At 54.5% G+C, this 57,671-nt stretch carries 48 protein-coding genes and 5 pseudogenes (1 of these 53 cut by a window edge); 32 read left to right on the top strand and 21 right to left on the bottom strand.

Features of this window, described 5'->3' with window-relative positions:
• A pseudogene (locus OSC10802_RS42975) lies at positions 1-405 on the bottom strand (TIGR03032 family protein); its annotated part reaches 978 nt to the left of the window's first position; the annotation flags it as partial.
• Between the two features lie 805 nt (positions 406-1,210).
• Between OSC10802_RS42975 and OSC10802_RS0132855 the strand changes: the two are divergent.
• Positions 1,211-3,052 carry a ShlB/FhaC/HecB family hemolysin secretion/activation protein gene (locus OSC10802_RS0132855; protein WP_155969011.1) on the top strand — a complete coding sequence of 614 codons (1,842 nt, stop codon included), beginning with the start codon at positions 1,211-1,213 and terminating at the stop codon, positions 3,050-3,052.
• Positions 3,053-3,186: 134 nt separating this feature from the next.
• Here OSC10802_RS0132855 and OSC10802_RS45125 read toward each other — a convergent pair whose 3' ends face one another.
• Both OSC10802_RS45125 and OSC10802_RS51845 read right to left on the bottom strand, forming a co-directional pair.
• On the bottom strand, positions 3,187-5,739 hold the full coding sequence (locus OSC10802_RS45125) for a CHAT domain-containing protein (protein ID WP_017721008.1): 2,553 nt from the start codon (positions 5,737-5,739) through the stop codon (positions 3,187-3,189).
• 242 nt (positions 5,740-5,981) lie between these two features.
• The gene (locus tag OSC10802_RS51845; RefSeq protein ID WP_232731868.1) at positions 5,982-10,865 is read right to left on the bottom strand and encodes a CHAT domain-containing protein; all 4,884 of its coding nucleotides are present in this window, start codon (positions 10,863-10,865) and stop codon (positions 5,982-5,984) included.
• A gap of 1,152 nt (positions 10,866-12,017) precedes the next feature.
• Between OSC10802_RS51845 and tnpA the strand changes: the two genes are divergently transcribed.
• The 3 genes from tnpA (at position 12,018) to recF (ending at position 17,055) form a co-directional block, all read left to right on the top strand.
• Positions 12,018-12,473 (top strand): IS200/IS605 family transposase, encoded by a 456-nt coding sequence (gene tnpA / locus OSC10802_RS0132830; RefSeq protein ID WP_017721005.1) that lies wholly within the window; start codon positions 12,018-12,020, stop codon positions 12,471-12,473.
• 184 nt (positions 12,474-12,657) lie between these two features.
• Complete coding sequence (locus OSC10802_RS0132820; RefSeq protein WP_026099022.1) at positions 12,658-15,528, top strand: cation-translocating P-type ATPase; 2,871 nt, start codon at positions 12,658-12,660, stop codon at positions 15,526-15,528.
• A 399-nt stretch (positions 15,529-15,927) separates the two neighbouring features.
• On the top strand, positions 15,928-17,055 hold the full coding sequence (recF, locus tag OSC10802_RS0132815; protein ID WP_017721002.1) for a DNA replication/repair protein RecF: 1,128 nt from the start codon (positions 15,928-15,930) through the stop codon (positions 17,053-17,055).
• 247 nt (positions 17,056-17,302) lie between these two features.
• Here recF and OSC10802_RS0132810 read toward each other — a convergent pair whose 3' ends face one another.
• Complete coding sequence (locus OSC10802_RS0132810; protein ID WP_017721001.1) at positions 17,303-17,800, bottom strand: DUF3172 domain-containing protein; 498 nt, start codon at positions 17,798-17,800, stop codon at positions 17,303-17,305.
• A gap of 412 nt (positions 17,801-18,212) precedes the next feature.
• On the opposite strand from OSC10802_RS0132810, the gene OSC10802_RS0132805 reads away from it, so the two are divergent.
• The 3 genes from OSC10802_RS0132805 (at position 18,213) to OSC10802_RS0132800 (ending at position 20,389) form a co-directional block, all read left to right on the top strand.
• Positions 18,213-19,241 carry a CHAD domain-containing protein gene (locus OSC10802_RS0132805; protein ID WP_017721000.1) on the top strand — a complete coding sequence of 343 codons (1,029 nt, stop codon included), beginning with the start codon at positions 18,213-18,215 and terminating at the stop codon, positions 19,239-19,241.
• A 262-nt stretch (positions 19,242-19,503) separates the two neighbouring features.
• Positions 19,504-19,647 carry a hypothetical protein gene (locus OSC10802_RS53585; RefSeq protein ID WP_198525339.1) on the top strand — a complete coding sequence of 48 codons (144 nt, stop codon included), beginning with the start codon at positions 19,504-19,506 and terminating at the stop codon, positions 19,645-19,647.
• 97 nt (positions 19,648-19,744) lie between these two features.
• Positions 19,745-20,389, top strand: coding sequence for a Crp/Fnr family transcriptional regulator (locus tag OSC10802_RS0132800; protein WP_026099021.1), 645 nt, complete (start codon positions 19,745-19,747; stop codon positions 20,387-20,389).
• A gap of 162 nt (positions 20,390-20,551) precedes the next feature.
• On the opposite strand, the gene OSC10802_RS0132795 is transcribed toward OSC10802_RS0132800, so the two are convergent.
• Complete coding sequence (locus OSC10802_RS0132795) at positions 20,552-21,433, bottom strand: GUN4 domain-containing protein (RefSeq protein ID WP_017720998.1); 882 nt, start codon at positions 21,431-21,433, stop codon at positions 20,552-20,554.
• Positions 21,434-21,743: 310 nt separating this feature from the next.
• Here OSC10802_RS0132795 and OSC10802_RS48215 point away from each other — a divergent pair.
• The 14 genes and pseudogenes from OSC10802_RS48215 (at position 21,744) to OSC10802_RS48200 (ending at position 32,866) form a co-directional block, all read left to right on the top strand.
• Positions 21,744-23,051: pseudogene (locus tag OSC10802_RS48215) on the top strand (IS701 family transposase).
• 184 nt (positions 23,052-23,235) lie between these two features.
• On the top strand, positions 23,236-23,409 hold the full coding sequence (locus OSC10802_RS51840; protein WP_017720993.1) for a hypothetical protein: 174 nt from the start codon (positions 23,236-23,238) through the stop codon (positions 23,407-23,409).
• Positions 23,410-23,755: 346 nt separating this feature from the next.
• Positions 23,756-24,382, top strand: coding sequence for a FeoB small GTPase domain-containing protein (locus OSC10802_RS0132760; protein WP_017720992.1), 627 nt, complete (start codon positions 23,756-23,758; stop codon positions 24,380-24,382).
• Complete coding sequence (locus OSC10802_RS0132755) at positions 24,348-25,811, top strand: nucleoside recognition domain-containing protein (protein WP_017720991.1); 1,464 nt, start codon at positions 24,348-24,350, stop codon at positions 25,809-25,811. The genes OSC10802_RS0132760 and OSC10802_RS0132755 overlap by 35 nt, the downstream gene beginning before the upstream one ends.
• Positions 25,812-26,033 (top strand): FeoA family protein, encoded by a 222-nt coding sequence (locus OSC10802_RS0132750; protein ID WP_017720990.1) that lies wholly within the window; start codon positions 25,812-25,814, stop codon positions 26,031-26,033. It abuts the gene before it with no gap.
• A gap of 306 nt (positions 26,034-26,339) precedes the next feature.
• Positions 26,340-26,663: pseudogene (locus tag OSC10802_RS55145) on the top strand (P-type ATPase actuator domain-containing protein); the annotation flags it as partial.
• Between the two features lie 265 nt (positions 26,664-26,928).
• Complete coding sequence (locus tag OSC10802_RS55140; RefSeq protein ID WP_232731867.1) at positions 26,929-27,498, top strand: HAD-IC family P-type ATPase; 570 nt, start codon at positions 26,929-26,931, stop codon at positions 27,496-27,498.
• A gap of 258 nt (positions 27,499-27,756) precedes the next feature.
• A complete protein-coding gene (locus OSC10802_RS0132735) occupies positions 27,757-28,902 on the top strand; it encodes an MprF family protein (protein ID WP_017720989.1) in 1,146 nt (381 codons plus the stop codon).
• A gap of 47 nt (positions 28,903-28,949) precedes the next feature.
• On the top strand, positions 28,950-29,900 hold the full coding sequence (locus OSC10802_RS0132730) for an alpha/beta hydrolase (RefSeq protein WP_017720988.1): 951 nt from the start codon (positions 28,950-28,952) through the stop codon (positions 29,898-29,900).
• Between the two features lie 365 nt (positions 29,901-30,265).
• Positions 30,266-30,982 (top strand): ShlB/FhaC/HecB family hemolysin secretion/activation protein, encoded by a 717-nt coding sequence (locus OSC10802_RS42955; RefSeq protein ID WP_017720987.1) that lies wholly within the window; start codon positions 30,266-30,268, stop codon positions 30,980-30,982.
• A 191-nt stretch (positions 30,983-31,173) separates the two neighbouring features.
• Positions 31,174-31,422 (top strand): annotated as a pseudogene (locus tag OSC10802_RS56860) (two-partner secretion domain-containing protein); the annotation flags it as partial.
• A gap of 147 nt (positions 31,423-31,569) precedes the next feature.
• Positions 31,570-31,899: a hypothetical protein gene (locus tag OSC10802_RS55125; RefSeq protein WP_017720986.1), complete on the top strand. Its 330-nt coding sequence runs from the start codon at positions 31,570-31,572 to the stop codon at positions 31,897-31,899.
• A gap of 92 nt (positions 31,900-31,991) precedes the next feature.
• Complete coding sequence (locus OSC10802_RS51830) at positions 31,992-32,333, top strand: S-layer family protein (RefSeq protein WP_017720985.1); 342 nt, start codon at positions 31,992-31,994, stop codon at positions 32,331-32,333.
• A 119-nt stretch (positions 32,334-32,452) separates the two neighbouring features.
• Entirely contained in the window at positions 32,453-32,866 is a 414-nt protein-coding gene (locus OSC10802_RS48200; RefSeq protein WP_198525338.1) for a tetratricopeptide repeat protein, read from the top strand.
• Positions 32,867-33,016: 150 nt separating this feature from the next.
• On the opposite strand, the gene OSC10802_RS0132705 is transcribed toward OSC10802_RS48200, so the two are convergent.
• On the bottom strand, positions 33,017-33,535 hold the full coding sequence (locus OSC10802_RS0132705; protein ID WP_017720983.1) for a hypothetical protein: 519 nt from the start codon (positions 33,533-33,535) through the stop codon (positions 33,017-33,019).
• Between the two features lie 133 nt (positions 33,536-33,668).
• A complete protein-coding gene (locus OSC10802_RS0132700) occupies positions 33,669-34,226 on the bottom strand; it encodes a peroxiredoxin (RefSeq protein WP_017720982.1) in 558 nt (185 codons plus the stop codon).
• A gap of 142 nt (positions 34,227-34,368) precedes the next feature.
• Here OSC10802_RS0132700 and OSC10802_RS42950 point away from each other — a divergent pair, with 142 nt between their 5' ends.
• Complete coding sequence (locus OSC10802_RS42950; protein ID WP_017720980.1) at positions 34,369-36,354, top strand: nSTAND1 domain-containing NTPase; 1,986 nt, start codon at positions 34,369-34,371, stop codon at positions 36,352-36,354.
• Positions 36,355-36,863: 509 nt separating this feature from the next.
• Here the strand turns inward: OSC10802_RS42950 and OSC10802_RS0132685 are convergent.
• From OSC10802_RS0132685 to OSC10802_RS0132670, 5 genes and pseudogenes are all read right to left on the bottom strand, one after another.
• The gene (locus OSC10802_RS0132685) at positions 36,864-38,087 is read right to left on the bottom strand and encodes a hypothetical protein (protein ID WP_017720979.1); all 1,224 of its coding nucleotides are present in this window, start codon (positions 38,085-38,087) and stop codon (positions 36,864-36,866) included.
• A gap of 121 nt (positions 38,088-38,208) precedes the next feature.
• A pseudogene (locus tag OSC10802_RS42945) lies at positions 38,209-38,760 on the bottom strand (calcium-binding protein); the annotation flags it as partial.
• 49 nt (positions 38,761-38,809) lie between these two features.
• Positions 38,810-39,004: a calcium-binding protein gene (locus OSC10802_RS56855; protein ID WP_255349219.1), complete on the bottom strand. Its 195-nt coding sequence runs from the start codon at positions 39,002-39,004 to the stop codon at positions 38,810-38,812.
• A gap of 66 nt (positions 39,005-39,070) precedes the next feature.
• Entirely contained in the window at positions 39,071-39,256 is a 186-nt protein-coding gene (locus OSC10802_RS0132675; RefSeq protein ID WP_017720977.1) for a hypothetical protein, read from the bottom strand.
• A gap of 79 nt (positions 39,257-39,335) precedes the next feature.
• Entirely contained in the window at positions 39,336-39,926 is a 591-nt protein-coding gene (locus OSC10802_RS0132670; RefSeq protein WP_082218453.1) for an SBBP repeat-containing protein, read from the bottom strand.
• Between the two features lie 109 nt (positions 39,927-40,035).
• Between OSC10802_RS0132670 and OSC10802_RS0132665 the strand changes: the two genes are divergently transcribed.
• The 5 genes from OSC10802_RS0132665 to OSC10802_RS0132645 all read left to right on the top strand — a co-directional run bounded on the left by OSC10802_RS0132665 (position 40,036) and on the right by OSC10802_RS0132645 (position 46,297).
• Positions 40,036-40,743 (top strand): response regulator, encoded by a 708-nt coding sequence (locus OSC10802_RS0132665; protein ID WP_017720975.1) that lies wholly within the window; start codon positions 40,036-40,038, stop codon positions 40,741-40,743.
• A gap of 221 nt (positions 40,744-40,964) precedes the next feature.
• Entirely contained in the window at positions 40,965-41,330 is a 366-nt protein-coding gene (locus tag OSC10802_RS0132660; protein WP_017720974.1) for a four helix bundle protein, read from the top strand.
• A 157-nt stretch (positions 41,331-41,487) separates the two neighbouring features.
• A complete protein-coding gene (locus OSC10802_RS0132655; protein WP_017720973.1) occupies positions 41,488-42,582 on the top strand; it encodes a sensor histidine kinase in 1,095 nt (364 codons plus the stop codon).
• 522 nt (positions 42,583-43,104) lie between these two features.
• Complete coding sequence (locus OSC10802_RS0132650) at positions 43,105-44,445, top strand: ABC transporter ATP-binding protein (protein WP_017720972.1); 1,341 nt, start codon at positions 43,105-43,107, stop codon at positions 44,443-44,445.
• Between the two features lie 112 nt (positions 44,446-44,557).
• Positions 44,558-46,297, top strand: a complete 1,740-nt coding sequence (locus OSC10802_RS0132645; RefSeq protein ID WP_017720971.1) for an ABC transporter permease — start codon at positions 44,558-44,560, stop codon at positions 46,295-46,297.
• Positions 46,298-46,378: 81 nt separating this feature from the next.
• Here the strand turns inward: OSC10802_RS0132645 and OSC10802_RS0132640 are convergent, their stop codons facing one another.
• Both OSC10802_RS0132640 and OSC10802_RS0132635 read right to left on the bottom strand, forming a co-directional pair.
• Positions 46,379-47,221: a GGDEF domain-containing protein gene (locus OSC10802_RS0132640; protein WP_017720970.1), complete on the bottom strand. Its 843-nt coding sequence runs from the start codon at positions 47,219-47,221 to the stop codon at positions 46,379-46,381.
• 402 nt (positions 47,222-47,623) lie between these two features.
• Positions 47,624-48,877, bottom strand: coding sequence for an HhoA/HhoB/HtrA family serine endopeptidase (locus OSC10802_RS0132635; RefSeq protein WP_017720969.1), 1,254 nt, complete (start codon positions 48,875-48,877; stop codon positions 47,624-47,626).
• Between the two features lie 76 nt (positions 48,878-48,953).
• Between OSC10802_RS0132635 and OSC10802_RS56020 the strand changes: the two genes are divergently transcribed.
• Positions 48,954-49,088, top strand: a complete 135-nt coding sequence (locus tag OSC10802_RS56020) for a hypothetical protein (protein ID WP_255349216.1) — start codon at positions 48,954-48,956, stop codon at positions 49,086-49,088.
• Between the two features lie 42 nt (positions 49,089-49,130).
• Here OSC10802_RS56020 and OSC10802_RS56015 read toward each other — a convergent pair whose 3' ends face one another.
• A complete protein-coding gene (locus OSC10802_RS56015; protein WP_017720968.1) occupies positions 49,131-49,256 on the bottom strand; it encodes a hypothetical protein in 126 nt (41 codons plus the stop codon).
• Positions 49,257-49,321: 65 nt separating this feature from the next.
• On the opposite strand from OSC10802_RS56015, the gene OSC10802_RS0132625 reads away from it, so the two are divergent.
• A complete protein-coding gene (locus tag OSC10802_RS0132625; RefSeq protein WP_232731865.1) occupies positions 49,322-49,795 on the top strand; it encodes a DUF2127 domain-containing protein in 474 nt (157 codons plus the stop codon).
• Between the two features lie 104 nt (positions 49,796-49,899).
• Here the strand turns inward: OSC10802_RS0132625 and OSC10802_RS0132620 are convergent, their stop codons facing one another.
• The 6 genes from OSC10802_RS0132620 to OSC10802_RS0132595 form a co-directional block, all read right to left on the bottom strand.
• The gene (locus tag OSC10802_RS0132620; protein ID WP_026099017.1) at positions 49,900-50,628 is read right to left on the bottom strand and encodes a Uma2 family endonuclease; all 729 of its coding nucleotides are present in this window, start codon (positions 50,626-50,628) and stop codon (positions 49,900-49,902) included.
• A 425-nt stretch (positions 50,629-51,053) separates the two neighbouring features.
• Positions 51,054-53,084, bottom strand: a complete 2,031-nt coding sequence (locus OSC10802_RS55115) for an nSTAND1 domain-containing NTPase (protein ID WP_017720965.1) — start codon at positions 53,082-53,084, stop codon at positions 51,054-51,056.
• Complete coding sequence (locus OSC10802_RS45115) at positions 53,045-53,608, bottom strand: nSTAND1 domain-containing NTPase (protein ID WP_155969007.1); 564 nt, start codon at positions 53,606-53,608, stop codon at positions 53,045-53,047. Before OSC10802_RS45115 ends, OSC10802_RS55115 begins: the two co-directional genes overlap by 40 nt.
• Before the next feature lie 212 nt (positions 53,609-53,820).
• Positions 53,821-54,933 (bottom strand): glucose-6-phosphate dehydrogenase, encoded by a 1,113-nt coding sequence (locus OSC10802_RS45110; protein WP_017720963.1) that lies wholly within the window; start codon positions 54,931-54,933, stop codon positions 53,821-53,823.
• Complete coding sequence (locus tag OSC10802_RS56010) at positions 54,911-55,204, bottom strand: hypothetical protein (RefSeq protein WP_017720962.1); 294 nt, start codon at positions 55,202-55,204, stop codon at positions 54,911-54,913. The genes OSC10802_RS45110 and OSC10802_RS56010 overlap by 23 nt, the downstream gene beginning before the upstream one ends.
• A 152-nt stretch (positions 55,205-55,356) precedes the next feature.
• Positions 55,357-55,593, bottom strand: coding sequence for a hypothetical protein (locus OSC10802_RS0132595; RefSeq protein ID WP_017720961.1), 237 nt, complete (start codon positions 55,591-55,593; stop codon positions 55,357-55,359).
• A 232-nt stretch (positions 55,594-55,825) separates the two neighbouring features.
• On the opposite strand from OSC10802_RS0132595, the gene OSC10802_RS45105 reads away from it, so the two are divergent.
• From OSC10802_RS45105 to OSC10802_RS42925, 3 genes are all read left to right on the top strand, one after another.
• On the top strand, positions 55,826-56,695 hold the full coding sequence (locus OSC10802_RS45105) for a DUF4384 domain-containing protein (RefSeq protein ID WP_017720960.1): 870 nt from the start codon (positions 55,826-55,828) through the stop codon (positions 56,693-56,695).
• Positions 56,696-56,727: 32 nt separating this feature from the next.
• Positions 56,728-56,907, top strand: a complete 180-nt coding sequence (locus OSC10802_RS0132585) for a hypothetical protein (protein ID WP_017720959.1) — start codon at positions 56,728-56,730, stop codon at positions 56,905-56,907.
• 121 nt (positions 56,908-57,028) lie between these two features.
• Positions 57,029-57,671: tetratricopeptide repeat protein (locus tag OSC10802_RS42925; RefSeq protein ID WP_369797142.1), on the top strand; the 643-nt coding region annotated here is incomplete at its 3' end.

Here is a 57,671-nt window from a genome sequence, read left to right as displayed (position 1 = left end):
TTGAGAGATAAACTTGGGTTTCCACAAGGGGGCGCAACTGTGGCGATCGCTCAAAGTTGCCAGACAGTTTAACAGGGTGCTGATAAAGATTACCTCACCGGCACTGTTGAGGGCAACCTCGTGAATGTCCAAGTCGCCGGTGGTGTGGCCAATTCGGGGGACATAGAGTTTGTCGTATCCATTATACAGCTGCCCTGGTTCCAGGATATTATCCAATTGCCACAGCTGGTATTTGGCGCTCATGTAAAGGCGTTCCGGGGTGGCATATAGTCCCATCGCCCTGTCGAAAAGGCGCTCAAATCCGGAGAACCTGCCTTGCGGGTTTGCGCCGAGAAGGATGAGGCGGGAGGTTTGATAGGTAGTGCGGGCGAGACTGATTTTCTCTGCGGTTAGCCAGTCGAGAAATTGGCGGGAGCCGTAGAATTACTGCTCCGGTTAGGCGGGAGATGTTGGGTTAGGTTGGTTCATTTAGTGAGAAAGAGGATTCCAGTCAAATCCCCGGCTTGTCTGGCCATCAGCTTTCAGAGAGCCGGTGGGTTTATCTGTTTTATATTCTCAGGTTTTTCGTCACCAAAGTCAAGCGGGATTAAAAAAAATTAACAGCAGTCCAATTCTCAAAACTCGCTGCGTGCGGGCGATCCCTATTCTCTCCCATCCGGGCGGGGGCGGGGGCGGGTTTATTATAGCAGCAGTCATATTGGTTAAGACATTAATGACATGTGGGTTTCTGTTTTGAGTGGCAGAAACCGGGTTTCTTTGCCAAGGGGGGAAGACACCGGATTTCTTTGCAAAAGTTATCTAAGTTTTACCGCTCCCTAAAATCTGAAACCCGGGATCTGGTGGTTGCCGGTTGCGAGAAACCGGGTTTCTTCCCCAAAGTTAGCTCACTTTTCCCTTTCCCCAGAACCAGAAAAACGGTTTCTGTTCCTGGGGCGATAAACTGGGTTTCTTTCCCAAAGTTAGCTCTAAACAATAAACCAGGTTGGTTAACTTCTCTCCCCCCAACCTGCGGGTTTCCCCCATCAATTCGTAAGCGAAGCGGCAGGCGTTAGCGAAGTGGCGCGTCAGCGCTAGCGCGTCTTTTGCAAAACTTAACACGCCAAAACTTGACAGGAGATTGAGATTGTGTTATATTTCCAAAATTGCAGGGCGCGTCACCGGCAGTTGTAGGCTAACCTAAAAACAGCAAACGTTTGGGAGAGAACAATTCATGCACTCGTTAGGGCGGGCAGTGTTGTGGTGTGGGGTGGCCGTTCCCGGTACAATTCTGATGACCGGCATTTCTGCAAATTACGGCGCACCGGCGGTGTCAGCGCAAATAGCAGACACCAGCACCCCAAACCCATGCGCGGTGCCCGATGCCCCCTGCCCAGCGCCCAGTCACAAATGGTATGATATTATAGCGCAAACCCCACCGGCACCGCCGGTGAACCCGCAACCCGATCCCAACCGGGAGCGTTTCCCGCAACCGGCACCCGAACCGCAACCGGCACCGGCGCAGGAACAACCCCCCCTAGAAACCCCACCGGCACCAACACCAACCCCGACAGAAACGCCGGCACTGAGAATACCGATTACAAAAATCGAAGTCATCGGCACCACAGTTTTCACCCCCGAAGACCTCAACCCAATTATAGCACAGGTAGAGGGAACTTCTGCAACTCTCGAAGACTTGAGAAAAGTTGCCGATGCCATCACCCAACTGTACCTGGAAAAAGGTTACATCACCTCGCGAGCCGTTCTCCCGGACCAGCAATTCACCGACGGCGTGGTAAAAATTGTCGCCATAGAAGGCAGCTTGCAAGACATTGAAGTGCAGGGAACGCGCCGGCTCAACCCCGAATACATCCGGAGCCGGTTGCGATTGGCATCAGGGAGCCCCCTTTCCAGCATCGCCCTGGAAAATCAGCTGCGGCTGCTGCGCGTGGACCCCTTATTTAAAACAGTAGAAGCCAGCTTGCGAGCCGGTGATAAAATTGGCTTCAGCGTCCTCACCGTGCGCGTAAAAGAAGCGGAATCCCTTGTGGCAGGCATCGGTGCGGACAACTACTCCCCGCCCAGTGTCGGTTCAGAACGAGTCGGCGGTTATGCCCTCTATCGAAACCTCACCGGCATCGGCGACGAAGTGTCTGTCTCCTATTACCGCGCGATTGGCGAGTCAAACGTTTATGACTTGAGCTACCGCGTGCCGGTGAATGCCATGAACGGCACCGTGCAGCTGAGATACGCCCCCAACAACAACCAAATTATCCAAGAACCCTTCAAACAATTTGACATTACCGGAGAATCCCAACTCTATGAAATCAGCTACCGGCAGCCCCTGGTGCGATCGCCCGAGCAAGAATTTGCCCTGTCCGTGGGCTTCGCTTACCAGCGCAGCCAGACGTTTCTCGCCGGAGAGCCTTTTGGCTTTGGGGAAGGACCTGACGGCGAGGGCGTAACCCGCACCAGCGTGATTAAATTTGGGCAGGACTATGTGCGCCGGGATGTGAGCGGCGCTTGGGTGCTGCGATCGCAATTCAACCTTGGCACCGGCTTGTTTGACGCCACTCTTAACGACGATCCAGTCCCCGACAGCCGATTTATCAGCTGGACCGGTCAAGCGCAGCGCGTGCAGCGCCTGAATACAGACAATCTCCTAATCGTACAAGCCGATATGCAGCTCACCCCCAACAGCCTGCTATCCTCCCAGCAGTTTGTAATTGGCGGCGGTTTGTCCTTGCGCGGCTACCGGCAAAATGCCCGCTCCGGTGACATAGGCTTCCGCGTCTCCGTGGAAAATCGCTACACAGTTCAGCGAGATGCCGGCGGCGTTCCGATTGTGCAATTTGCGCCTTTTCTGGATTTAGGTGCGGTGAAGAATGTCGGTGACAATCCCAACACCCTACCCGACCAGAAATTTTTAGCCGGTGTCGGTTTAGGGGTGCTCTGGCAAGCTTTCCCGGGGCTGAACGTGCGCGTTGATTACGCTTTTCCGCTTGTTGATTTAGACGATAAAGGCGGCAACGCTCAAGATCGCGGCTTCTATTTTAGCGTAAATTATTCGCCGTAGGGGCGGGTTCACCCGAGATATTTGCTGGTAGCGAAGGATGTCTGTAAACCCGCCCCTACTGACAAGCAACCCAAAGAAACCGGGTTTCTCAAACAAACCCGGTTTCTCCCTAGCTATAGGGAACAAGAAACAGTTTACCAGGGGCTGCCAATCAGAGTAAAACCGGCCCAGTAGTAAGGGTGCGAAAAAGTCCGCTCGCCGAGTGCTGCGAGTTCGGGAGGGAGGGGCAAAGAGGGAAACTCCCCGGAACCCTTTAAAAAAGCGCCAGAAATGCGGACTTGACCGCGCAGCAGGGCGAGCTGGGCTTGTCTGAGGGCTTCGGCTTTCACCGGCGCTTCCGCCAGCTGCCGGTAAAACTCAGCCATCAGCCCCAAAGTCCCCTCATCGCTAACATACCAGAGACTGGCGAGGGCAGATTTGACGCCCGCCCCCACAGCTAAGCCGGCAAAGCCCAATTCCGCCTGAGTGTCCCCAATGGCAGTGCGGCAAGCGCTGAGCACCAGCAATTCCACAGGAGGCTCCCTCAACCGAAGCTCTCGGAGTTGGTCGAGATGCAACTTATTATTCCAAAAGTAAATGTACGAATTGCTGGCTTCTCCTGACTTGAATTCTGCGTGGGTGGCGAGGTGAATAATTCGATAGGGTGCGTTTTGGCGCTGCGCTTTCAGGTTGTTGGGGGTGAATTCTTGGTTCAAAAAAACTCTGCCGCGCCACAGGTGCTGGGTGATGGCATCCAGCTCCAACGGCACTGCCGGCAAAGGCTTTTGGTCGGCAAAGGTGCTCGCCCCCATTGCCAGAACTTGAGCGTTTTTCAGGGAAGCGTAGCGAGTGTCGGTCAAGCTAATGCTGGGAATGATCGAGAGGCTGTATTTCTCAATGAGAAACTGTTTGCCATCGTGCAGGGCGGCGAGTGGGAGGCTGCGCAAACCGGCATCCATCGAAAACAGCAAGGTGTTGATTCCTGCAGCTTGCAAGTCGGCTTCCAGTGGGGCAATCAGCCACTGGTAGAGTTTCTGTGCCGGTGCGAGATAGCTGGAGCTATTCCGCAGCCGGTTGTCTGTGATTTCCGCTCTCAACTCAGCGACTTCTTTGAGCAAGGTTTCTCTGTTAGCTGCTGGGATGGTGTGGCGAATCGGTTTGCCTTCCGGGGTGTACAGCAGCAGTTCCAATTGGTCTGGCAGGGCTACGCAATAGATAATCGCCGACTTGCTGCCGGTCTGACTAACGATCGTGCCCAGCATGTCTCGTATGCTCTGAGTAGTGACTGCTGTCGCCGAGAGATTTTCCCGCAAGAATTGGCCAAATTCTCCTCCCCGCTGCTGCTCGATTTGCCGCGTCGCTTGCTGCAAGTCGCCTGCTGCCAGTGTCTTGCCGAGAGTCGCGGCGAACACCGGCACCGCCGGCATGTGTGGGCCAGGGCCACGCACGGGGGCGGGGGCGCGACCGCCGGGGGGGACAGGCCCAGAATGGGCGGCAAACGCTTGTGGGCCAGAAGGGGGCGGTGCCGGTGAGTTGGGCGAACCTGGGGCTGAAAAGCTGGGATTGCCGCTGCTGACACCTGCCGGCGCTGCGCCGGGAGCTGGAGGGGGGGGAATCTGCATTGGGCCAGCCCCACTTTCCGCCGAGATCGCCAAAGGTTCGGCGTAGGACAGGCGTCCCGCCTGTCCCAAAGGTTCGGCGTAGGACAGGCGTCCCGCCTGTTCCAAACTGCCGGCTCTCGGGTTTTGCGCCACCAGCTCGCCGTTTTCCAAACGGACGCCAGAACCGATCAGCCGCACTGTGCCGTCGCGGTGCCCCTTCATGTCGGTGGCGCTGCCAACATTGCCGCCGGTGAGCAGTGCCGGCAAAAATAGGGAATTGTTACTATCTCGGTCTCTGCGCCGTTCGGGGGGGTCCGGGGGCAAAGGTGGGATATCGACACTCAGCACATGCCCTTCTTGAGAGAGGCGCACCAGACTCCCACCCGGCACAAGTGCGGCGGTAATTTGGCCCCCAGGGGCGGAGAGAGTGCCGGTGCTGGTGACGCTTCCCCCCAGCAAGGTTAAATTCTGGCCCTCTGGAACCGCCAGCTGCCCGAAGTTGACAATCGCTCCAGGCTGTGCCATCCCGAAGTAAAACGCGCTGGGCGATCCGACTAGGGCGGCGCAGTCATTGGTGCCGGCAGCACTGAACCAATGTGACCCAAACCCGATTCCGCTCGCCGCTGTCGCTGTAAAGGATGCCGGCACGTCTAACCGGGCGCTGCCACCCAAAACGATACCAGAAGGATTTATCAGGAAAAGATTGGAATTGCCGCCCGTGACTTTAATCAAGCCGTCGATCTGGGAGATGCCGCCGCCAGTCACTCTGCCGAAAATATTGCGGATAGCTGGGGAGGACTGAAAGTTGGCAATCTGTTCCGCACTCAGGCCAAACTGAGTGAACGAGTGGAAGAGATTCGCGCCATCTTTCGAGCGCGCGCCGCCGGTGATGTTGAATTGGCTGCCGGTGGGGGTGACGGCGGTGCCGGTGCCGTCACTGGCGGGGACAATGGTTTGCGCTCGCACCTTTCCCACCCCAGCCGTCGCAACCAGAGGCAACAGGCAAAAGACAAAAGGCAAAACGTAAAATTTTGCTCTCGCCCTATTGACTGTTTGCTGTTTTTGTGATAAGAAACATCGGGCCTTTCTGCTGACAGCGGATAGCATTGTTAGTTGCTGGTTTGGGTGTTGGCAAAATAGCTGCAACGAGGCTCAACAAGTGCACCCTTTCTATGATTATATATTAGCTATCACTTCTGTGTAAATGTCACGGAGTTCCCCAGCGCTCAGCCGCCACTGTTACCGAATTCGCACAAATCAGTAATTTCACACAGAGAAAGCGGGTTTCTCGGTTTGTAAGCTTGACAATCTGCCAGCTTCCCAAGAAACCCGGTTTATTGCCGGTAATTTCACCAAGGACTGCCAATCATGGTGAATGCCGCCCAGTAATAGGGATGAGATAAATCTGGGCTGCCCATCTGCACTAAATCAGCCGGCAAAGTGAGATTTCCTGCAGAACTCACCAAATGACCGTCCTGCAAGCGGACGCGCTTGTTCAGCATAGCAATCTGCGCCTGTCTGAGCGCCTCTGATTTGATCGGCACCGCCCTCAGGTTCTTGTAAAATTCCCTCATGAGCCCCAAAGTGCCCTGATCGCTAACTGACCACAAACTGGCAATTGCGGACTTGACGCCGGTCTGCACGGCTAAACCGGCAAAGCCCAACTCCGCCCCCTCATCCCCCAAAGCGGTGCGGCAAGCGCTGAGCACCAGCAGCTCAACCTTCGGACTGTACCAGCCCAACTGCCGAACTTGCTCCAATCGCAGCTTGCTATCCCACAGCTGAATGTAGGCTTTCGCCGCCCCTCCCGCTTGGAATTCAGCGTGGGTGGCCAAGTGAATAATTCCAAACGGCGTGCGGGCGCGCTGCGACTTGAGATTGTCTAAGGTAAATGCTTCATTGAGGAACAACTCACCCCGCCACAATTCTTTCGCCACGGCTGTCAGTTCCACCGGCACGGCGGGCAAAGGCTTTTGGTCGTAAAATTCCGACGCTCCCATTGCCAGAACTTGCATATCCTTAATATCTTCATAGCGCGTATCGGTCAAATTGATGCTGGGCATGAGTCCGAGACTGTACTTTTCCACCAGAAACTGCTGTCCGTCATGCAGCGCAGCAAAAGGAAGCGATCGCAGCCCCACATCCACAATCATCACCACATTCTGGATGCCCCGCGCTTTCAGATCCGCTTCTAGCGGCGCAACCAGCCACTGGTACAGCTGTTGCGCCGGCACCAAATAGCTGGTACTGCGACGTTTGATCGGATTGGTCACGTCTTCCCTCAGCTGCTGCGCCATTGCCTGCACCCGGGCGCGAGTCGCCTCAGAGATCCGCTTCTGAACCGGCACGCCATCCGCCGTCACCAGCACCAGTGACAAACTATCGCTGCTTGTTTGGCGGTTCCCCTGCAGTTGCGATTCAATATCGCTGGGGGGATTGAGCGCCTGCCCCTCTGGCAAAAAAGTAACATAGTTCAGTGCCGGTCTGACACCAGTTTCCCGCTCAATCCGGCGCAGCACTTCGCGGATTTGCTGCAAGCTAGGAGAGGGAAGCTCAACGGAGATTCCCAAATAAGCCTCAAACTTTCGCGTGAAATACTCGTCCAGAGCAAAAACGCCCGGATCGATTTCTACCTCTGGGGGGTTGACAGGAACTGACAAATTTGGTATAATAGCCCGAGGGTGAGCGGTCGGTAAAAACCCCTCACCGCCTACCCGCTCTCTCACAAGAGGAGAGGGGGAAGGAGACTGGGGGATGGGCGGTGGTAAAGGTGTCGCACCCACCGGATCTGGCGTTGGAACAGGTGCGGGAACAGGTGCCGGTGCGGGAATCGGTGCCGGCGCTGGCGCGGGAATCGGTGCCGGTGCGGGAATCGGTGCCGGTGCGGGAACGGGTGCCGGTGCGGGAACGGGTGCCGGTGCGGGAATCGGTGCCGGTGCGGGAACGGGTGCCGGTGCGGGAACGGGTGCCGGTGCGGGAATCGGTGCGGGTACGGGAATCGGTGCGGGTACGGGAATCGGTGCGGGTACGGGAACAGGTGCCGGTGCGACAATGGGAACCGGCGTTGGTGCCGGAACCGGTGGGGGAACCGGCGTTGGTGCCGGAACCGGCGCAGGCGTGGGTGGCGGTGCCGGTGCAGGGGTTGGTGCCGGCGCAGGGGTTGGTGCCGGCGCAGGGGTTGGTGCCGGCGCAGGGGTTGGTGCCGGTGCAGGGGTTGGTGCCGGCGCAGGGGTTGGTGCCGGTGCGGGAACAGGTGCCGGTGCGGGAACAGGTGCCGGCGCAGGGGTTGGTGCCGGCGCAGGGGTTGGTGCCGGCGCAGGGGTTGGTGCCGGTGCGGGAACAGGTGCCGGTGCAGGGGTTGGTGCCGGTGCGGGAACAGGTGCCGGTGCGGGGGTTGGTGCCGGCGCGGGAACAGGTGCCGGCGCGGGAGTTGGTTCAGGAGTGGGTTCAGGAGTTGGTGCCGGTGCGGGAACCGGTGCCGGTGCGGGAGTTGGTTCAGGAGTGGGTTCAGGAGTTGGTGCCGGTGCGGGAACCGGTGCCGGCGCGGGAACAGGTGCCGGTGCGGGAACAGGTGCCGGTGCGGGAACAGGTGCCGGTGCAGGGGTTGGTGCCGGCGCAGGGGTTGGTGCCGGCGCGGGAGTTGGTTCAGGAGTGGGTTCAGGAGTTGGTGCCGGTGCGGGAGTTGGTTCAGGAGTGGGTTCAGGAGTTGGTGCCGGTGCGGGAACCGGTGCCGGCGCGGGAACCGGTGCCGGTGCGGGAGTTGGTGCCGGTGCGGGAGTTGGTGCCGGTGCGGGAACAGGGGTTGGTGCCGGTGCGGGAACAGGGGTTGGTGCCGGTGCGGGAACAGGGGTTGGTGCCGGTGCGGGAGTTGGTGCCGGTGCGGGAACAGGGGTTGGTGCGGGAGTTGGTGCCGGCGGGAGATCGATTAAAATATATGGCGCGGGAGGATTGCCCACCTCGGTGCGCTGGTAAAACGAACCGGATTCAATCTTAATGTCAGAATTCGTGACAAGCGCTCTCGCAGTGCCGTTAATCGGGTTATCCAAACCCACCGTAAAGGGCGTTTCCTCTGTAGTGCCTCCGGGCTGAATAATAATCGAACCGCCCCCCAACCCGCCGGCGGCAGAAATGCTGGCATCTATACCGTTCTCAGCGGTAAAAAAGCCGGTCGCTCGGATAAATTGCCCCGCTGATATCTCGACATTCCCGCCGGTGCCGTAATTATTGCCTGTACTGCCACCTTCGGCGTTAATCGAAACCAATTCAATATCGCTGAGAGCGCTCAGCGTCACCGCACCGGCATTTCCCTTGTCGGCGTGCGAATCGATCTCGCCGGCTGAAATCGATCCGCCGGTGCTAGTCATAGAAACATCGCCGCCATTTCTGCCCGCACTCTGCCCAAAGGTAATAAGATCGCCTGTGGTAATATTCCCACCGGCAGTCACGGCAATCCCGCCACTATTTTTAGATTCATGAGAGGCGTCTAACTTGCCGGTTCCGATCGTGCCGGTGCTGCTGAGATTGATAGATCTGCCCCTTGATTCAATGTGGCCTATCGTTAAGCTCGCTCCCGAAATTGTTATCTCTTCCGTTCCATCGTCTGGGCTGGGAAACCGCATGTTTTTCGCCACAAACGCTCCAGTCCCATCCCCATCTGCATCAGCCGTGAAAGTAATCGAGCCAACCTTCCCGCTGAGTTGAAGATTGTCCTCAATTGTGATATCATTTCTCGCCTCTAGGATGACGTTCCCATCTTTTAACAAGTCTTGCAGAGCCTTTTGAGAAAGGGTGAACATGTCACCAATATCTCCAGCCAGGATTTGACCGTCATCTAATTCTTCATCGCTGTCCGCTGTATTCCCACTCACAATTGTGATATTATCAGGATCGAGCAGCAGGCTGCCCGCCAGCCCGTTCGTCGCGCTGGTATCCACTGTACCGCTGAAGATCAGCTGCTGTTTTCCTGACACTTCCACAAAGCCACCGCTGCCTGAATTGCTGCCGCCGCGAGCGCTAATATTCCCGTAGAAGCCGGTCACTCCCTCCGCCCAGACGATAACTCGCCCGCCACTGCCGGTTTGTTTGGCATCCGCTGCAATCACAGAATCTCCGCTCACATAAGTTCGCTCTGCATTGAGGAGTGCGCCGCGCCCCTGATAGTCGCCACCAATCAGCACAGTTCCGCCGGCGGTGCTGCCAGACGCATCAATATGAGCGCCGGCTAACCCCACTTTACTGCCCAGAATTTGTACAGTACCGCCGGCACCAGATGCGGGTGCGGAAACGTCAAGCGTGCCGGCAACAATGGCGGTGCCCGCTTCATTGGGAACCCGCACACCGGAACCAGTCAGCCGCACTGTACCGTCGCTCGTTACTGTCATGCCGGTGGCGTGACTCCCACCCGTGCCGGTAAGCAGTTGCGGCAAAGAAAAAGGGGTGATGCCGGTGGGAGATAAACTGGAATCCCCCCCATCCCCTAATCCCCCAATCCCGGCTCCCACCTCCAAACTCAGCAAATGCCCTTCTTGAGAGAGCAGCACCGAGCTCTTTCCTGGAACAGCGGCGACGGTGATTTCTCCGCCGGGGGCTTTCAGGGTGCCGATGCTGATGGCAGTGCCTCCCACTAAGGAGAGATTTTGTCCCGCCGGCACGGTTAAGTTGCCAAAATTGAGAATAGCTCCCGGCGTTTCTATTCCGAAATAAAGAGCGCTGGGGGTTCCGGCTAAGAGGGCGTAATTATTGGGGCCAAAAGCGCTAAACCAATTTGACCCAAACCCAATCCCGTTTGCCGATGTTGCCATAAAGGATGCCGGCACGTCCAAGCGGGCGGACTGACCAAACACGATGCCGGCTGGATTGATGAGAAACAGGTTGGAATTGCCGCCGGTGACTTGGATTAAGCCGCCGATTGCAGAGGGGTTGCTGCCGGTAACTCTGCCGAAAATATTGCGGATATTGGGATGGGAGATAAAGTTGGCAATTTGGTCTGGGCTGAGGCCAAACTTAAGGAAGGAGTGGAACAGATTCGCCCCATCTTTGGAGGTGGAGCCGCCGGTGATGTTGAAGCGATTGCCATCTGGGGTGACGGCGGTGCCGGTGCCGTCACTGGCGGGGACAACCGGCGAGCTTTTCGGCTGTGTTTGCGCGCTCCCTGGCTCTGCGGTTGCCGCACAGCAAAAAGTAAAAAGTATAAACTCTAAAATAAAATAAGTCTGCCTTTTGTCTGCCCACAAATATGGGAAATAGGACGGTTTTTTAGAGTGTGACTGGGTTAATGGTTTAATGTTTTTCACGGCTGATTTCATAGATGTCTGAGTGACCAGAGGCTGTTAACTGTGGCCAATGCTGCCCTGTTCGCGCATAGCGCAAGCTCTGCCCTTAGAGACTCCGCCCAAAGGCGATCGGGGAGCCTTTTAAAACAGATATCCATCCTTATTTTTGATGGCTTGCACCCTTATTATAGGAGCGTCTTGAACCAAGAGATTGACAGCATTAATGGTTTTGTGACCCCAGAAATTACTAATTTTATTAGCGCTGACGCTCGCTCAAACCCAAGTTTTATCTGCAACAAATTGCCAAGTAAAAGGAGTTCGATTGACGTACCCACAAGCCGGCATTTTTTGCGGGACGGCAAACCCGTTTGAAATGCGAGCCGGTGGGGAATTTGGCACCGAGCGCGGGGCTTGATGCGGATTGCAGAATAGATGTAGCGGATAAGCGCCGGTCCTGCTGGGAGAGCAGGTTTAGTCACATTCTCCTGAGAGCAACCTGAGAGCCACCAGCAGAATTAGAAGACTGCAGGACTTCTCCCTGTCCTGCTTTCAGTCTTCTTTCGGAGCTTCTCCCCAATTCTGGGGTGTTTTTAGCTTGTTCGCATCTAACACACTAGAGATTCTACGGAACTTTTGTGAAGTTCTTGTGAAGACGGCAGGCCGGCGGACTGACCCGAGACAGCCCTTTGCGCGAAACGGATAAGCTCGCCGGATGAATTAACCTATTTCGTAAGCGTTGCGGGCTCGCGAAAGCGCGTCCTTCCGTGTCGTTCGGGCATCCGTGCTGTGCGCGGAGAGAGCGTGCCGGCTCAATAGCTTGTAAAATATAGGTTTAATTGAATATTAAATATCCGGAAAGCCCTGGCGCTGCCGGCACGCTGTCGCGCTCAGACATTAGAGGGTCCCAGGGAACCCGTGCCCTAGGGATACAGCTTGTAGGACCGGCAGCATCTTGCCGGTCCCAAGTCCAGCCGGCGTGCCGAGGTGGTGTCGGGTCCATGTTGGCCCTACCACTTTTGAGGGATGGGAGCGTCAAAGGGCAGAAAACGCCCCACTCCTGCTGCGTTCTGTGGCTCGCCGAGCTATAATTAGAACACAGTGCTTTAGAGTGTTATGTCTTACGAGTCCTATTCCCGTGGAGTTTCAGACTTAAAAGCGCATTTAGTGCTGGCGACAAAAGATGGAAGAGAGGTGCTCTCGGCCACCATGCTGGCGCGGCTGACTGAGATTGTGGAATCAGTGTGCGAGAAGTGGGGATGTCAGGTACTCGAGTTTAACGGAGAGGTGGATCACGTGCACCTGCTGTTTTCCTACTACCCCCAAGTGCAGCTGAGTAAATTTGTCAACAACCTCAAAACCGTTACCAGCCGCATGATTCGCAAAGAATTTCCTGCAGAAGTAGAGAGATTTTATCAGAACAAACCAGAATTCTGGACAAAATCATACTTTCTGGCATCTAGCGGCGGAGTCACGGTGGAAACTTGGAGGCGGTACGTTCAAAACCAAAACCCACCGGCGGGTTCCAAAAAGAGACTGTCAAACAGAGGAGTGTCCAACCCCCGTGTTTGACATACAAATCCACCCACAGGTCAAGTGCGCCGTCGCGATATGGCTTGAGGGTGGTAGCCATTAACCTGAAAGCAAAAAGCTGGGGCGCATTCAGGCGAAAAGCGCCTGGAATGTGCGTTCCCAGTCTGCCTGAACGTAAAATTGTTCCGGCGCTGCTTCTAACCCATTTTCCCTAACCCCACTCATGTCATCAAATTCTTTGCCCGATTCAAAATTAGCTTGGCACACCCTAGAAATTGACAGAGCTGTGGAGCAGCTGCAGAGCGACAGCACCTCTGGCTTGAGCGCAGGCGAGGTGGCAGAGCGGTTGCAGCGCTACGGGCCCAATGAATTGAAAGAAACTGCCGGTCGCAGTGCGTGGCAAATCCTGCTCGATCAGTTCACGAACATCATGCTGCTGATGCTGATTGGCGTGGCAATCGTATCGGGGATTTTAGATGTAATCGACATGCAAGCCGGCAAATTGAAACCCGGTGAAATCCCCTTTAAAGATACAATCGCCATCCTGATCATCGTCATTCTCAATGGCGTTCTCGGGTTTCTCCAAGAAAGCCGCGCCGAAAAAGCCCTCGCCGCCCTGAAAAGCCTCGCCTCACCGATAGTGCGGGCGATCCGCGACGGCAAAACCCTGGAAGTCACCGCCAAAGAGCTAGTCCCCGGAGACGTGGTGCTGCTGGAAGCAGGCGTGCAGGTAGCAGCGGACGGTCGCCTCATAGAAGCGTCTAACTTGCAAATCCGCGAAGCCGCCCTCACCGGCGAAGCCCAGGCCGTTAACAAGCAGCCCAACGCGCAGCTATCGGAAGACACCGCCTTGGGAGATCGCGTCAACCTCGTGTTTCAAGGCACCGAAGTGGTTCAGGGGCGGGGCAAAGTCCTCGTCACCAACACCGGCATGCAAACCGAACTGGGGCGGATCGCCGAGATGCTGCAGGGCGTGGAAAACGAGCCAACCCCGCTGCAACAGCGGATGGGCCAGCTGGGCAACGTTCTCGTCACCGGCTCTTTGGTGCTAGTCGCTGTGGTGGTAATCGCAGGACTAATCCAGAGCAAGGGGAATTTAAATGTCTTGCAAGACCTGGTGGAAGTCTCTCTGAGTATGGCGGTGGCGGTTGTGCCAGAAGGCTTGCCGGCAGTGATCACCGTGACCCTAGCCCTGGGCACCCAGCGGATGGTGAAGCGCAACGCCCTGATCCGCAAACTGCCGGCAGTGGAAACCCTCGGTTCCGTCACCACGATCTGCTCCGACAAAACCGGCACCCTCACCCAAAACAAAATGGTGGTGCAAAAGGCTGAAACAGCCAGCCACAGCTTGACAGTCACAGGGGAAGGTTACGCCCCGATTGGCGAATTCAAAACTGAAGACCGGCAGTTGAGCGCCGAGGGAGATCCCGAACTGCAAGCCCTGCTGGGTGCTTGCGTCCTCTGCAATGACGCAATTTTGCGCTCGGAAAACAGCCAGTGGATCATTCTGGGCGACCCAACGGAAGGGGCGCTCCTCTCCCTTGCCGGCAAAGCAGGCATCTACAGAGAAGAGTGGGCCGGCAAAATGCCCCGCGTGGCGGAATTCCCCTTTTCCTCAGAACGCAAGCGCATGAGCGCCATCTGTGAGAATTCGGGAATGTTTCAGGGGCTGTCCCCCAGCGCTGGCAGTAGCGAGGAATCAGCCGGAGATAGTGCCGGTGCGCCTTATGTGATGTTCACCAAAGGCTCCCCAGAATTAACCCTGGAGCGCTGCACACACATTCAGGTGGCCGGTCGGGCAGAGCCGCTGACCGGCGAGCAAAGAGATCGCATCCTGGAGCAAAATAACCAAATGGCCGGTCGGGGGCTGCGAGTGCTCGGCTTTGCCTGCAAGTCTTGGGACAGTTTGCCCCCAGAAGGCTCCGAGGAAACCAGCGAGCGCGACTTGGTGTGGCTGGGACTGGTGGGGATGCTGGACGCGCCCCGTCCGGAAGTGCGCGACGCCGTGGCCAAGTGCCGGCTGGCCGGCATTCGCCCCATTATGATTACCGGCGACCACCAGCTGACCGCTAGCGCCATCGCTCAGGATCTGGGCATCGCCCAAGCGGGCGATCGCGTCCTGACCGGCCAACAACTCGAAAAGCTCCGCCAGGAAGACTTGGAGAGAGAAGTCGGACAAGTCAGCGTCTACGCCCGCGTCGCCCCAGAGCACAAACTGCGGATTGTGCAAGCCCTGCAGACCAAGGGTCAATTTGTCGCCATGACCGGCGATGGCGTCAACGACGCCCCCGCCCTCAAGCAGGCCGACATCGGGATTGCAATGGGCATCACCGGCACCGACGTCAGCAAAGAAGCCAGCGACATGGTGCTGCTCGATGACAACTTCGCCACCATTGTCGCCGCCACCGAGGAAGGGCGGACAGTATACACCAATATTCGCCGGTTTATTAAATACATTCTCGGCAGTAACATTGGTGAGGTGATCACCATTGCCGCCGCCCCGATTCTCGGGCTCGGAGGTGTCCCCCTCAGCCCCTTGCAAATTCTCTGGATGAACTTGGTAACCGATGGCGTGCCGGCTCTGGCTCTGGCTGTCGAGCCGGCGGAACCCAATGTGATGCGGCGTCCGCCCCACGATCCAAAAGAGAGCATTTTCGCCCGGGGGCTAGGCTCCTACATGATTCGGATTGGCGTTATTTTTGCCTTTCTGACCATTGTCCTCATGGAATGGGCTTACACCCACGCTCACGCTGTGGTCACGCCAAATCCCGATTATGCAGACCGGTGGAAGACGATGGTGTTCACAACCCTCTGTCTGGCGCAGATGGGTCACGCGCTGGCGATTCGCTCCAACACTCAGCTGACGATAGAAATGAATCCCTTCACTAATGTATTTGTTTGGGGAGCCGTGATTGTCACCACTATTTTGCAGCTGATGCTGGTTTATGTTCCGCCCCTGCGAGCTTTCTTTGGAACTCACTGGCTGGATCCCGAGGAACTCGCTATCTGCCTGGGCTTCAGCGCTTTGATGTTTGTTTGGATTGAGCTGGAAAAGCTGTTTATTCGCTGGTATAAATCCACCAAAAAAGGATAGGTGGTAGGTGTTAGGTGTTAGGTGGTAGGTGTTAGGTGTTAGATGTTAGGCATTGGGTGCTAGACTGGAAACCTAAAACTTCTTCCCCTAACCCCTAAGCCCTAACCCCTAAGCTCTAACCCCTAAGCCCTAACCCCTAAAACCTAACCCCTAACCCCTAACCCCTGTTCCAGCAGGAAAGCGCACGCTCACTGCGAACGCCACTCGATCTCATTTAATAAAATCCGATAAAATAGTTATTACAAGTTCCGCCTTGAAGACAGGTTTTATAAAATGCTTTCTTCCGGAAAGAATAAATGTCGCCCTGGGCGGCAGAATAGCCCGGACAGCTGGGTGCCCAATGCCCCATGCCCCACTCCCGCCGCCATGCCCCATGCCCCATGCCCCATGCCCTAACCCATGTATCTCAAAACACTGCATCTGCGACAGTTTCGCAACTACCGAGAACAGCAGGTTGAGTTTTTAGCGAGCAAAACGATTTTGGTGGGCGACAACGCACAGGGGAAATCGAATCTGCTGGAAGCGGTGGCGCTGTTGGCGACGCTGAAAAGCCACCGCACGGCACGCGATCGCGACCTGATCCGGGAGGGAGAAGCAGCCGGCAGCCTCGCCGCCACCCTGGCCCGAGAGACAGGGCCGGTGGAGCTGGCCATAACCCTGCGCAGCAACTCCCGCCGCACCTGCGCTGTCAATGGCTCGTGCGTGCGCCGCCAGCTGGACTTTTTGGGCATCTTGAATGCGGTGCAGTTCTCCAGTCTGGACTTGGATCTGGTGCGCGGCGGGCCCGAAACCCGGCGCAACTGGCTGGACGCTCTGGTGGTGCAGCTCGAGCCGGTCTACGCTCACTATTTGCATCAATACCAGCAAGTTTTGCGCCAGCGCAACGCGCTGTTAAAAAGAATCCAGAAGTCAGAAGCCTCCCGTGAGAGTGCGGAATTGGCTCTCTGGGACGCCCAGCTGGCAGTCGCCGGCTCCCGGGTGACGCGGCGGCGGTCGCGGGCCATCGAGCGGCTGGCCCCCCTGGCGAGTGTCTGGCACCTGCTGATCAGCGGTCGGACAGAGAGACTGGAAATTAGGTACGCGCCCCATATCGGAGCGGTTTGTGAGCTGCCGGTGCGCGACAGTCCGGAAAAGGTGCGGCACGCTTTTCTGGAGCAAATCCGGCAAAAAGCGATTGCGGAACTGCACCAGGGCACCAGCTTGGTCGGGCCACACCGAGACGAAATTGAGCTGACGATTAACGGCACGCCGGCAAGGGCGTATGGCTCTCAGGGACAGCAGCGGACTCTGGTTCTGGCGCTCAAGCTGGCTGAGTTAAAGCTGATCGAAGAAGTGGTGGGGGAACCCCCCCTGCTGCTGCTCGATGATGTTTTGGCTGAGCTGGACCCCCACCGGCAGCACCAGTTGCTGGACGCGATTCAGGAGCGGTTTCAAACCCTGATCACCACCACTCACTTGGGGTCTTTTGAGGGAGGATGGTTGAAACAGTCCCAGATTCTCTCTGTTTCTGGCGGGAAAATAGTATAATTTACGGTGACTTGTGTTCTCTAGCGCGTCTATAGCAATAGACAGCTCAGTCATGGACAAGGCATCTCACTTAGTAGTGGGGATAGGGACAGGCGAGACGCCTGTCCTACGTCTGAACCTATGCCGCATTTGATGAGCGCCGGCTGACAGCCGGCAGAGCCGACTTTCAGGCGTTCCCAGGCTCCGCCTGGGAACGAGAGTGTGCGCCATGCGCCATGCGCCATGCGCCATGCGCCATGCCCGCCCCTTAGAATTTGTCGGTTTCTGGTGCGGGCGCTGCAGCACCGGGCTGGTTGAGGAAGAAGTTTTTGGCGGCTTCATTCTGGTAAATGCAGCTGATTTGGGGCGATCCCTCCAGAGTGCCGGTGAAGCCAAAGGTATTCATGCGATTTTTACAGTCGCGCACTTCGTCGGATTTGATCAGCCCTCTTTGCTCGAGAATGGCCCAGTTATTCGTGCGCAGCACGCAGCCCGGTCGCATGCTGGGCTGAGCGACATAGACATTAAACGGATTGAGGGTCATAAAGATGCGGGCGTCCATAACGACGGCGCTGGCTCCATACTGGATGCACAGTTCAGGATTTGGGGCGCTGCGGTCAATGACTTCGCGGGAGGCGACGTTTTCGGGGCTGAGGTTGGCTGTGGAGCTAAAGGCAATGCCAATGCCAACGCCCAACACAAAGGTGCCGCCAAACAGTGCCAGGGATGTGTAATTAAAACCGGAATCGCTAGGTTTGCGTCTCATGGTGGGTGAGTGGGCTCGGTGAGTCTTGGGGGAGAGTCAGGATCTCAGTCAGAGAATTGTAATGGCTCTATTGAGATCCTGGCGCGTCAGGCGCTTTGCCGGCAACTTAGGTATCCCGCCCGCTCCCGATTCAGGCCAAGAGCGGTGTCCCTGGAAAATCAGCGGTGCCGCCCTCAAAGCTGAAAATAGAAAGTTATGCTATAATAAGGTGTCTCGCACAGGCCGGAAGGCAAGCTCAAGGGTTGAGCGTTGCCTATTTGGGGGATGAACCCCACCCCCCAACCCCCTCCCCGCGTGCGGGGAGGGGGAGAAAGAGGTGGAGGTTTTGATGAAGGTAATTTGGTGAAATCATCTTTCAAATCTGCAACGCCCTCGATTGCGCTAGAGCTAACGTTTGGAGATAGCAGCGGTTATGAAAGAATCTGAAGTCCCCAAAGCCGAGAGCTTAGGAGAGTGGGCTTATCTGGCAATTGAGAAACATTTTGAGAAAACTCTCAAGCACGAAGCCGATGTCCTCAAAGACCGAGATCCGGAAGCGCTGCACCAAATGCGCGTGGGGATGCGCCGGCTGCGCTCGGCGGTGACGGGTTTCGCACCGGCACTGGAGTTGCCAAAAGCCGCCGGTGAGAGCAAAATTGCGAAAATCGCCCGCCGGCTGGGGGCGCTGCGAGATTTGGACGTGATGCTGGAAGCTCTGGAGCGCCGGTACAGACCCAGTTTGCCCCCGGAAGAGCACGAAGAGCTGGACACGGCGCTAGAGCGGCTGGCCAAACAGCGGCGCGAGGCTTTCTCACACGTGCGAGAAACCCTGCACGCCCAACCGTATAAGAAGCTGAAGCAGGCTTTGAAAGAGTGGCTGAAAAAGCCAGTATATCAGGAAATCGCTCAGCTGCCGATTCAGGATGCGCTGCCGGACCTACTGCTCCCACAAGTGAGCCGGCTGTTTCTGGAGCCGGGCTGGCTGGTGGGGGTGAGAGTATTTGAGGCCGAAATTCCCCTGTCTGAGGAGTTGAAGCTGAAAGCTGTTGAGGAAATTTTAGCCTCAAGGGGACCGCTCGCGCACAGCCTGCGCAAGCAAGTGAAGCGCGTGCGCTACCAAATGAGCCTGTTTAACCGGCTCTATGGCCCTAGCTATGCGGCTTGGGTGGAAGAGATGAAGGAGATCCAAGAAGTCTTGGGGGAAATTCAAGACAGTCTGGTTTTGGCAGAGGTGCTGGGGGATGTGCTGGGTGAGGAAATTGACACCGCCCTGCCGGCTCTGGCCCAAAAGCTGGCCCAAACCCGCTGCGAGGCGTGGCAAAAGTGGCAGCCCCTGCAGCAGCGCTATCTGAGTCGGGAAACGCGGCGGGCTTTGCGCTGTGAATTACTCCTGCCGCTGGAGGTGTCGGCCAACGGTCAAGTGCCGGCAGTGGCTGAGCCTGCAGATGGGGCAATGAATTAAAGATGGAAAATTAAAAATTTTTAAAGGGAATTTTTCGTTCCTTGTTTTGTGCCGGCTGGGCAATTTTTTAGTGGCTGCGGTTTATATACCGTTTTTCATATTATAGCAATATTCATTTAGGTTCAGACACGCTCGTCGGAATGATCGCCTATCCTACCAAATTCCGACGTAGGGCAGGCGTCTCGCCTGCCCTAACTAATATGACTGCTGCTATAGTGAGTTACTGAGAAACCCGGTTTCTTTAAGAAACCGGGTTTCTGGGGTGTACTCCATCCCACTGAAAACCGCTATAAATCGCCGGTGTGGCGAGCGAGAGATTGCCGGTGCGCCGGTCCGTGCCGGTGTTCTGGAGGCTTTCTGGCAGGCAAGCCGGCGGTCACGGTTCAAGGCTGTCTGGAAAATTTAGTGTGCCGCTAATCAAAGGATTACCTGGATTTTACCTGGGCTGTTTAAATTGGGGGCGAGGTTTTCAAACCAGTGTTTCCTGGCTGGGATTTACAGGCATGGTCCCCACTTCCAGAGCGATTCTAGAAACAGAGGCGCAGGACGCTAGCGTTGAGCGCAGCTTGCACTACTATTCCAAGGGGGAACCGATTCCCACGAAGTCCCAAGGCGTCTGGCAGGTTTGTAAAGGTCTGGTGCAGCTGAGCACTCTCTATCCGAGTGGTGAAGAGAGGTTGCTGGGTTGGGTTGGGCCTTCGATGTGCTTTGGCCCGTGGCTAACGTTCTTGCACATTTACCAGGCTAGGGCACTGTCAGATGTGTATTTGATGTGGTTTTCTGTGGGCGAGATAGAAGCTTCCCCCGAACTGTCTCACCAGCTTCTGCCGCAACTGAACCGCCGGCTGCGGCAAATGGAAGCGCTGCTTGCGATTTCAGGACTGCGACGGGTGGAGGATCGCTTGCACCAGCTGCTGGTGCTCCTAAAACAGGAAATTGGCCAGCCGGTGGCGGGAGGAACTCGCCTGAACGTTCGGCTGACGCACCAGGATCTTGCCAGCGCCATCAGCACCAGCCGGGTTACTGTGACGCGACTCTTCGGACAGTTAAAGCAGCAAGGGCTGATTGCTATTGACTCCAAGCGCCACATCATCTTGAAAGATGCCGGTTTTGCCGGTGCGGCTTGCCCTGGGGTGCTGCGTGCGTGAAGCTTTTGGCTCTCAGGATGCTGGAACGAAATAAACGGAACATCAAGCAACGGTGGTGAGAAACCCGGTTTTTGAAAGAAACCGGGTTTCTGGTGCGCAGGTTTCTTGGGTTTCTGGCAACTGCTGCCCGGGCCGTCAGGTTAAGATTCGGTTAAGACCGGTTTAAAATTCGCATAACTCGGCAAACTGGGGGAATTCTTTGCCCCGGACAAGACCTATTGTAACAGGCAAATGGCCGGCGGGAGGGTTTTCAAAGTTGGGTGCCATTCCAGATTTGTATTCCAGTCTCCTAGTTTGCCAGTTCAGCTCTCTGTCCACAAGCAGGGTAAAACTGTCACCTTGCAGGCGTCCCCATTCAATTTTGTCATACAGCTTTTGCCAGCTTTGCCCCTGCTCCCTGTAGATGATTTGCTGGGCGCTGAAGCCCAACTTACCGTCACTCGCTTCTCGCCAAAGACTGTCAATTTTTTTGAGTTCGTCGCAAGGAAAGTTTTCCAGCTCTTTGTAGTCAATATACCCCCTCTGATGGGACTTATCTCCTGCCAGTTTCAAGAGCAATTCATAGGTTTCTCCGTCAGCTGGTTTCCAATTTCTTACGGTTAAATAGTCTTGCAATGTGCTATACTCTAAACCGGCAGGTGCGGGAGTGGCGGGAGAAGGCTTTGCCATACCGGCCTGGCTTCCGGCTGGTGGGACGGGAGAGGGTTGCTGAGAGAAGAACTTGAATGAGATGGGTAAAGACATCGTGGCCAGAAAAAGACATATAAGGACGGCGAGCTCTAGGTTTTTCCACCGCCTCCCTCGTTGAGAGTCGCTTCTCAGTGCAGTTTCGGATTCGCCGCTTTTATTTTCTGGCCAATAAGTTTCTAAATTTTCCGCTCTATCTTCCCGATTTGTAGAAGCTAAATGAAGGTAAGCCTCAATGGCTTCACGCACTAAATATTCTATAATCTTAATGAGAAAGTGCAGGGCAATCATCACCAGCATCAGGCTGAAAATTGCGACCAGCAGGTAAACAAATATTGCATTGGCTGACAAATCCATAATTTTTTTTACATGACAGGGAGTAGAAGGCCGTTGCGCGTTCCATCCCAATCGTATCAGAGGTTTGCGGACGGCGCTGCTCGGTGATGACCGGCTGGCCCGCGCGGCGGGTTGGGCCACAACCCGGGAGTCCCAGCTGTAGCGCCCCCCTGCTAGCCCAACACTTCTGGCCAAGGCCGGCTGGAGCGCTCTCCGGCGAGCCGGCGGAGAAAACTCTATTTCTTTACTCTTGTTTGTAATTGTTTATCCCTCTTTTGTCACTTTGGAAAGAGTATAATAAGAGAAGAGCGTTCAAACCCTTGTGCTGCATATGGTTAAGCCCCGAGCTGCCCGACCGACCGTCAATTTTATCGATGAGTATTGCGCCCCCTACAGAGATATCTTTCCAGAAGTTAGAAGCTTTGAAGCTTTTAAGCTACTTCACCTCGGAATGATTTCAGACATGAAACGCAAAACTTTACCAGCTATAGCCAAAATCTCTGGCCTTGAGAACGAACAATCTTTGCATTTTTGACTCAATCACCTTGGAGAATTACCCAGCTAAAAGCCCGAAGAATTGAATTAATATTAAAGGCGCTTCGGGGGCGAAAAATTATTTGAATCATTGACGAAACCGGCAGCCCCAAAAAAGGAACTAAGACGGATTATGTAAGCCGGCAGTACATTGGCCAATTAGGGAAAGTTGAAAACGGTCTAGTGGCTGGCTTATGGATTAATCGACGGCATAACTTTCCCCCTAATTTTTGAAGTGTACAAGCCGAGAAAGCGCCTCCAACCAGGAGATGTCTACAAAAGCCAGCCAGAAATAACTGTTGAATTGCTCCATCAGTTAAGAGAGATGGGATTTGAAATAGAGAGAGTGCTAGCTGACAGCTTGTATGGAGAAAGCAACAGCAGATTTATCGCCGCCTTAGAAGAGATGAATCTTCCTTGTGGCAATTAGAAGTAATCACGGAGTCTGGCTCCCTCCCGAGCAAAGCGTTACAGCGTCTCAGTGGAAAAAATTTAAGCGAGTTTTTGCCGATGGCCGTCAAGAAATTAGATTCATTAGAGAATGGAGATTTGGCCAAAGAAGAGAGCGGCGTTACTGGGAGATAACTACGGATAAAAAAACGCTTCCGTCAAATTCTACTTGGTATGTGATGACGAGAATTCCTGGCCTCACTTACCGTGAGGTTGGCAATTTTTATGGGAGCCGTACTTGGATAGACTATGGGTTCAAAGAAAGCAAAAATGAACTGGGCTGGGCGGATTTTTGCCTCACATGAGGGCATTGAAAAATGGTGGAAAAGAGAGCGCCTATTTAATGGTCAGTCTTTATGCTGCCTCTAGTCAAAAAGGGTCGAGGTTTTGCCTGAATACCCAAAGTCCTGTTCACCAAAGATTTCCTCAACATCAGCAATGGGACGAAAAAGAAGGCTGGAAATATCTTTTGAACAATCTGCGCTTAATTCTTCTCCCTCTAGTCTGTTTTAATCTTATCAAGCCTTGGTTAAAGGTTTTCCCTATCCCTCAGTTAACTTTAGGCTTGACTCGCTTAATTTCTCTAATGAATTTCTTTCCACTGGCCATTTCCGTAAACGGCCAGCAGTGGCAATATTACTTTTCCTCTGCCTAGAGTGACAAAAGAGGGATAGAATTCGGTGGCGGCACACAAGGCCACAGCAGCTCGCAGCCAGAGCCAGCCACTCCATGTATCAGGACTGAGGCCTCTACAGAGAGTAAGGCAGTTCACTCAAAAAGCCTACATATAGAGTCATTACCCGACTGACGGCAGTCCTGTGTGTATTGCGATCCTCCGGATGCTTACTGTTGAGGGGGTGACACAGGACAGCCTGTTTTCCAGCTTCCGGGGCGGTTCTGATGCCACCGGCACAAATTTGTCTGGGGAACGCCTCAAAGGTGTGGCCGGCCCGCTGATGGCCACTTTCCCAGTGCTGCCCCACCGGCACTCTTTGGCTATAACCCCCTATTAATTCGCCAACAAACCCATATTCTTTAAGCATTTATAAAATTTTTCACTTAGGTTAAGACAGTAAGATCGGAGGGAACGCCTCTCCTACGCCTTTTATCCCAGGCCCCTGATATCTTAAGCAATATGACTGCTGCTAGAATGCCCAGCGTGTGTGAAAAACCTACACTTGTAAGCGCCCCCCATTCCCCAAGTCTTGGGCCAGCCAGCGAAAATTTAAAGATTGTTAAAAATACTTCTCAATAAGCACCCGCATGGTAATTTTAAAAAAAGCCGTTTAGATGAAAGAGGGTTGAACAACCAAAATCTTGTTTTAATCACCGGCTTCCACTCAATACCGGAGAAATGGTATGGAATGTCACAAATGCGCCGCCACCTGCCACAGCCGCACCGGCACAAAACAGGGCGGCTTGTTGAAATGGTTTAGGAAAGCGGAAGAAGCGCCGGGGACAAAACCGGCAAAAATTCCCCAGATTGCTTTAGTCGGGACGCCCAACGTGGGAAAAAGCGTGCTATTTAATGCCCTGACCGGCACCTATGTGACGGTTTCCAACTATCCGGGCACCACGGTGGAAGTCTCGCGGGGACAGGCGCGGATCGGCGACCGCCTTTTTGCGGTAGTGGACACGCCAGGAATGTATTCCTTGCTACCCATTACCGAAGAAGAAAAAGTGGCCAGAGACTTGCTGCTGGCTGAACCCGTGGATTTGGTGATTCACGTCCTGGATGCCAAAAATCTGGGGCGGATGCTGCCCCTGACATTTCAGTTGATTGAAGCGGGTTTGCCGGTGCTTCTCGCCGTCAACATGATCGACGAAGCTGAAAAGCTGGGCATCCAGATTCACCGGGATCACCTGGAAAAAGAACTGGGGGTGCCGGTGGTGACACTAGCAGCGGCGCTGAATTGGGGCGTTAAGGAATTAAAAGAAAGGATATGTGAGTATGTCAAATCTGATTGCTTATCCAGCTCCCATTGAGGAAGCGCTCGCCAAAATAGAGGCGGTGCTGTCGGGGGATTACGAATTGTCCCTCTCGAAAAATTATCCCCTGTCCAAGCGCAGCGTTGCCTTGCTGCTGCTGCAAAAAGACCCGGCTTTCTGGTCAGAAGCGCAGCAGCACGAACCCCAATTCAAGGAAATTGAAGCCGCGATTGCCGGCGCTCAAAACCAACTGGAGGAACCCCTGAGCGCTGCCATCGCCAGCGCCCGCCAGCAACTCGCCTGGACTGTCGAGAAAAGCGCCCTCAGCGAGCCGGCTGAAGAGAAAAAGCCCTTCGCCGAAAAGCTGCACCAGCTCACGGTCAATCCGGTAACAGGCTTCCCCATCCTAGTCCTGATTCTCTATTACGGAGTCTATAAATTTGTCGGCGAGTTCGGTGCCGGCACGGTGGTGGATTTCATTGAAACCTTCTTTGAAGAAAACATCAACCCAGCTGTCAACACCCTGACCGCCCAAATTTTCCCCTGGGAGCCGGTTCAGGACTTAATTGCTAACGAGTACGGCATCATCACCCTGGGGATTCGCTACGCCACTGCCATCGTGCTGCCGGTGGTCGCCACCTTCTTTTTGATGTTCTCCTTGTTAGAAGATAGCGGCTACCTGCCCAGACTGTCCCTGATGCTCGACCGGCTGTTCAAATCCATCGGTCTTTCCGGGCGCGCCGTCATCCCAATGGTGCTGGGACTCGGCTGCGACACAATGGCCACAATGGTCACCCGCACCCTGGAAACCAAACGAGAGCGGATTATCGCCACCTTTCTCCTGTCCCTCGCCGTGCCCTGCGCCGCCCAGTGGGGCGTTATCCTGGGACTTCTGGCCCAAAAGCCCGCCGCACTCCTGATTTGGGGCGGCTTTATTACCGCGATTTTCCTGACCGTTGGCTATTTAACCGCGCAGCTGCTTCCCGGAAAACAAGCCGGCTTCTACATGGAAATCCCGCCCTTGCGGTTTCCCAAGCTGAAAAATATTTTCATTAAAACCTGGGTGAGGATGAAGTGGTATTTCATCGAAATCCTGCCCCTGTTCATCTGGGCGTCGGTTTTTATCTGGATCGGGCGGCTGACCGGCTTGTTTGATATAATCATCAGAGCCCTCGAACCGGTAGCCTTGGCTCTGGGACTGCCCAAAGAAGCAGCGCCCATATTCTTGTACGGTTTCTTCAGACGGGACTACGGCGCAGCTGGACTGTTCGACATGCAGCAGCAAGGGCTGTTTACCGGCAACCAACTGGTCGTTGCCGCAGTCGTCCTCACCCTGTTCCTTCCCTGCATCGCCCAATTCCAAATGATGCTCAAAGAGCGGGGCCCTAAAATCAGCTGGGCCATGATTGCCTTTATATTTCCTTTCGCTTTCTTGATGGGATACGTGATGAATGTTCTTTTGACAGTTTCGGGAGTGAGTTTCTAAATGATTGCCCTAAGTGCGGTGAAAACTGGAGAGAGCGGCACAGTCGCTGACTTGCGGACAAAAGATGAAGCCATCATCCGGAAATTGATGGCGATGGGTGTAATACCGGGAATTCCCATTACCTTAGAACAGCAGTTCCCTTCTTACATCATCAAAGTGGGCCGAACCCGGGCTGCTATTGACCGGGAAATCGCGCAGAGCATTTATGTGAAGATGAAATAAACCGCCATAGACGCGCCAGCGGCTTCCCGTAGGGTAGACGCCAAGATCGCCAAGGTAAACTAAGAAAAGAGAGTTCTGTGGGTCAGGGAGCCGGTGGAACTCTCTTATTGTCCTGGCGTTAGTCCTCTGAAGTTCGTATCTCACAGACTAACCCGCAGGGAGGGCAAGGTTCATCCTGGAAACAATCAGGGGAAGAATCAGGGTAAGTTTATTGGGAAAAATGCAAACGCCTGAAGGCGAAAAAAACGGTGCCGCGCTGTTAACGTGACTTCTGTTCAGGGGAATTTTCTGACACCGGCACTGGTGATGACTTTGCACGAAATTGGGGATATAATTCGCGAGCGCACAGCGAGATCGTCTCGCCTGCAAGCGCTAGATTTGCTCGACGCTCTGGCGCACTTCGCCTCGGTGGAGCGCGACGGGCAAAAACAGCAAGTGCCGGTGGGGGAGGTGAAAGTTGGGGATATCGTTATTGTTTATCCGGGGGAACAAATTCCTGTTGATGGCGAAGTGCTGCGGGGGAAAGCGCTGATAGATCAGCAGAAACTCACCGGCGAGTCAGTGCCGGTGGTGCGAGAGGCGGGACAAACTGTTTTCGCTTCCACGCTCGTGCGCGAAGGAGAAATTTATATCAAAGCGCAGCGAGTGGGAGCCGACACCCGTGCCGGTGCGAGCATTAAACTCGTAGAGGAGGCTCCCGTCTACGACACGCGCATGGAAAACTACGCCGCAAAAATAGCAGATAAAGCGATTGTGCCGGCTTTGCTGCTGTCGGGGGGCGTTTGGGCGGCTACCGGCAGCCCAGCGAGAGCAGCTTCTATTCTCACACCCAAACTGTCCGATTTCGGCCAGCTCTTCGCTGATTTTTGTCGCCTGCAACGGCGAATTCCAAGGCGTGCTGCAGCACACAGATCCCCTGCGAAAAGAAAGCCGGTCGGTTATCGAAAAACTGCTAGCCGAGTTCGGCATGGAAATTCACCTGCTGACTGGAGACTGCCAGAAAAAAGCTTTCGCTGTAGCCAACGATCTTGGGGTTCCCTTGAAAGCAGTTTGCGCCGAAGCGTTTCCCGAAAAAAAGGCAGAGATTGTGCGGAAGTTGCATGATGCCGGCAAAAAAGTGGCATTCACCGGCGACGGATTGAATGATTCCGTAGCGCTGGCGTATGCGGATGTTTCCATCTCTTTTGGCAGCGGTTCCGAGGTGGCCCGAGAGACGGCGGATGTGGTGCTGATGAATAATGATTTGAGCGGTTTGCTGCAAGCGATTGCCATTGCCAAGCAAACCGTGCGTGTGGTTCAGCAGAATACGGTTCTGGCAGTGGCTCCCAATTTGGCCGGTTTGGGGCTGGCTTCCACAGTGGGGCTGCACCCCCTGGTGGCGACAGCGGTGCACAATGGCTCGGCGATTGCTGCGGGCTTAAACGGTTTGCGCCCCCTGGCGTCCCATCACTGGGAGAGGGCATAGGGCATTGGGCATAGGGCATTGGGCGATGGGGCATTTTCGAGGCATGGATTTTGGATTGATTGTTGTGCCCCATGTCCCATGTCCCATGCCCCATGCCTCATGTCCCATGCCCCATGTCCCATGCCCATTTTTCTGTCACAACATATCCATCTCTTTGACGAATGGCTGACACACGAGTTTCCTAAGCTATCAATCACAAGGCTAAGCCGAACCCGGAATTGAGCCTTGGTTCAGCAGTAAACCTCCGAGGAGGCTTTTATGACCGCCATTTCCGGCACGATAACTCGCCGCAGCCGCTCTTTGATTCGTTGGAAAAGTCGCTTTAGTGAAACCGCACCGGCCAATTGGGCCGTTGAACTCGCCCCAGCGCCGAAGCCCGACTCACACTCTTTTCAGTACATTCAGAGAATTGTGAGCAGCTATGGCTATAACTCGACGAGCTATTTGGCGCTGGAATCTGATAAGAAACACTTTTTTCACAGTGCAGTGGCGGGCGTGACCGCCTGTGCCGAATTTAATAAAGTGGTGATTGCTGCCGGCGAGCCGATCTGCCCGCGAAACGAACTGGCAGCGGCTATTGATGAATTTATGGCATTTAGCAACCGGCACGATCTTCAGCCGATATTTTTTGAAGTCACAGAGCCGGTGGTGCCGGTATTGCAGTCGCGGGGATTTCGGTTTCTCAAGTTGGGAGAAGAACCTTTTTTTGAGCTAGACCGGTTCACGCTCAAGGGCAACAAAATGGCTAACGTCCGCTCGTCGGGAAATACGGCACGCAACCGGGGCGTAACGGTACGGGAATATCACCCCGGCGGCGCGGATGCGGGGCTAATTAATCCGCAGTTGGAGGCGATTTCGCAGGAGTGGTTGCAGACGCGAGGGATCGGCGAACTGTCTTTCACTCTCGGAACCCTGTCGCTAGACAGACCGGGGAACCGGCGCTATTTTATAGCGGAACAGAATAGCCGAGTTGTTGCCTTCGTAACTTACACGCCGGTGTGCGCCCGCCAGGGGGTATATTTGGACTTGATGCGCCGGTCAGACAGTGCGCCCACCGGCACGATGGATTTGCTGCTGAGCGAGTCTTTCTTGCTGCTGAAGTCATCGGGCGTCAAACTGGCTACGATGGGAATGTCGCCGCTCTCTAATGTTAAGGAGTCGGAGGTGGATCAGTCAGAAAAGCTGGCTTGGCTCTTGCACGAGTTTTCCGTGCGCGGCGACTCGGTTTACCACTTCAAACACCTGCACGACTTCAAGCGCAAATTTCAGCCACACTTTTGGGAGTCGAAATATTTGGCTTACCGGCATTTGGGAGTTCGCGAACTGGATGCTATCTTGCAAGCATTGCTGCGCCAGAGTCTCGGCGGCTTGATTTGGTGGGCGCTGAACCAACCGATTTTTTGAAAGTCTAAAAGGTTGTAGGTTGAAGATTGAAGGTTAAAGGTTGAACGATGAAATCCAAACGACTGTGGGTGATAGGGGCGGCTTTTAGCCTGCTGCTAGCGGGTTCGGGTTACTGGTATGTGGCTATTGCCGGTGCGCCCCAGCTGGATGGTCCGCAAGCTGAGGGAAACACCACCTTGAGCTACCAGATGGCTAGTTACAGCAGCCAAGCAATGGGTGGCGTCCGCACCTATGGCGTTTCCTTACCTCCCGGTTACGCCGCACACCCCGACCAGCACTACCCCGTAATTTTTCTGCTCCACGGCGGACACGGCTACCCGACAGACTGGTTTAAAAAAGCAGCCGCGCTCTCGACAATCCAGCAACTTTACGCCGCCGGCAAATTACCGCCCAGCATCATTATTACTCCGGATGGCAATGACCGGCGCGGCTCCAGTCCCTTTTTTGACCCGCAGTATATTGATGGGCCAAATGGCAAAGTGGCGACTGCAATTGGGGAGGAACTGGTGAAAGTGGTGCGGAGCCGGTATCGCACCCTGCCGGCACCGGATTTCTGGGCAATTGGCGGACTGTCTTCTGGCGGCTGGGGTGCGGTGAATATTGGATTGCACCACCCCAATAATTTCTCGGTTCTCTTCAGTCACAGCGGCTATTTTAACGATACCAGCGGGGCGCATAACAGTCCCGCCGTCTATATTTCCAAACTTCCCGAACAGACCCTAAACCGGCTGCGCATCTACCTGGATGCCGGTAAGGAAGAAGAGCGGTTTCTCCAGGAAAGCCGGCAGTTTAACCAAGTTCTAGAAGATTTGAACGTCAGCCATGTTTTTAATGAGTTTGCCGGCGGTCACGGCTTAGTGGGCTCTGACTCAGGATGGAATTACTGGCACCGGCACCTGGCGGACTCCCTCTCTTATGTCGGCGAGCAATTCCAGCAGGCTGAACAGGCAAAAGCGCCTGCAGCGCCGGCACGCCAGATCACTGTGCGGGCAAAGTAATACCAATTTTCCATGCCCAGATTTTCTATTTTGGATGGGGCATGGGGCATGGGGCATTGAGCATTGGGCATTGGGTTAATTATCTACTTCTCTCCTAAAACCTAAGCCCTACCTCCTAACCTTAGGTCTTAGGTTTTAAGTTTTACCTCTTAGAGGTATATAGCAGGTCTAAATTATTGGATAAATCCTCTCTCTTTTCTTTCCTTGGCGCTCTACCCTGCGGGAAGCCGTATGCCGTAGGCGCTTTGCGCCGTGCGCTCTTAGCGCAAGGCATTCCCGTAGGGTGCCGCGCGTCTATGGCGTCTTGGCGGTTAATCTAGCAATAGACAGCTCAGTAACAGGAACCAGGCGGCTCAACCCCAATTATGTGCGCAGCCGGCTGGAAGTCGCCACCCAAAACGGTAATTCAAACTCCCACAAGAGAGCTAGCCCTGGGTTTAACCGCTTCTCGCCAGGAAAGTGAGACGGAACTGCTGGGGGAGGGATTTCCCCTGTCTGCCGGTGCGGACAGAGATGGGCGCACTCGCATCTCAGCCCTGCGGTTTTTTCAGGACTACACGCAGCGCAGCCGGCAGCAAGTTTTTGCCCTTCGCTCGCAAGTTAGTGTGGGAATTGGCGCTTTTGATGCTACTATTAATAATAGCTACCCCGACAGCCGGTTTTTCTCGTGGCGGGGACAAGCGCAGTATGTGCGCCTTCTCGCTCCTGACACGTTGCTGCTGCTCCGTTCCGACGTGCAGCTGGCAACCGAAACCCTGGTGCCTTTAGAGCAATTTGGCTTAGGCGGTTTGCGCAGCGTGCGGGGATACCGGCAAGACGATCTCCTAACGGATTTGGGCGCTTTTGTTTCGGCAGAAGTGCAGCTGCCGGTTTGGCGATCGCCAGAGGTTAAAGGTGTTTTGCACGCCGTTCCGTTTGTTGATTTTGGCTGCGGCACGAACCTGGGAGCCACCCCCGATCCAGACCCCAACACTCTCCTGGGTGTGGGCGTTGGGTTGCAGTGGCAAATGGGGGAGAATTTTACGGCGCGTCTTGATTATAGCATTCCTCTGATTGATAGTGAGTCGAGAGACAGGACATAGCAAGAAAAGGGTTTCTATTTTTCCATCAATTCCAATCCATTTTAGCAGGGTGCGTTCCCTGTGGTTTCCCGGCGATTGGAAATCGCGGCTGCACAAACAAAGCCCGCCTGCGCGGGCTATTGATCCTGGCTTCCAGGCGGGTTCTGGGAGCGAGAAGTCTCGCCCTGGGGAGTTTGTGCTGTGCGTTCGGGATGCCACCGGCAAGAGCGCAGCTCGTTCCCGACAGCACCCTCGGAGCATAAAATTCCGCCGTCACCCCCAACATCAATATTAATGGCATTCCCAGTCACCGGATAGATGCCGGCGCGACAAGAGGGGCGAACCTTTTTCACAGCTTTCGGGAATTCAACATCGGGGAAGGGCGAGGAGTCTATTTCACAAATCCCAGCGGTATTGAGAATATTCTAACGCGCGTCACGGGGGGGAACCCATCTAATGTCAGCATTCAAACAGCGCGGCTGACTGCTCGCGATGGGGGGCAAGTCGTCAATTCGACCTTTGGAGCCGGCAGTGCGGGAGAGCTAACTGTTAACGCAGATGAAGTCGAATTAATTGGGCGCTCTGCTGACAGCACTCAGCCCAGCGGCTTGCTGGCGCGAGTCGAAGAAACAGCCACCGGCAATGGGGGCAATTTGCAGATAAACGCCCGCCGGTTAAGCGTAGGAGATGGGGCGCGAGTTTCCGTAGCCTCCAGAGGACAGCAAGGAATGCCCGGCGATATCACACTGCAAACGAGAGACATACAGTTGCGGGATGGAGTTATATCCGCAACGGCTATCTTTGGAGCGGCAAAAGGCAATATCAATATTGCCACAGAAACAATCGTCCTTTTGCGGCAGATCGGAGTCCTGACTGACACCCAAGATCCTCAGGGTGGGAGCAATATCTTAATCGCGCCCCACCCGGAAAAAATTTAGTCTTATTTCAGTCTCCAGACAGTATAATAAACGCCAGTGGGCAACTCAGAATTCAAGGCAATATTCAATTCTCCAGTCCTGATGTTCCCCAAGTGGAAGTCGTCGATCCAGCAGAGCAGATTGCCCAAAACCCCTGCACGCGAGGTGAGGGGAGCGAATTTACCATCACCGGCTCCGGCGGCTTGCCCCCCAGCCCCAACGACGCCCTCAGCAGTGACGCCGTTCGCGCCGGTTTAGTCGAGCCTGCTCCCTTCCAGAGCACCGGCTCTCAAGCAGCAGATCGCCCCCCAATTTCCCACACCCAATTTCCCAATCCCATTGTGCCGGCTCGCGGATGGGCATTCAACAGCAAAGGCGAGGTAATTCTCACCGCTTACGACTCCACCTGCTCCCTCCCACAGCGCTCCCAGCCCAAGCCGGCGGGCTGCCGGTAAGTTTGGATTTTCTCGTTCCCAGGCTCCGCCTGGGAACGAGGATTCAGAGGCTCCGCCTCCCCCTACTTTCTCGTTCCCAGACAATGATGCCCAATTCCCCATGCCCAGTAAGATTTTTATTGACAGGAGACACCAAATCTGGTAGAGAAATCAACCAGATGGTGCCGGCAATTGCCGGCTCTTTTACCAAGAGACAGCTGGCTTGCAGCTGTGAAAAAAGCTGTGACAAAAATGGCAATGCCCTGTTCCTGCTGGAGCGCTATGAGGGGGCGCTAGCACCCTATGATAAAGCACTGCAATTACAGCCAAATGACCCAAAGACCTTAATTAACAAAGGCAAAGTTTTGTATCAGCTCGGTCGCTCGGAAGAGGCGCTGGAGGCTCACGAACAGGCGATTAAAAGCGAACCCCGTAATGCCGCTGCCTGGAATGGGAAAGGGATGGCGCTCATCGGGATGGGGCGCTGGGAAGACGCTTTGGCCGCTTTTGACAGGGCGCGTGAGATCCAACCTCAAGATCCGGCAGTAGCTTAAGTTGACACCAATGGCACGGATACCCGCCCCTACCGCCTGGGAACGCCCCTCGGTCGGCTCTGCCTCCTTCCCACAATAAGCATATTAAAAGCGTAACAGTTTATCAACTTTTCTCCTAAAACCTAAAACCTAACCCCTAATCCCTAACCCCTAAACCTGTTCGTCACGCCGGCGCACCGGCGGGCGAATTGACTCTCGCCCCACCATCATCATGCCGGCAACCCCCAAGCAGACAAACCAAATATACTGATACCAATATTCCCTCACCCGCTCCATCCAGCTCAGTTCTGGGTGCAGGCTGCCGATATATACTAGGAGCAGCACCATCGCCAGCCCCCCGAAACCGATAAAAGTCAGGCCGACTTGAATGCGAGCCGGCTGTAGCTCCTCATCCCCGATTGCCCCCCGGTCAATTTTGGCCAGTTCCGAGAGAAAAGCCAGCACCCGCTCTCGCAGTGCCGGCGTCTCGGCTGCGATGCACTCCTCCAGCGCCGGTGTCTCCCCTGCGCCAAAGTCCGCGCCCGAAACGGCTGGAGCGCTGGTGACATCGAGCCCGGAGAGCGCCCGATCCGCATCCTGCAGCAGATCCAAAGATTCGCGAGCCGGTGGGAAGGCAAATTCAAGGCGTTCTGGAGTGGCCTCGGACTTAGGTTGAGGTTCAAAATTCATATAGGATTGTAAATGTGTAATTAATACTTTCTATTGCAGTCTGGTGAGGGGCTTGTGGCGGGGGCGGCAGCAATCACCTGCGCCCCGCGCCCTGTGCCCTGTGCGAGCGTGACAAACGATCTCTAGATGGCTATTATGAAGCAGAAGCCTGCAATTCGTCGAGGCGAGCCAGAACCTCGACGCTGTGAATCGCCGGTCTTACGCCCAGAAACCTCTCGCGGAGGATGCCATTAGGGTCGATAATAAACGTATGGCGCATCGAGAGGTAGCCCAGCCAAGAGCCATAAGCCTTGCTGACGCTGCCATCCGTATCCGCGAGCAGCGGGAATTTCAGACCTTCGGAGTCACAGAATTCGGCGTGGGAATCCACATCGTCAGCGCTGACGCCTAGGATTTTAGCGTTGCGGGCCAGATATTTTGGCAAATCTTGCTGAAACCGGCGAGCTTCTAGGGTGCAGCCAGAGGTGAAGTCTTTTGGATAAAAATACAGAACCACCCATGTCCCTTTAAAGTCAGAAAGTGAAATTAAGCCTTTCCCGGTATTGGTCGGCAGGGTGAATGCGGGTGCCGGTTGATTCAGGGGAGGCAGCTGACCTCCAAGGGCAGTGGCGGCTGGGGTGCAATTGAGCCAAGTCAGGAATGCCAGACCGCAGGCAACTAGAACGCTGAAGAAACTGCGACGTGAGATCATGGTGAAAACCGAACACTCTACTTCAGACAAGTTTACAATTAGGGGAGAAACTCTCGTTAAAATGCACCTGGGGTTCCTCGCGCGGCGGCAAAGTGGAACTTTTGTCGCGCTTATTGCCACGAAAAGCCAATGAGGGGTAGCTATGACGCGGTATGCGTTAGTCGTTGGGATTGCGGATTATGACAGTTTGCCCAGTCTGATAAAGCCCACCCGCGATGCCGAAGCGGTGGCGCAGAGACTGGAAAAGCACGGTGACTTTAGAGTCGAGCGCTTTCCCAAGCGCTGGAATCCCGACAAGGACTGCTATGAGGTGGCGCAGGAGCGGCTGACCGGCAGACAGCTCGGGCAAGGACTGCGAGAGTTTCTGCAAAAGCAAGCCACCGGGAGTGACGCACTCATCTATTTTGGCGGGCACGGCATTACGATTACAGACGAGCTCGGGCAGCAGAAGGGGTATCTAGCCGCTTCAGACTGCACGATCGTCATGGAGGGCAAGCAGATTGTCGGGCAGCAGAACGGGGTGGCCCTGGACAGTCTCAATTGCTTAATCTCTCAAGCTGACCTCAACAGTTTGGTGGTCCTGCTCGATTGCTGCCACGCGGAGTATTTTTTAGAGAGCAATTCAATCAGGCAAATCCTGTCTGCCTTTACCTACAAGCCAGACTGCCATTTGATTGCAGCTTGTCGCAGCTTTGAATTTGCTGATCAAGGCGGACGATATGGCTGGGGGCACAGCGCCTTCACCACAGCCCTGCTGGAAGGACTCCTGCCAGCAAATGCCGGCAGCGATGGGCAAGTTAGGGTAGATGAGCTGTTTGCTTTCATTTCCAGGAAACCAGAGGAAAAAGAGTTGCGCAGAAATCGGGGTGACAGCGAACGCCCTATCTGGATGGGTTCCGGCAACTCCCTGACTTTGGTCAGCTATCCGCCCAAACAGACTCCGCCAAAAGCCGGCGTTCCCTGTCCTTACCGGGGGTTGCTGCCCTTTGAGCCGGCTTTCGCCCGCTTCTTCTTCGGGCGCAAGCCGGTCATCCAGACTCTGCGGCAAAAGCTGGAGGAGGGCAATTTTGTGCTGGCCATCGGGGCTGCCGGCAGTGGCAAGTCTTCCGCAGTCAGCGCCGGCTTGATTCCTTTGCTGGAAGCGAGCCGGTGGCGAGTCCTAAACCCGATTTTGCCTGGAAGCGAGCCGCTGGCGGAGCTCAAGCGCGCCTTAGCCGCCCTAGTGCCGGCAAAACACGCCCGAGAGCTTGACGAGCTCATCGACTCTGCGCCTGACCTCCAGCCGGTCATTCAACTCCTGCCCGGATCGGAGCGCGTCTTGCTCGTCGCAGACCAGTTTGAAGAAGTGTTTGCCGGTTGCTCCCCACCGGCAGACCGGCACCGCTTCATCGAACTCTTAACCCGGATTTCCCAAATTCCCTCGCGCCGGCTAGCCACTGTCATCCTCCTGCGGGCAGATTTTCTACAACCCTGCTTGGACTATCCATTGCTGGCAGAGCTGATTCAAGAGCGCGCCGTTTACATCCCCACTTTAGCTGGAGTTGGTTTGCAGCAGGCGATCGCTGACCCCGCTTCCCTGAGTGGCTTCCCCCTGGAAACCGGCTTGCTGGAAGCTATCTTGCAAGATGTCAGCCAGCAGAAGGCCGGCTTGTCGGAGCTGCAATTTGCCCTCACCCAACTCTGGCACCAGCGCGACCGGCAAACCTGCCAGCTGACCTTGGCCAAGTACCGGCAGCTGGGAGGCGTCAGCTCGGCGCTCAGCCGGCACGCGGAACAGCTGTACAGCAGCTTCCAGCCCCAGCAGCAAGATTGGGCCAAGCAAATCTTCTTGCAGCTGGTGCGGGAAAGCGCGGGCATTCACAAAGTGCGCCAGCGCCAGCCCAAATCCAAGCTGCTGGCGATTGCCGGTGAGGGTGCCGGTGAAAGGCTGGCCCTCAGTGAGATTCTGGACCGGCTGGTTGCGGAAGGGCTGCTGGCGACCGGTCAGTCCGCAAGCGGAGAAGTCTGGGTGGGGCTAGCCGGTGTGGCCTTGATGGACGGCTGGGAGCGGTTTGCCCAGTGGCGTCAGGAATACCGGTGCCTGCAGCTGTGCGGCGGTGCCGGTGAGCTTGTGGCCGCTCCAGAGTAATGTGCAGTTTGCCACTGAGTGAGGCGCACACATTCGAGTGAGTCAGGCGTGAGCTATAGCGGATCTCTCGTTCCCAGGCAGAGCCTGGGAGCGCAATCTGGAGGCTCTGCCTCCTTTCAATGGAAAAGTAGGTTATAGCGCTAGCCACTAAGGCTAGGACATTAGAGCTTGAGGTTGAAGGGAACGCCTGCCCTGCGCCTCTCCTACGAATATAAGGCGTAGGACAGGCGTCCCGCCTGTCCTTTGTGTCCTAATCTAAGTGAATACTGCTAGAAAAGCCTAACACCTTATCTGCATCTCACTCAATTGGAATCTGCGCTGGCGCGTTTCTATTTGACTTATGAGAGCCTAGAAACCCGGTGAGCCCAGGGGCGCGTCCCGCCACGCTCCCTTCCGGGTTTTTCGCCCCCAGAGATTTCACAAATCATTTATAGCAGCAGCCACTTAGATTAGGACATTAGACCTTGAGGCTCGGCGGACGCCGTACCTACGTCTATAACCAATCGCACTTAACCGAGGAAAATCGTACCTGTACCCTCAGCAACCCCTAGACTAAAAAGGGCGCTCTGAACCTGAGTCAGCGGCGCTGTAACTCCTTCCACCACAGCCACTAAGTCCCTGGTAGAACCGTTTCTGTAGATAGCCAAATTGCTGCCACTCACTTCTTGCGTGAAGTCATTAATAGTGCCGGCCACCTCGATGACATCGACTCCCCGCTCGAAGTTGCGGATCAGAGCGTAGTCGCTGTTTCCCTGACCCAAATATAGCTGTACCGCATTAGGCGTTGAAGGAGTGATGTAAGCGGCGGTAGAGTAATTGTCAGGGCCACTCGCACCGATGAGAGTGTCAATTTCTCCTGTCCCAGTTCCGATGACTGCGGTATCGTAAGGATCGGCACTGATCACTTCATAGGGAGTCGCGTACAGGTATCGCGCCTGACCAAAGCCCTCAATCCTGTCATTCCCCGTCGTGCCAACGAATGTGGCAACCCGATTTTCATATTGGCCATAACGGACAAAGTGTTCGTAGCCATACTTGAATAGGCCCCGATCCACTGCCGCCCTGACATCTGGATTTGATGCTAGGTAATCCTTCTCAGAGAAATTATTAACAGCGCCCAGATAGAAAGTACCGCCCCCTGTGGGATCGCCAATCAAAGGTCTATCGACCTGAGTCAGCGGCGCTGTCACCCCTTCCAGCACGGCCACTAAGTCTCTGGAGCTTTTCTGATAAATCAAGAGATTTCCGTTTGTTACCTCTTGCGTGTAGTCCGCCGGCGTCCCCGCTAGCTCAAGGCTATCTTCGGCAAATCCAAAATTTGTAATCAGAGCGTAGTCGCTGTTCCCCTGACCCACATAAAACTGTACGGCAGTGGGAGTTGAGGCAGACGTATACGCTGCCAGCGCATAATGATCTGTACCGTCCGCACCCACAAGGGTGTCTCTTTCGCCCGTCCCCGTCCCGATTACAGCGTAATCGTAAGGGTCGTCGCTGACTAATTCGTAAGAAGTTGGGTAAAAATATCGAGCTTCGCCAAACCCGCGAATTAGGTCATTTCCCGCCGTGCCGGTGAAGGTGGTAACGCGATTCTCAAATTGTCCAAATTGTATTAAGTGCGCGAGTCCGGACTCAAAATCGCCGCGCTGGACTGCCTCCCTTACATCAGGATTTAAGGCCAAATAATCCCCTTCATCGAAGAAGGGATAAAGTTCGCTATAGGTAAGTTCAGCCATTCCTTAGACACCCTTGACTGATTTGTTTTCCGCACTCATTACTCCTTAGCATACACCAAGAAAAGCCGCTTGTGATGCCCTATCCCTCACTTATATAAAAATATGAACAATAATTCTTTTTCTATAACCAAGGCTTATAGATAGGGTTTTTCAGTTGGATAATTATATCCCTGCCTTTGCCTTTTGTCAAGATAAAGGTGTCGCTGCCGGTGCCGCCGGTGCCGCCGGTGAGGGTGTCGCTGCCGAAATCGCCGCAGAGGACATCGTCGCCATTGCTGCCGGTGATACTGTCACTGTATTTGGGGTTGCCACCGTGCGGGGTGTCATTGCCCTCACCCCCATCCAGGGTATGAGCGCCCTGATTGCCATTGAGCAAGTCATTGCCCTGTGCGCCATTGAGGCTATCATTGTCCAGGTTGCCAAAGAGGATATCAAACCCATTGCTGCCGAGCACGGTGTCCGCGTCTTTGCCACCACAGAGGGTATCGCCGCCCTCTCCCCCATCAAGCAGATCCCCGCCCTGAGTGCCATTGAGCAAGTCATTGCCCTCGCCGCCACTGAGACTATCATTGCCGAGGTTGCCCCATAGCACATCAAAACCACTCCTGCCAAACAGGGTGTCACTGTCTTTCCCCCCGCACAGGGTATCGTCGCTTTCCCCTCCATCTAGGGAATTCTAGCAATATTCACTTAGGTTCGGACACGCTCGTCGGAATGATCGCCTATCCTAGCCGGTTCCGACGTAGGGCAGGCGTCTCACCTGCCCTAACCAATATGACTGCTGCTATAGCGCCCATATTGCCGGAAAGCAAATCATTGCCGTTTCCGCCACTGAGGGTGTCGCTGCCACCGTTGCCCAGGAGGGGATCCGCGCCGCCGGTGCCGGTGAGGGTATTGTCACCGGCATTTCCAGTTATAGTCTTGCCGCCTGTACTGTCATCATTGAGGAGTGTGTTTGGATTTGGCAGTATGCTGCTGGGCGATCAGCGAAGGGGGGTTGTGCCGGCACCCTCTGGTATGCTGCCAGTATCGCCGGAAAGCGTAGAAGTATCCCTGTCTGCTGTCAGGGTGTCGCCAGCCGTATCGCCGGGAAAGGTTGTGCCAGCATCTTCTGTCAGGGTGTCGCCAACCGTATCGCCGGGAAGGGTTGTGCCGGCATCTTCTGTCATGGTTTGGGGATGAAAGCGGATTTAATTGACGAGTCATTCAACGAAAGAATTGGAGCAAAAAAGGTATAGCAGTATGCACTTAGGTTAGAACATCAGACCTTCTGGCTCGGCGGACGCCTCCCCTACGTCTATATAGCAGTAAGCATTTAGGAAACCTACATTCCGGCCTCCCTTGCTCCCCCGCTGCCGAAGCTTCTATTGTTCTCACCAATATGACTGCTGCTATACCATCAATATCGAACTGCCTCACCCACAGCAGGGTGGCGGTGCTGTCGTACTTAGCGGCGAATACTTTTTTTGCACTCCCGTTATTGCTGCCCCACAAATTGCCTGTGGTGTAGCCTGTCCCGTAAACATTGCCAGCGCTATCGACGAAAAAGCCAGAAAAGCTTTGATCGCCGGCACTCCCCAACTGCTTCGCCCACAGCAGGGTGCCGTTGCTGTCATACTGGGCGACAAAGCCGTCCTCTCCCCCGGCACTGCTGCCAGCCAAATTGCCTTTGGTAAATCCCGTCACCCAGACATTGCCAGCGCTATCCGCAGCCACCTGCGTCGGTCTTTCATCACCGCCACTCACCAAGTGCCTACACTTGTAAGATGGGGGGATGGGGGGATGGGGGAGAGAGGAATTGCGGTTCGGGCTGTAGGACTTAACCGGACTTAATCTCAAAAAGCGGCAGTTTCGCCGGCTTTAGCGGTAAACTAGCCCCTAGCCTGTAGCGCCAAGATGAGTGAAGCCATATCTCACTCAGCCGTCAGAGAGGGGGACAGTTGGTGAAATGGAGATTTTGATAGTTGAGGACGAACCGGAAATCGCGCGGCTGATCCAGCACACGCTGGAAGCAGAAGGGTTTCGCTGCCGGTGCTGCCGGGATGGGCTGAGTGCGCTGCAAGTGTTTCGGGAACAGCCACCGGACTTAATCGTGCTGGATTTAATGCTCCCCGGTTTGGACGGGTTGGAAGTGTGCGCCCGCATCCGCCAAAAACCGGGCCCGAAAGACCCGTATATTCTGATGCTGACGGCGAAGGGCGAGGAAATTGACCGGGTGATTGGCTTGTCCACCGGCGCTGACGACTATATGGTCAAACCCTTCAGCCCCAGGGAATTGGTGGCTCGGGTGCGGGCGCTGTTGCGGCGCAGCTTGCGGCAAGGTGGCCAGCAGCAGCTTTACCGCACGCCACATTTCACAGTAGATATAGACCAGCACACCGCCAGCCGCCACCTGAGCGCCGGTGAGTCAGAAACGCTCGACTTGACGGCACTGGAATTTAATCTTTTGGCAACATTTGTCAGCCATCCGGGGCGCGTTTGGAGTCGAGCGCAGCTGATTGACAAACTGTGGGGGGATGACTTTTTTGGGGATGAGCGAGTGGTTGACACTCATGTTGCCCGGCTGCGGAAAAAAGTTGAGCCTGACCCGGGGAATCCTACTTTTATTAAGACGGCAATCGGCATTGGATACAAGTTTGAAGATGCAGCGATATAATAGGGCATGGGGCATGGCGCATAGGGCATGGCGCATAGGGCATAGCGCATCGGGCATGGCGCATAGGGCATGGCGCATAGGGCATGGCGCATGGGGCATGGCGCATGGGGCATGGCGCATGGGGAAGATTTTCAGCTTTTGCCCCATGCCCAATGCCCAATTCCCAATGCCCAATGCTTATGGGGGATGGGGGATGAGACATTAGGAGTTGAGAGGGCAATATGGGAAGACCTGATTTTGAAAATTTGCATGTTTACCAATTAGCTGAGAAGATGGCGAATGAGATTTGGCGTATTGTCAAGCAATGGAACGAGTTTGCTAAAGATACTATCGGGAAGCAAATTGTTCGCGCAGCAGATAGCGTCTGCGCCAATATTGCCGAAGGACGGGGGCGATATAATGGCCCAGAGAATAAACGCTTTGTCAAGATTGCTAGAGGCTCTTTATACGAAACAATAAACTGGTTGAGACTCGCCTACGCTCGACAGCTATTGACAATTGAACAGGTAGCCACACTCAAACCAATTATTTATGAACTGACCCCCAAGCTTAATGCTTACTTAAAATCAATAGGCAATAGAGAATAGGAGAGCATAGCGCATGGAGCGTGGGGCATGGGGTATAGCGCATGGGACATGGCGCATGGGGCATGGGGCGTGGGGAAGATTTTCAGTAATGCCCAATGCCCAATGCCCAATGCCCAATGCCCAATGCCCAATGCCCAATGCCCAATGCCCAATTAATATGACTAAAGCAGCACTGAGAACGCGCTTATTTTTCTCCCACTTACTGGTGATGGTGGTGGGCGTGGGCAGTTTTGTGATTACCAGCAAAGTTTCTTCGCCCCATTTGTTCGTCAGGCATCTGGAACAGCTAGAAGGCCCGGATTTCACCTTGCGCTACGCCCGCACTCAAATCGTGGAAGGGTTTGAAATCGCTTGGAATCGCAGCACTTTTTGGGCGGTTGTTGTCGGTGGCACGGCTGCCGGTGGCCTGTCGTACTGGGTGGCTAAACGGATTACGCAGCCGCTGAATCAGATGGAAAAAATCACTCAAAAGTTTGCCCGAGGTCAGATGGATGAGCGGATGCCGGCGTGGGAAATTCCAGAACTGAACCGGCTGGGTGCCAGTTTCAACCGCATGGCAGCCAGTCTGGAAGGCGTGGAGGTGCGCCGGCGGCAGCTGATTGGCGACTTGAGCCACGAATTGCGCACGCCTTTAACGGTTATGCGCGGTTATTTGGAGGAACTCGCTGATGGCAGGATTGAACCCTCTCCAGATATTTATTTGCGGCTGGTGAGGGAAACCCGGCGCATGCAGCGGTTAGTGAGCGATTTGCAAGAGCTCTCGAAGGCGGAGGCTGGGTATTTGCCGATTAATTTGCAGCCGGTGAATCTGCGTCCGCTGTTGGCATCTCTGGTGGAGAAATTTGCCGACCAAGTGCTCGAAGACGGGCCGGTCCTGCGATTGGAGTGCCCGCAACAGCTGCCGCCGGCACTGGCGGATGCGGACCGCACCGAGCAAATTTTGGTCAACCTGCTGGGAAATGCGCTGCGCCACACCGCTGCCGGTTCAATTGCGGTTCGCGCCTGGACTGACACCGGCAAACTCTGGGTGGCGGTAACGGATACCGGCACCGGCATTGCGCCTGAAGATTTGCCCCACGTCTTTGAGCGCTTCTGGCGCGCGGACCAGTCCCGATCTCGGGATTCTGGCGGCAGTGGCTTGGGTTTGGCCATCTCTCGCCGGCTGGTTGAGCTGCAAGGTGGCCAAATTGAGGTGGAAAGCCGGTCGGGTGAGGGCAGCACTTTTCGCTTTTGGCTGCCTTTGGCTGAGTGAGGTGCCCTGTTATAGCAGTAACCACTTAGGGAACGGACATTCTGGCTCCCCTGCTCCTGAGCTCCCGAAGCTCCCCGGCTCCCGTTGCTCCCCGGCTCCTGCTGTCCTAAGCAATATGGCTACTGCTATAGCGCGCCCGGCGGCAAGCTTTCTCAAGATTGTCACAAACCAGTCACGAGATCGACACACCCGAAACCTAAGCTGAAATTAGTGAAATGGGTTCCGGTTCTGGCCATGCCTGGTATGATTCTTTCTCTATTTCTGGTGAGTCTGCTGGTTTGTTCGGGATGGGCTGCCATCGCCTACCTGTTCCCTCACACCACCCCCCCAGACTAACCCCTCAACTGGTGTCGCAGCTCACACTCAATCACCCCCAGATGGATGCTAAACTATCCGTGCCCTGGAATGGAGCGGGAGAGTCACCTGCCGTCAGGGAATCGAGTTGGCCTCTGTCAAGGGCGTTTGCTGGAATGCCGCCAGTCAATGCCCAACCGCTATTACTAACGCGCCCCAGGGGGAGTTATGGTCGTCAAAGCAGCAACCAAGCAATTAATTGCGCTGGCAGGTGTGGGCAAGTCTTACAAACAACCCAACGGCCAGGAAATCACAATCCTGGAGCCGATCGATCTGGAGCTGGTTTCAGGGCAGATTGTCGCCTTGCTCGGGCCCTCCGGTTCGGGGAAGTCCACCTTGATGCGGATGATTGCCGGTCTGGTTCCGCCCACGCGGGGTCAAATTCTTTACCACAACCGGCCATTAGTGGGCTTAAATTCGGGAGTGGCCATAGTTTTTCAAAATTTTGCCCTCTATCCCTGGTTAACGGTGCTGGAAAATGTGGAGCTGGGGTTAAAGGCAAAGGGAGAGCTCCCAGAGGCGCGGCGGCAAAAGGCGCTGCGCATGATCGATGTTATCGGTCTGGATGGGTTTGAAAATGCGTATCCAAAAGAACTCTCTGGCGGGATGCGCCAGCGGGTGGGATTTGCCAGAGCCCTAGCCGTCGAGCCGGAATTGCTTTGCATGGATGAGCCTTTCTCCGCTCTCGACGTGCTGACGGCAGAAAACCTGCGCTTTGAGTTATTAGATTTGTGGTTAGATCGTCGCATTCCCACCCAGTCTATTTTAATTGTTACCCACGGGATTGAAGAGGCGGTAATTTTGGCAGACCGGATTGTCGTTCTCGGTCGCAATCCGGGGCGAATCCGGGCAGATATTGCAGTGAAGCTGCCTCACTATCGCGACCGCAAAAGCCCCCAGTTCCAGGCGCTCGTAGACCAGGTTTACAAAATTCTCACCCAGCCGGATATCAGCTGCGAAATTAGCCAGCCGGCCCCCACCGTTTCTGAGCCGCAACCGGCTCAAACCGCCAAATACCAGTCTTTGCCGCCGGTGCGGACAGGCGCGATTGCTGGCTTTCTGGAACTCTTGGAGGACCGGCAAGGAGACTTGTACCGCCTCGCGCAAGAATTGCTCCTGGAAGTGGATGAGATGCTCCCCATCGTTGAGGCAGCAAAGCTGATGAATCTCGTCTCTGTCCAGCAGGGGGATATTAGCCTCACTCCTGTAGGGCAGCAGTTCCTTGCCGGCGGGATTGATGAGCGCAAACAAATTATTCGCACCCAAATCCTAGACAATATCCGCCTCGTACAGCAAATTTACCGCCTGATTCAGGCGAAGCGCAATCAGCGCATTCCCAAAGAGCTGATCCTGGATATTCTGGAAGTCCACTTCAGCCCGCAAGAAGCAGAGCTGCAACTGGAAACTGCTATCGACTGGGGGCGCTACGCAGAACTCTATGGCTACGACAAGCCGGCTGGAGAAATTTTCTTAGAAACCAGTCAGCCACCGCTGGCTGTTCATAATTAAAATAGAGCGGTGAGAAACCGGTTGAATCCCGGCAAGAAGTGAGAGCCTCCCAGCTCTCGCAGTTTTGTTTTTAACTCGCTCCCGGTACAATAGCTAAAAATCTCAAACCGGCATGACTAGACCCCTGACTCCCCAGAATAAAACTTTAGACCGGACGGCTTGTAATTGGCCAGATTTCTTGCTAATTTTAGCAATTTTTTCTCTGATTGCGGTGGTTGTCCAAACAGCGGCGCAATTCAGCGGTTCCTACAGCCCGGCGCTCAAAATTGAGACGAGCGTAACCGTTTTACCCGCATACACAGCCCAAACCCTTTTGCGCATGGGTGTGGCTTATTTTTTATCCCTGCTGTTTACGCTGATATACGCCTACAGCGCTTATCGCTTCCCCCTGGCTGCTAAATTTTTAATTCCCCTGCTGGATATTTTGCAGTCAATTCCAGTTTTGTCTTTTTTACCGGGAGTGGTTCTAGCCCTCATTACCTTATTTCCCGGTGAGCGGATTGGCGTGGAGCTGGCCGCCATCCTGCTGATTTTCACCGGCATGACTTGGAACATGACTTTTAGCTTTTATCAATCTCTCTGCGGGATTCCGCGAGAGCTGCGAGAAGCCGCCAGAGTCTACCGGCTGAACGCTTGGCAGCAGTTTTGGACTTTAGAGCTGCCGGCGGGGGCAATTGGCTTGGTGTGGAACAGCGTCATGTCTGTGGCGGGCGGTTGGTTTTTTCTGATTGCCATTGAATCCTTTACTTTGGGCGACAAACAGTTTCACTTGCCCGGTTTGGGGTCTTTTTTGGGGACAGCAGCTGAGGAGGGAAATTTTGGGGCGATTGCCTGGGGCCTGTCGGTGTTGATTGCCGTAATTGTGGCGATTGATTTTTTTCTTTGGCAGCCGCTGATTGCCTGGGTGGAGAAATTTAAGATGGAGACGGTGGAAGCCCAAAGTTCGCCCCGCTCTGCTGTCCTGGCTTTTTTGCGGCGCTCTCCCACGGTGAGGATTTTAACATCGCGCCTGCTGCCGGTGCGGGAGAGTTTCGACTTGGCTTTAGCCAGAACGTTTGCGCCTCCGAGCGCAGTCAGTGCGGACCGCAGCCGGCGCTCCCCGATCTCTCAGTGGGTGAGCTGGCTGTTTGTCAGCGGGTTTGCCTTGATTGTTTTGTGGGGGACTTGGGAAGCTGTGATGCTGCTGCGAGTTTTGGGACTGTCTGACTGGCAAAAAGTTATTGCTGGGGCGATTTTTACCGCCTTGCGGGTCCTCAGCGCTCTCCTTTTGTCGCTGCTGTGGGCGGTCCCGGTGGGGGTGGCCATCGGTCGCAATCCCCGTCTGGCTCAGGTTTTGCAACCTCTGGTGCAAATAGCCGCTTCCGTACCGGCAACTGCTTTATTTCCTGTTTTGCTGCTGCTTTTAACCCAGATTGGCGGTGGCTTGCAGATCGGCTCGGTGGCTCTGATGATGCTGGGGACGATGTGGTATTTGCTGTTTAATGTGATTGCCGGCGCTCAAGCTATTCCCTCCGACCTATTTGAAGCGGCGAAGATTTATAAACTCTCCCTCATCGAGCGCTGGCGCACCGTGATTCTGCCAGGAATTTTCCCCTATTTGATTACGGGTATTATTACGGCTGTTGGGGGGGCTTGGAATGCCAGTATTGTCAGTGAGTACGTGCAGTTCAAAGGCCAGGTCATCGTCACAGCTGGTCTGGGCGCAACGATCTCTCAGGCAACCGCCACCGGCAATTTTCCTTTGCTGCTGGCTGCTACGAGTGTGATGTCGCTCCTCGTGGTGCTGACCAATCGTTTAGTCTGGCGTCCGCTTTACCGCTTGGCTCAGGAAAAATATCAGCTCCTGGTTTAAGTAAAAGAGTTTAGAAACCGGCTTTCTTTAAGAAACCCGGTTCCTCTAACTCTCGAACCCCGCTGCTTAATTGCTCGTGGCTTACTCTGTGAAACGCTCGTGCTTTACCATATTCTTGCCGTTCTGTTTGGCAAAGTACATGAGACTGTCGGCTCTCTCTATCATTTCCTCAACTGAAGTCGGTGGCTGGATGAAGGTAACTGCACCGATGCTAAAGGTTACCGGCCATTTTAGATCGATTACAGCCTCTAAGAGTGCGTTCTGAACTCGACTGATGGCTATTTGGGCGGGGTCGTATGCCGTCTCGGGCAGCAGGATGGCAAATTCATCCCCTCCGAGTCTGGCGATTAGATCGGTGCTGCGCAAATTAGTCAGAATAGTTTTAGCGATTAGTTTTAACAGGTCGTCGCCCGTGCGAAAGCCAAAATCTTCGTTAAAATGCTTGAAATTATCGGCATCAATATAGGCCACCGTCAGGGGGGTTCTGTACCTTTTTGCCCGGGCGATTTCCATGCCGGCTAATTCAAAAAAAGCCCGCCGGTTGGACAAGTTGGTCAGGGCATCTGTTCTAGCTAGCTTTCTCTCCCGATCCTGAGAATATCTAATCTCTCCTATCAGATAGGTAGCATTTGCAAAAAAGATAAATCTCATGAAGGCGTTCCACACTGGGATCGCAAAATAGCCGGCGGTGTTTTCTGCAGGATTGACTAGATACCACGTTACCGCACTGGCGAGAGAGATCAGCAAACCGGCCACCTCACCAGCTAGCCAAGCTGTCAGAGATACCGGAATTAAATAAAACGGTGAGAAAGAAATATTTGGGGGAATTTTAGAGTCGATAGCTCCCAGCAGAAGCACCAGGATAATTCCTAATAACAGTGCGAGGGGCTTGGGTTGTTTTTGCAGAGATCTGATTATATTCATTCCAGAAGCGTTCCTGACCTATTACTTAAGGGGGGCTGAAATCTGGCACCGTCACTACAAAACAGCTAGGCAAGCCGCAGGGGAGGGGAGTGCCAGATATCAAGTTATAGCAGCAGGCATTTAGGGCGCGGACATTAATGGCATGGCGCATGGCGCATGGCGCATGGCCCCGGGCGCATCATGGAAGACACACAGCTGCATGCGTTCTGGCGATGATGCGATGATGCCCTTTTGCGTGATGCCCATGTCCTAAACTGACTGTTTCTTGCTATACAAAATAGCTAGGCAAGCCGCTTGCTTGAGCGGGGTGCCAGATATAAATTCTAGTATGCCACTAAAAAAGGGACGGGCAACACGCCCATCCCATCTAATTGGAGCGAGAAACCTCTAAGGAAAAGCCAGCTATTGCACTTGGGCGGGGAAAGCGCCGGTGCGCACAGCTACGTTGAGGTTCTGGCTGTTGCGGCGCAACTGCACCTGCAGATCGCCACCCACCTTCCCTTTTTCCACGGCTTGCTGCACGCTGCCAGCATCCGTCACCGACTGGCCATTGATTTGTTTGATCACGTCACCGGCACGCAGTCCGGATTTAGCTGCCGGTGAGTTGGGCATGACTTTCACAATCAGCACGCCTTGATCCTCATCCACACTCAGAGCGGCGTTGGGATTGCTGTTGATATCTTTCTTCAGTTCCGGGGTGAGCGTCACCATCTGGATGCCCAAATACGGGTGATCCGCCTTGCCGGTGGCGATCAGCTGCCCGGCGATATTTTGCGCCCTATTGATGGGAATGGCGAAGCCCAGCCCTTGAGCGCCCTGGATAATCGCCGTATTCATGCCAATCACCTCACCGGCAGCATTCAGCAGCGGTCCGCCAGAGTTGCCGGGATTAATCGCCGCATCCGTTTGAATAAAGCTCACTCGCTTATCGGGGACGCCAATTTGGGAGCTCGTGCGACCGGTGGCGCTGATAATGCCCACGGTGACGGTATTGTCAAGCCCCAGGGGGTTGCCGATGGCGATCGCCCACTCTCCGGGTTGCAGCTTCTCGGAGTCGCCCACCGCCACGGTTGGCAGGTTGCTGGCCTCAATCTTGACAACGGCCACATCCGTCACCGCATCCGTACCGAGCACTTTGCCCTTGAAGCTGCGCCCATCCTTGAGCGTCACCATCACCGTATCGGCACCATCCACCACATGGGCGTTGGTGAGAATTTGACCGTTAGAATTTATAATAAAGCCGGAACCGCTCCCCTTTTCAACCCGCTGCTCGGGTTCCTGGGGCACGCGAGAGCCAAAAAACTGGCGGAAGAATGGATCGTTGAAGGCATCGGGCACCTGAGAAGTCACTGTGCGGGAGGAGTCGATTCGCACCACAGCCGGCCCGACTTTCTCAACCACTGCGGTAATAAAATTGGAGTCTGCACTCACCGGCAGTCTGGTTTGAATCCCTGGGGGTGCCGGTGCCGGTGCCGCTTGCGCCACAGGTTGGGACTGCTGGGATAAGAGCGGCTTGTTAGAAAGTAAGTAGGTGCCTGACAAGGTGATGCCGGCTCCCAGGAAAAGCATCGACAAGTAGCTGGCTGACTTTTGCCAGGAAAATTGGCCTTTGGGAGTGCCGGAGTCAGAGTGGGAGTCGTGGGGTTGTGTTTGCATCTGTATCACCTGGTCCTGTCTGGGTTGTCTACAAGAGACTACACTATTTAATTTATACACTCCGTATGACGCTCCTGTGACGGGACTGTTGCAGTTGGGTGAAAATTTTCAGCTCTCCTTCCAGCTCTCGGTGCTGGGGGGTGCCGGTGCCTGCCGGTGCGGGAAATTCACACCGGCTTCACCGCAACTTCACAACTGGCTGGTAAAATGATTGTTAATCGGTCGCTGGGGGCTTGACGCTCGCTTTCACTGTTCAGGCACTCTCCCCAGCGACTTCCATAACCGGCTCCCCCAGCACCCCCCAGGAGCACCACCGGCACCCCGCCGGCTCCCTCAGCCGCAAGCCCTCCAGGTGCCGGCTCAGCAAATTCTTTGCCACCGGCTCGTTTTTGTGCTATAATATGTAAGTTTGGTTGAGGTATGGGGACAGCTCCAGTAATTTTCGTGGGAAAAGTAAAAAAGCGCTCAGCCGGTTTAATGGCGATAGTTTTCTACAAGGCTTTCAGCGCCTCCCTGCTGGCTTGCACCTCCGCTGCTATCTTGCTGGCGGTGAAACACTATGAGGGTTTGCAGGACTTTGCTGAAGAGTACGCCTTAGAGGGAAAACTGCAAATTATTAAATTTTTGCTAGAAAACCTTTCTAACCTCAAGCCGAGAACCTTAGAGTTTAGCGGCATAGCCGCCGGCATATATTCCGCTATTTCTCTTGTTGAAGCCCTTGGCTTGTGGTATCAGAAAGCTTGGGCGACATTCTTAGTGCTGGGGCTGGTAGGGATTAGCCTGCCGGCAGAGATATTCGAGCTATTCCGGAGCGTCACCCCGGTAAAATTGGTCGTATTTGTGGTAAACTTAGCTGTGTTTTGGTACTTGCTGCGCGAGAGATTAAAAGACAAGAAGTCAGAGAGTGCCGGCGGTTAACGGCGCGGTGCCGGTGAGAGTTTGTCAGCACTATAATTTCTCTAAAGGACAGGCGAGACGCCTGTCCTACGTCCTGCGAGTTCAGGACTTACGCCAAGCCATTTTCACTCGGGTAACTCGCCAAAATTTTCCCGATAGCGAGCCAGCAGAGCCTCCATTTCTTCCCGCCGCCGGCGCTCCTGTTCGGCGCGTTCTTCCGCTTGCTGTCGCGCTTCGATTTCTTGCAAGAGTTCCTGAGTTTTCTGGCGCAGCGCCTCCGCTAGCTCCGTAGGAATCAGCAATTTCTCGCCGGTATCCTCCCGATAAAAGCCAATCAGTTTATCCTCCACTGCTAAACGCAATTGCAGCAGGGTGCTGCGACTGTCTGCAATCGGAAAGTAAATTTCTTCTTCTTCCCGCAGGCGATAGCCGCGCAATTTTTCTTCGACCCACTCCCCTCTGGGGTCAAACAGCCAGTATTCCTTTACCCCCATTTGCTCATAGATGGTTTTCTTGAAATTTTGGTCTTCCTTTTGAGTGCCCTTTGAAGTCATTTCAAAAATGACTGCCGGCACTTGTCCTTCCTCCCAAATTTTGTAATTGTCCCGCCCGCCAGGGGCGACATCAAAAATCACCATCACATCGGGGGCTACCCGCATTTTTGGGAAGCCCTGGGCGTAATAAAGGAACTGGTTGCCCAGCACAGTCGCCTGACGCCCCGCTAGGTATTGTTTCAGGACTTCTAGGGCTGTCATCATTGCATACAGGTGGTCATAAGTTTCAGCCACCGGCTCTCCATCCGCACTGGGGTAGAAGATTTCGGTTTGGTCGGGGTTGGATAAAATCGCAGTCATATTTAGGCCAGCGAGCATCACAACTCTATTATAGCGTTTCTCCTATTAGTGAGGTGCTGAGAAACCCGGTTTCTTAAAGAAACCGAGTTTCTGGGCCATCGTGCGAACCGCTATATATACTTTTGGCGAGCGTTTGTTCGGATTTTGTGTGAGCAGCTCCCCTGAAGGATCGCCAAAGAACTAGATAGAGATTCTCAAAATTTTTTTGGCGAAGGGGTTGACAGAGGCGGGCGGCTTGCGGTATCTTAGTATCATGGGAAAATGTGCCGGCATATAAGGTGGCTGCAAGAGAGAAGCGTCGGGGCTGCCGAGTTGAAGTAAGTGGGCGACAAGAAACGTAACATTCATAAACCTGGTTTTTTCAACAAACCAGATTTATTAAGTCATCCTGAGTTGTGCCACCCAGATTTCGGGTGAGAGCGCCCCTACTCCTCACTCTCGTCAAAGTTAACCCGCTCGTAGATATCCCGCAAGGGAATTTGGAAGTCTAGGGAAGACAGCGCCAGCACTGCATCAGCGGAGTCATATTCAGTCAACACCCATTTGCCTTCGGAGTTTTTAGCAAACTGCTCAACCTTAAATCTGTATTGCTCTATCATAATATATTCCTGCAACTCAGGAATTGAGCGGTAAAACTCAAACTTGTCCCCCCGGTCATAGTTTTTAGTTGATTTTGATAGAACTTCCACAATCAGCATGGGATTGGTGATTGTGTCTTTGCGATTTTCGTGATACACCGGCTCTCCCTGAATAACCATGACATCGGGATAGGTGTAGATGCGATAGCGCGGTATCCACAAGCGCCAAGCATAAAAACCCGATATTTCTGCCCTCGGAGCGCACCCCACCTGCAGCCAAGCTTTCCAGCCACTCCGCCACAACCGCACGGTTTTGTCCGAACTGCCACTGACGATATACTGACCATCCGGGCTAAATGCGACTGAGCTGACCCAAGACTGATGCCCTTGGAAAGGCTGGCCCACCGGCTCCCCCTTGCGGTTCCACAATCGCACTGTTTTGTCCCAACGGCCACTGACGATAAACTGGCCATCCGGGCTAAAGGCGACTGAGTAGACCGTACCCTGATGTCCTCGGAAAGGCCGACCTACCGGCTCCCCCTTGAGGTTCCACAACCGCACTGTTTTGTCCCAACTGCCACTGACGATATACTGGCCATCCGGGCTAAAGGCGACTGAGTAGACGTAATCCTCATGCCCTTGGAAAAGATTTTCTTCTGTGGATGTTTGAATCGCACTCAGCAAAGTGGACTGAACCGGGCTGAGAACCTGCTTCAATTCTGACTGGTTCTCGCCCGCCGCCTGAATTGCCAGAACCAGCCCATATACAGGATTTACAGATAGCAAATCCTCCGCCCTCGCTGCTTTTTCCCGCATCTGAGCTTCCAGCAGCAGATTGTTAGCAATCAAAGCCAGTGCGGTGACAATCGCCGCCGACACAACCCCAACACCAACAGCATTCACAGCGGCGCGGCGGGCTTTTCTTTCCTGCTCCAGGCGGCGTTCTGTCTGTTGTTGGAGCAATTGAGCCCGCCACTCCAAACTCTTCTCCACAAACTCCCGCTCGTGATCGCTAAATTCCTCGCCGCGCTTCAGCAGCCAATCTTTCGCCACATCCAGCGCAATCCCGCCCAACACCGCCCTGTTATCTCTGTTGCGACTCTCCCACTGCGCGATTGCCGGTGGCAACCCATCTTGCCAAGTGCGGAACTCCCGACTCGCACCCACCCACTCGCGCAACCGCCCCCAGTGCTCAATCAGCGCCTCATGCACCATTTCCACCGTCTCTTCGCCGGTTTTCTGGTTGCGATCCGTCACCACCAGTCGCGCATCCGCCAACCGCCTCACCAAATCCCAGTTTTCCTCATTTAAATCAGCGCCAGTCACCACGCGGCGAGTGTCTTTGGTTCCCGCACCCGGATGCACCAACTGGATAAACACCTTCTCGGCTTTTTTCCTGTCACCCTCGCTCAGCTGCGCATAAACAGATTCGGCATACTTCGCCAGCGCCTCCACCCCCCCGCCAATCTCCGTATACGCCGTGTGCGTCAGAGTTTGATTCGCCTGTCTCTCCCACAGCTCAGTCAGGGCGAACTCCAGCAGCGGCAAATGTCCCGATTGCTCCCAAACCGCATCAATCAGGCGTTTTGCCAGCTCTTCCTCCAGCCGAACTTTCATTTTTGCCGCCGGCTTTTCTATCGCTTCCTGCAATTCCTCGCGACTCATCGGGCTGAGGAATTGCAGCTCGCACTGTTTCAGCGCCTCCGCAAAAGGAGAGTAAGCGATCGCAGCGGGAAAAAAGTCGGCTCGCAGGGTGAGGACCAGGGTAAATCGGGGTGCGCTATTCACCGCCCTCAGCAAACTATCCAAAAAGCGCCGCCGCACCGGCTCATCTTCAGTCAGAGTGTAGAGCTCCTCAAACTGATCTGCAACCAGCAACGAGTTTCGGGCGCAATCCTTTCTATAACCTTCCCCCACTCCCCGCCGGCGGTGTTGGAAGTTGGGGAGTGGGTTTCACCGGCAACCAGCGCCTCGATAATATCCTGCAGCCCCCTGTCGCTGTGACGCAATTCAGTCTCCAATTCCAATTCAGCCAGCCGGCGGTTAACTTCTCCCGATACTTCAGGCAAAAATTGCCGGCTGTCACCCACAGGCGTTGCTGGATTTAAACTTTTCCCACTCCCAGAAAACCCGCTCTTACTCCCCCTCCCCGCCTGCGGGGAGGGGGTTGGGGGGTGGGGTTCATCAGGCAATTGTGCGACGTCAGAAATTAAACGCCCCAACTCAGCGAGCGCCACCGCCAGCGCCGCAAACGGATCTTTTCCCGGGCGAAAAGAAGAAACAATCCGCACCGGCATTTCACTGCTATCCCAGTGGCGCAACAAAGGAATCAGCCCCGCAAACACCACAGAAGACTTCCCCAACCCACTCGCACCGATAACCGGCACGAGAGTGCTAAGCAAGTATTGGGTGCCGGTGAGTTACCGCAGGTTGTTTTGGAAAATGTACCGTTTACGGTTGTTTGAGCCGGTGGGGGGGTGAGCGTCGCGTTTTGGCACATATATCCGGGCTCTAGATACTGCGACAGACAAAGCCCGCCTAGGCGGGCTTTTTTATAGCAGTGGGGTGCGTTACGATTTGCGGAACGCACCCTACAGATATTAGCTATCGCCGGCTACAGCCATCCCCGCGCCTCTACCGGCAGCCAGTCTTTGGCTTGCACCGGGAAGGTGCCCATCTGGTAGTTGATTGGAGAAGACTCCCGCCCCGCTTCCAGAATCTCTGCCACTCGCAAGGCTTGAATGGCTTCAACTGCGCCAGAAAAGCTGGATTTATCTCCTGCAAGTAAGATATCCGACAGCAATTTGACGTAGGCGGGTTGGTTGACTTCATGGAAGGCACTTTGATAGGTGAATTCCATCTTCACCGGCTCAAGTTTTATGCCTGAACCGGGCTGTTTCACGTTAAAATAGAAGCAGATACCTTCGTTGGGGTGGTGGCGAAACACCAAGCGGGCTGGCTGGGTGGCTGAGGGAAATAATTCCCGCACGCCCGTTCGCTGTTTGAACACTATTTCGATGCCGGTGTGCTTGTCTGGCAATGCTTTGCCGGTGATAATTTTAAGGGGGACTCCTTTCCATCGCCGCAAGGTGGACTCCAGGGTAAAGGCGGCTAGAGTTGGCGTCTTGGAATTGGGGTTTCCGCACTCTTCCCGATACCCGCTGTATTGCCCCCACACCGCTTTCTGGGCGTCTGTTACCCGCAGGGATAGCGCCGCGATCTCCTTTTGCTTTCTCACTTCTTGAATATCCAGCGATGCCGGCAGTTCCATGATTATTGGAAGCAGCATTGACAAGATAAGGTGGCTGTGCATGTCTTTTAGGCATCCACCCACAGACTCGAAAAAACTAGCCCGTTCTTTGCCTACGGGGATTTTTTCCAGGGCGCAGATGCGGATTTCGGATACAAACCGCCGGCTTAACAGCGGTTCAAAGGGGGTGTTGTGCCGAAATGCAAGCAGATTGGCGAAACTTTCTTTGAGATTGAAATGCTCGACTAATTCTACCCGATTTTCTTTGCCTGTTCGCCGGAGGAGTTCCTGCAAGGCTTGCCCTTCTGGCAGTGTCGGGGCGATCGGTTTCTCGACAACTGCTATATTGTTAGGGCTTTCCAGCAATCCGGCTGCTGCCAGCCCTTTGAGTGCGCTGGGGTATGATTTGGGTGGAAGGGACATGTAAAAAACTGCCGGTTCTTGTCCAATTATATCACGCAACTGCCGGTAACTCATCATTAGCCTCCAAATTAAACGGGATGTAAACAATGTGCTGAGCAAATTTGTCCCAATCACGAGCGCTGCTTTCTGGGGCAGTTTTTTTGGCTTTCATGGAATCGAGGATTTTGGTGCGGTAAGTCTCTGTTGACCACTCCTCAAGCCCCAGGGCTACAATCTGGAAGTCTGGGGGAAGTTGACCGGCGCACCAGAGCTGATATAATCCAGGCATAATCTGGCGGGCGCTCAGATCGCCGGTGGCTCCATAGAGGACGAATTTTTTGACCATGATTTTTTGAGCTTGTGCGGTACTCTTCTCGTTTCTAGCGCAGTGAGAGTGTGGCTGTAAAGCGAATTATGTCGAAGAATGTAGAGCGGACAAAAAGCCTGAAGCTGGCTGATTTCAGAGGCGCGGATCGCGCCTCTACGTTGAAAACCAAATCAACCAAACCAAACCGATGGGGCAAGTGATTCTGGGGCGTGCCGGTGCAAAACCCGCCAGATGGCGTGGTAAATATCCACTTCGCCTAACCGCATTTCGGTTATGACCATTTGGCAGACTTCTGGATTGGCGCAGGCTTGCTGCATTGCCGGTGGGGCCAATTCTAGGTTTTGCTGAATCTTAGCAGAGAGCCGGTCCTCTGTGGTTAGGGCTGCAATTTGAAAATGGGCGATCATCTTTTTTTCTCCTGGGTTAAAATGAGAGGGGCTTGATCCCCGTGCTTAAATCCACTCTGCCTTAGTTTCCTGGATATGAGAAGCGAAAAATGTAGAGCCAAGTCGAGACATGTCGGAGCGTCCAAAGGCCAAAAGTAGATTGATGTAGAATTATGTAGATAAACGTAGATGGGGGCTTGACGAACTCAGGTTGGCGATGATAAGGTAAAAGTGCCAAGCGAAAGGAGAAAGTATGACTTTACCCAGCTATGAGGAGTATGAGGGACAGTTCCTGGAAGCAATGGCCACGCGCTTTGGCTTCACGGGAAAGAACCTACTTATATTTGAGAAACGGTTTCTCGAAGGTAATGCCGGTGTCCTCGGCGAACAGTTGGCCACTAAATGCGAGACAAAGTTGATAGAAGGAACCAAAAACGGAGATGCTTCACGGATTTTCCGGCAGCAGTTGAGTGCGATTTGCGACAAGCTTGAGGCGGCGGGATGTCCGCCTACCGAGAACCCTAAAGATCGCTGGAAAAATGCCAAGCGGTGGCTGCGCGAGGTCAAATTTCCCGAATGGGCGAAGGAGCAAGGTCTAGTCGAACCGCCACCGGAACTCACTCCCGACCAACTCTGGGATCAATTAAAGGACAAAGCCACGCCCACTGAAAAAATGGGGCCGGTGCTGGTTCAGCGGGGGCCAACCCTGGATATGTGGACAACGCCGAGTCAGTACCCACAATACGTCCCTCTGGGGAGCCAGATTCGCTTTGAGGTGAATCTGGAAAGTGGCGGTTACTTGCTGCTGCTGGAAAAAGGAACGTCGGGGAACTTGTGGTGCTTGTGCCCCTCATTTTTGGCCCCGCAGCCCCACCTGCCGGCGGGAGTGGCAACTTTGCCGCAAGAGAAGTCGCCGCACAAATTGCTGACAATATCCGGTATGGCGGGTAAGGAGGAGATTGTTGCCCTGATCGCCAAGGAATCGCCACCCCTCGACTGGCTGCCACAAGGGACTCAGCCCCCTTTGCAACTGAAGAAAGACCACCTGAACGACTTGCTGGCGTACCTGAATCGCCGCCCAGACTGTCAAGTCCTTTACACGGAATACACGGTAACGGCATAATTGCAGCCCGCAAGGCAGGAGAGAACTTAGAGATGGACAAACAGCGCATTGAAGCCTATCTGAATTTGATTCAAGAACTGCTGAGTTGCCCCAGAGAAGAGCAACCAGAGATTTGGCGGGCGAATTCGCACCTGGTTGAGCGGGGATTGGTGGCGGTGATGGAAGTGGTAAATGCCGATATGATAGAGGAGGGCGAACTTAATGCTATTTAATAAATGGTGGCGAAATCTAGGGGCGCAATTTATAGAGCTGGGTGCAAAAGTGCAATGTAAACTGCTAAACCAACAGGCTTTTGAACTTTATCGCCAGGGCCAATTCGCTGAGGCAGTAGTTGTGGCAGAACAAGGTGTAAAGTTAGCCTTATCGCTTTACAGGGGAGACCACCCCGATCTAGCCATAAGCCTCAACAATTTGGCATTTTTCTACGAATATCAGGGGCGCTACGAAAAAGCGGAACCCTTGTATGAGGAAGCCTTGGCGATGAGAAAGCGCCTGTTTAAAGGCGACCACTACTATGTAGGCAATAGCCTAAACAATTTAGCATACTTTTACTATTTCCAGGGGCGCTACGAGAAAGCGGAAACGCTGTATGAGGAAGCTTTGGCGATGATAAAGCGCCTGTTTGGAGGCAACCACCCCGATGTCGCCATAAGCCTCAATAATTTGGCATTAATCTACCATTCCCAGGGGCGCTACGAGAAAGCGGAACCGCTGTATGAGGAAGCTTTGGCGATGAGAAAGCGCCTGTTTAAAGGCGACCACCCCGATGTAGCCAGAAGCCTCAACAATTTGGCAGCACTCTACAAATCCCAGGGGCGCTACGAGAAAGCGGAACCGCTGTATGAGGAAGCTTTGGCGATGAGAAAGCGCCTGTTTCAAGGCGACCACCCCGATGTCTCCATTAGCCTCAACAATTTGGCAGAAATCTACTATTCCCAGGGTCGCTACGAGAAAGCGGAACCGCTGTATGAGGCAG

Source organism: Kamptonema formosum PCC 10802 (assembly GCF_000332335.1).
Classification (GTDB): domain Bacteria; phylum Cyanobacteriota; class Cyanobacteriia; order Cyanobacteriales; family Oscillatoriaceae; genus Oscillatoria.
Note: the sequence above shows the minus strand (reverse complement) of the source record. Positions and strands in the feature narration are given on the sequence as shown.

Coding starts and splice junctions, on each gene's coding strand:
- OSC10802_RS0132855 (WP_155969011.1), top strand. CDS start 1,211: ATGCACTCGTTAGGGCGGGCAGTGTTGTGGTGTGGGGTGGCCGTTCCC.
- OSC10802_RS45125 (WP_017721008.1), bottom strand. CDS start 5,739: ATGCTATCCGCTGTCAGCAGAAAGGCCCGATGTTTCTTATCACAAAAA.
- tnpA (WP_017721005.1), top strand. CDS start 12,018: ATGTCTTACGAGTCCTATTCCCGTGGAGTTTCAGACTTAAAAGCGCAT.
- OSC10802_RS0132820 (WP_026099022.1), top strand. CDS start 12,658: ATGTCATCAAATTCTTTGCCCGATTCAAAATTAGCTTGGCACACCCTA.
- recF (WP_017721002.1), top strand. CDS start 15,928: ATGTATCTCAAAACACTGCATCTGCGACAGTTTCGCAACTACCGAGAA.
- OSC10802_RS0132810 (WP_017721001.1), bottom strand. CDS start 17,800: ATGAGACGCAAACCTAGCGATTCCGGTTTTAATTACACATCCCTGGCA.
- OSC10802_RS0132805 (WP_017721000.1), top strand. CDS start 18,213: ATGAAAGAATCTGAAGTCCCCAAAGCCGAGAGCTTAGGAGAGTGGGCT.
- OSC10802_RS0132800 (WP_026099021.1), top strand. CDS start 19,745: ATGGTCCCCACTTCCAGAGCGATTCTAGAAACAGAGGCGCAGGACGCT.
- OSC10802_RS0132795 (WP_017720998.1), bottom strand. CDS start 21,433: ATGGATTTGTCAGCCAATGCAATATTTGTTTACCTGCTGGTCGCAATT.
- OSC10802_RS51840 (WP_017720993.1), top strand. CDS start 23,236: ATGCTTACTGTTGAGGGGGTGACACAGGACAGCCTGTTTTCCAGCTTC.
- OSC10802_RS0132760 (WP_017720992.1), top strand. CDS start 23,756: ATGGAATGTCACAAATGCGCCGCCACCTGCCACAGCCGCACCGGCACA.
- OSC10802_RS0132755 (WP_017720991.1), top strand. CDS start 24,348: ATGTCAAATCTGATTGCTTATCCAGCTCCCATTGAGGAAGCGCTCGCC.
- OSC10802_RS0132750 (WP_017720990.1), top strand. CDS start 25,812: ATGATTGCCCTAAGTGCGGTGAAAACTGGAGAGAGCGGCACAGTCGCT.
- OSC10802_RS0132735 (WP_017720989.1), top strand. CDS start 27,757: ATGACCGCCATTTCCGGCACGATAACTCGCCGCAGCCGCTCTTTGATT.
- OSC10802_RS0132730 (WP_017720988.1), top strand. CDS start 28,950: ATGAAATCCAAACGACTGTGGGTGATAGGGGCGGCTTTTAGCCTGCTG.
- OSC10802_RS42955 (WP_017720987.1), top strand. CDS start 30,266: ATGTGCGCAGCCGGCTGGAAGTCGCCACCCAAAACGGTAATTCAAACT.
- OSC10802_RS0132705 (WP_017720983.1), bottom strand. CDS start 33,535: ATGAATTTTGAACCTCAACCTAAGTCCGAGGCCACTCCAGAACGCCTT.
- OSC10802_RS0132700 (WP_017720982.1), bottom strand. CDS start 34,226: ATGATCTCACGTCGCAGTTTCTTCAGCGTTCTAGTTGCCTGCGGTCTG.
- OSC10802_RS42950 (WP_017720980.1), top strand. CDS start 34,369: ATGACGCGGTATGCGTTAGTCGTTGGGATTGCGGATTATGACAGTTTG.
- OSC10802_RS0132685 (WP_017720979.1), bottom strand. CDS start 38,087: ATGGCTGAACTTACCTATAGCGAACTTTATCCCTTCTTCGATGAAGGG.
- OSC10802_RS0132675 (WP_017720977.1), bottom strand. CDS start 39,256: ATGACAGAAGATGCCGGCACAACCCTTCCCGGCGATACGGTTGGCGAC.
- OSC10802_RS0132665 (WP_017720975.1), top strand. CDS start 40,036: ATGGAGATTTTGATAGTTGAGGACGAACCGGAAATCGCGCGGCTGATC.
- OSC10802_RS0132660 (WP_017720974.1), top strand. CDS start 40,965: ATGGGAAGACCTGATTTTGAAAATTTGCATGTTTACCAATTAGCTGAG.
- OSC10802_RS0132655 (WP_017720973.1), top strand. CDS start 41,488: ATGACTAAAGCAGCACTGAGAACGCGCTTATTTTTCTCCCACTTACTG.
- OSC10802_RS0132650 (WP_017720972.1), top strand. CDS start 43,105: ATGGTCGTCAAAGCAGCAACCAAGCAATTAATTGCGCTGGCAGGTGTG.
- OSC10802_RS0132645 (WP_017720971.1), top strand. CDS start 44,558: ATGACTAGACCCCTGACTCCCCAGAATAAAACTTTAGACCGGACGGCT.
- OSC10802_RS0132640 (WP_017720970.1), bottom strand. CDS start 47,221: ATGAATATAATCAGATCTCTGCAAAAACAACCCAAGCCCCTCGCACTG.
- OSC10802_RS0132635 (WP_017720969.1), bottom strand. CDS start 48,877: ATGCAAACACAACCCCACGACTCCCACTCTGACTCCGGCACTCCCAAA.
- OSC10802_RS0132620 (WP_026099017.1), bottom strand. CDS start 50,628: ATGACTGCGATTTTATCCAACCCCGACCAAACCGAAATCTTCTACCCC.
- OSC10802_RS45110 (WP_017720963.1), bottom strand. CDS start 54,933: ATGAGTTACCGGCAGTTGCGTGATATAATTGGACAAGAACCGGCAGTT.
- OSC10802_RS56010 (WP_017720962.1), bottom strand. CDS start 55,204: ATGGTCAAAAAATTCGTCCTCTATGGAGCCACCGGCGATCTGAGCGCC.
- OSC10802_RS0132595 (WP_017720961.1), bottom strand. CDS start 55,593: ATGATCGCCCATTTTCAAATTGCAGCCCTAACCACAGAGGACCGGCTC.
- OSC10802_RS45105 (WP_017720960.1), top strand. CDS start 55,826: ATGACTTTACCCAGCTATGAGGAGTATGAGGGACAGTTCCTGGAAGCA.
- OSC10802_RS0132585 (WP_017720959.1), top strand. CDS start 56,728: ATGGACAAACAGCGCATTGAAGCCTATCTGAATTTGATTCAAGAACTG.